Raw genomic sequence first — 54,568 nt, 5'->3', positions numbered from 1 at the left:
GGCATTTGTATCCATGCCGGACCGCATGATCCGGCACGGAGTGCCTAGGGGAGGGTAACGACCGTGGCGGCGTAGACGAGACCCGCCCCGAATCCGATGACGAGCGCGGTGTCGCCGCTCTTCGCCTCCCCGGTCGCCAGAAGCCGCTCCATCGCGAGCGGGATCGAGGCGGCCGAGGTGTTGCCGGTGGTGCGGATGTCACGGGCGACCGTGACGTGCTCCGGCAGCTTCAGCGTCTTCACCATCGAGTCGATGATCCGCACATTGGCCTGGTGCGGGATGAAGACGTCCAGGTCGTCCGCGGTGATTCCGGCCGCGTCCAGCGCCTGCTGGGCGACCTTCGCCATCTCGAACACGGCCCAGCGGAACACCGCCTGGCCCTCCTGCGTGATCGCAGGGAACTTGATGTTGCCCTCGCTGTCGACGGGCAGCTGCGACAGGTCGCCGATCCGGAAGCGGTCCCAGGAGACGGTCTGCTTGATCGTCTCGGCCTTGTCGCCCTCGGAGCCCCACACGGTCGGGCCGATGGCCGGCTCCTTGGAGGGGCCGACGACGACCGCGCCGGCGCCGTCGCCGAACAGGAAGGCGGTGGCCCGGTCCTCCAGGTCGGTGAGGTCGCTCAGCCGCTCCACGCCGATCACCAGCACGTGCTCGGCGGAACCTTCCACCACCATGCCCTTGGCGAGGGTGAGGCCGTAGCCGAAGCCCGCGCAGCCGGCCGAGATGTCGAAGGCGGCGGCCTTGTCGGTGCCGAGCTTGTCGGCGATCTCGGTGGCGATGGCCGGGGTCTGGCTGAAGTGCGAGACGGTGGAGACGACCACCGCGCCGATCTGCCCGGCGTCGATGCCGGCGTCCGCGATCGCCTTCCCGGAGGCCTCGATGGCCATCGCGGCCACGGTCTCCTCGGGACCGGCCCAGTGCCGGGTCTCGATGCCGGAGCGGGAGCGGATCCACTCGTCGGACGAGTCGATCTTCTCCAGGATCACTTCGTTCGGCACCACCCGGGTCGGCCGGTAGCCGCCGACGCCGAGGATGCGCGCGTACGGGGCGCCCTTGCTGGGTTTGATCTTCGCCATGTACGGCTCCTTAGGCGCCGGCGTGCTCTGCGCACAGAGCCCGGGCCGCTTCGAGGTCGTCGGGGGTCTTCAGCGCCAGCGTCGCGACACCGGGCAGCGCCCGCTTGGCCAGGCCGGTCAGCGTGCCGCCGGGGCACACCTCGACGATCGCCGTGACGCCCAGCTCCTTGAAGGTCTCCATGCACAGGTCCCAGCGGACCGGGTTGGCGACCTGCCCGACCAGCCGCTGGAGCACCTCGGCGCCGGAGGCGACGGGGCGGCCGTCCTTGTTGGAGACGTAGGTCACCTTCGGGTCGGCCGGCGCCAGCTCGGCCGCGGCCTTCTCCAGCGTCGCCACGGCCGGGGCCATGTGGTGGGTGTGGAAGGCGCCGGCCACCTTCAGCGCGACGACCTTGCGGACGCCCTCGGGCTTGTCCTCGGTCAGCGCGGCCAGCTGCTCCAGCGTGCCCGCGGCGACGATCTGGCCCGCGCCGTTGATGTTCGCCGGGGTCAGGCCCAGCTTCTCCAGGTGCGGGACGGTGACGGCGGGGTCACCGCCGAGCAGCGCCGCCATGCCGGTCTCGGTGACCGCGGCGGCGTCGGCCATGGCCAGACCCCGCTTGCGGACGAGACCGAGGGCGTCCGTGTCGTCCAGGACGCCGGCGAAGGCCGCGGCGGTGATCTCGCCGACGCTGTGGCCCGCGACCGCGCCCGGCGCGATCTCGGAGATGTCACCGAGTGCCGCGGCCGACAGCAGACCCGCGGCGACCAGCAGCGGCTGCGCCACCGCGGTGTCGCGGATGGCGTCGGCGTCGGCCTCGGTGCCGTAGTGGGCGAGGTCCAGTCCGATGGCGTCCGACCAGGCGGCCACGCGGTCCGCGGCACCGGGCAGGTCGAGCCAGGGAGTCAGGAAGCCGGGCGTCTGGGCGCCCTGGCCGGGAGCGACGAGTACGAGCACTCTCACACTCTCTCTTGGGGACGGCCGGGGCCGCCCGTGGGGACAGGGACGAAGAACACGAAGGGCTTTTGTAGAGCCCCGACAAAACCTTATGTCTGGGGTTCACCATCGGCCAGACGCCCCAGGATGAGCGCGATCCGTAGTGTGAACGCGGATCTTACATCCGAGGGGGACCAGCCGGTGACGTCAGTCACACGTCGGAGCCGGTAGCGCACGGTGTTCGGGTGAACGAAGAGCATTCTCGCCGCGCCTTCGAGACTGCTGGCCTGCTCCAGGTAGACACTCAGCGTTTCCAGCAGCGCCGAGCCCGCCTCCTCCAGCGGTCTGTAGATCTCCTCCACCAGCTGCTCGCGGGCGCTCGGATCGCCCGCGATGGCGCGCTCCGGGAGGAGGTCGTCGGCGAGCACCGGCCGCGGCGCGTCCTGCCAGGCGAAGCAGGCCTTCAGTCCGGCGGCGGCGGCCTGCGCGGACCGGGTGGCGGCGAGCAGATCGGAGACGACGGGACCGGCCACGACCGGTCCGGCGGCGAACGGCCCGATCAGCGAGCGGGCGACGGCCAGCGGATTGTCGCTGCCGCCCGCGATGACCACGAGCCGGTCGCCGAGCACCCCGGTCAGCACCTGGAGCTTGGCGTGCCGGGCGGCCCGCCGGATGGCCTCCACGGTCAGCTCGCTGTCCCCGTCGGGCGCCGTCCCGAGCACCACGCACACGTGTTCCGGCGAGTTCCAGCCGAGCGCGGCGGCCCGGCTGACGGCGCCCTCGTCGGCCTCCCCGCTGAGCACGGCGTTCACCACCAGCGACTCCAGCCGCGCGTCCCAGGCACCGCGTGCCTCGGCGGCCTGGGCGTACACCTGGGCGGTGGCGAAGGCGATCTCCCGGGCGTACACGAGCAGCGCCTCGCGCAGCACGCTCTCGTCGCCCGGGGCGGCCACCTCGTCGATGGCCGATTCCATGACCTCGATGGTGGTGCGCACCATCTCCACGGTCTGCCGCAGGGTGATGGCCCGGGTCAGCTCGCGGGGCGCGGTCCCGAAGACGTCGGTGGAGATGGCCTGCGGGGCGTCCGGGCGCCGGAACCACTCGGTGAAGGCCGCGATGCCCGCCTGGGCGACCAGCCCGATCCAGGAACGGTTCTCCGGCGGCATGGCCCGGTACCACGGCAGGGTCTCGTCCATCCGCGCGATGGCCTGCGCGGCGAGACTTCCGGAGGACTTCTCCAGCCGCTTCAGGGTCGCGGCGTGCGCGTGGACGTGACGGGCTGCGGGGTCACCGTGGTGGGATTCGGGTTCGGGCACGGGGACAAGACTGCCTTATCGGGACGGGGCCCCGCGCCGCCGGGGGGCGGTCCCCGGCGGCCCGGCCCGCGGCCCGCGCGCCCGGCGGCGCTACCGTGGGGGCCGTGACGACGGACGTACGCCGCGCCGGTGAGCGCTATCGCGGAGGGGACCCGGAGGCCGGGATCGACACCCGGCACGCCTTCTCCTTCGGACCGCACTACGACCCCGACAACCTGCGGTTCGGCGCGCTGATCGCCTGCAACGAGGAGCGGCTCGCCCCGGGCGCCGGCTTCGGCGAGCACCCGCACAGCCACACCGAGATCGTCACCTGGGTCGTCGAGGGCGAGCTGACCCACCGCGACTCGGCGGGCCACGAGACGACGGTGCGCGCCGGGCAGGTGCAGCACCTCGGCGCCGCCGCGGGGGTGCGGCACGTGGAGCGCAACGACGGCCCGGTCCCGCTGACCTTCCTCCAGATGTGGCTGACCCCCCGGGAACCCGGCGGCACCCCGTCCTACACCCTCGTCCCGGCCGGCGCGGGCCCCCTCGTGTACCCGGTCCCGGCCGCGGGCGCGGTGCTGCACGTACGGCGGCTGGAGCCGGGGGAGCGGACGGCGGTGCCGGACGCGCCGCGGGTGTACGTCCACGTGGCGCGCGGCGCGGTCCGGCTGGACGGGGAGGAGCTCGGCCCCGGCGACGCGGCGCGGATCACCGGTGCCGGGGGGCTCCAGGCGCTGGCGTCGGCCCCGTCGGACCTGCTGCTGTGGGAGCTGGCGCCGTAGCCCCGCCGGTCCCCGTCAGCCGCGCAGTTCCGCCAGCACCGCGTCCGTGAGGGCCGGCCACGCCTCGATGGCCCAGGGGCCGAACGCGCGGTCGGTCAGGGCGATCCCGGCCGCCCCGGCGTCGGGGTCGATCCACAGGAACGTGCCGGACTGCCCGAAGTGCCCGAAGGTGCGCGGGGAGGACGCGGCGCCCGTCCAGTGCGGGGACTTGCCGTCGCGGATCTCGAAGCCCAGCCCCCAGTCGTTGGGGTTCTGGTGCCCGTACCCCGGCAGGACGCCCTTGGTCCCCGGGTACTGCACGGTCATCGCCGCCGCCACCGTCCGCGGGTCCAGCAGCCGGGGCGCCTGCACCTCCGCCGCGAACCGCAGCAGGTCCTCGACCGTCGACACCCCGTCCTTCGCCGGCGAGCCCTCCAGCGACGTGGCCGTCATGCCCAGCGGCTCCAGCACGGCCTGGCGCAGATACTCCGCGAACGGCATGCCGGCGGCCTTGGCGATGTGGTCACCGAGCTGCTCGAACCCGGCGTTGGAGTACAGCCGCCGCTCCCCGGGCGGGGCCGTCACCCGGTGCTCGTCGAAGGCCAGACCCGAGGTGTGCGCGAGCAGGTGACGGACCGTCGCCCCGGGCGGACCGGCCGGCTCGTCCAGCTCGATCGCGCCCTCCTCGTAGGCGACGAGCGCCGCGTAGGCCGCGAGCGGCTTGGTGACGGAGGCCAGCGGGAAGCGGTGCCCGACGGGACCGTGCGTCCCGGGGACGCTCCCGTCGGCTCGGACGACTCCCGCCGCGGCGGTGGGGACGGGCCAGTTCTCGATCAGCGCCAGGCTCTGCAACGACATGCGTCCGAGCCTATGCGGCGCGCGGCGGCGACCGCGCCGACGGGTCCGGATCCGGATCCCGTCCGGAGCCCGGCGAGGCGTACCGCGTCTCGGCCTTTGGCGAGCCGGTGAGCGGCCCGTGTCCGGCACCGCGTGCCCGGCCGCCGCCACCGGGCCGGGTCCCCGGTGTTTCTCACCGGACCGGCTTGCTTCGAGTGCACTCCAACGCCATAGCGTGGGGGCATGACGGTGATGCAGACCACGCCAGCGGCCACCGGGCACGCCACCCCCGCCGACATCTGCTCCGCCCCTCCCCGGCGCCACCCCCGCCCCGACGGCCAGGACCGCTACACGATCAGCGAGGTCGTCGCGTTCACCGGGCTGACCGCGCACACCCTGCGCTGGTACGAGCGGATCGGGCTGATGCCGCACGTCGACCGCTCGCACACCGGCCAGCGCCGCTACAGCAACCGCGACCTGGACTGGCTGGACTTCGTGACCAAGCTCCGGCTGACCGGCATGCCGGTGGCGGACATGGTGCGGTACGCGGAACTGGTCCGCCGGGGCGAGGACACGTACGCGGAGCGGCAGGCCCTGCTGGAGTCGACCCGCCGGGACGTCCTGAACAGGATCGCCGAGCTGCGGGACACGCTCGCCGTACTCGACCGCAAGATCAGCTTCTACGCGACGGAGGGAACCCCTCGATGACCGACGCCAGGATTCCGACGGTACGGCTCGGCGCGGACGGACCGGAGGTGGGCGTACAGGGCCTGGGCTGCATGGGCATGAACTTCGGCTACGGCCCGACGGACGCCGGGCAGGCCCGCGCCGCGCTGGACCGGGCGCTGGAGCTGGGCGTCACGCTGTACGACACGGCGGACGCCTACGGCGACGGGGAGAACGAGCGGTTCCTCTCCCCCTTCTTCCAGGCGCACCGGGACGAGGTGGTCATCGCCACCAAGTTCGCCCTGTCGATCCCGCCGGACGACCCCACCAAGCGGATCATCCGCAACGACGCCCCGTACATCCGCCAGGCGGTCGAGGCCAGCCTGAAGCGGCTGGACGTCGACGTGATCGACCTCTACTACATGCACCGCCGCGATGTGAACGTCCCCATCGAGGAGACCGTCGGCACGATGGCGGAGCTGGTCCGCGAGGGCAAGGTCAAGCACCTCGGGCTGAGCGAGGTCACCGCGGACGAGCTGCGCGCCGCCCACGCCGTGCATCCGATCGCGGCCGTGCAGTCGGAGTGGTCCCTGTTCAGCCGGGACATCGAGGTCCGGGTCGTACCGGCCGCGCGGGACCTGGGCGTGGCCCTGGTGCCGTACTCGCCGCTCGGCCGCGGCTTCCTCACCGGCTCCTTCACCAACGCCGAGCAGGACCTCACGTCCGACGACTTCCGCCGCCAGCACCCCCGCTTCACCGGTGCCAACGCGTCCGCCAACGCGGCCCTGCTGGAGCCGATCCGCGCGATCGCCGAGGCCCGCGGCGCCACGCTCGGCCAGATCGCCCTGGCCTGGGCGCAGCAGCGGGCGTCGGTCGCCGGGCTGACCGTGGTGCCGATCCCGGGCACCCGCAAGCCGGGCCGGGTGGAGGAGAACGTGGCGGCGACCCGCATCACCCTGACGGAAGAGGAGCTGACCGCCCTGGAGCCGATCGCCGGCCGGGTGGCCGGCGACCGCTACCCGGACATGCGGTTCGCCTCGGCGGGCCGGGAGTGACCCCACCCGCCCGCACCGGCCGCCCGGCGGCATAACCCCCGCCTGCACGCCCACCCGGGCCGGCCGGTCCACCCGGTCGCCCGCTCGGGTCGGCCGGTTCGTCCGGGTACGGCGGCCGGCCCGCCCGGTCGCCCGCTCGGGTCGGCCCGTTTGCCCGGTCGCCGGGCGACTGGCCGGTTCGCCCGGGCACGTCGGCCGGGCCGGTCGTGCCGGGTGGTTACAGCTCTGCCAGCAGTTCCGCCTTCTTGCTGGAGAATTCCTCGTCGGTGACCAGCCCGGCCTGGTGCAGTTCCCCGAGGTGCCGGATCCGTTCGGCGATGTCGGCGGGATCGCGCCGGGCCGGGGCCGGTATCGAGGGCACCGGCCCCCGGGCGCGCACGGCGGCGAGCACCGCCGCGGCGAACGGCAGCGACTCGTGCACCGGGCCGTAGCCCAGCCCGAAGACGACGGCCGCCGGATCCTGGTCGGGCTGCGCGGGCGCCGCCGTGCCGTCCGACCGCCTGATCAGCCGCAGGTGTCCCTCGAAGACCTCCGGCGACCGCCACTCCACCCCGCTCAGCTCGGTCACCGCGAAGCTCTGGTCGCCGGCCTTCCACTTCGCCGAGGACGCCCCGGTCCAGGACCAGCGGAACTGCACGGACGTCCCGTCGAAGGACGCCTTGCCGTCGTACGCCTTGAACTGGAGCGGTGCCCCGGGCGCCGCGACCAGGTGCCGGTCGGCCGGACCGGGCTCGGTGAGCAGCCCCTTCAGCTCGTCGGCGTAGTACTCCGCGAGGGTCTCCCGCTCGGCCGGCAGCACCAGCCGGTACGGGTCGGCGCCCTCCTTCAACTGCCCGTCGGCCGCCTCCATCAGCGGATCGGCGCCGGGGCGCGGCCGCAGGCGCAGGACGACCGTCCCCCGCCTGCCCGGCCCGAGGGCCACGCCCTCGACCGCGGCCAGCGGGATCCGGCGCTCGCCCAGCGCCTGGAACAGCTTCGGTGTCCGAATCCCCCGTTCGTAACGGATGAGCACGGAGTCGGACTCGAACTCCCAGACGGCATGAAATCCCGCCAGTACGTCACCCATGCGGCTCATCGTATGCGGCACGTGTCCCTCCGTCGCCACCCGCGCAGACCGCACTTCCTGCTGTTTCTACGCGCGTTGGGCCGTCGGCGTGCCGGACAGACCGGACCGGCACGCATCATCCTCCCGTGCGCACGTCACCTCGCTGTACGCGCCCACCCCGACGGCGGCCAGATTGCGCAGGCTGTCCGTGCCCGGCTGGAAGTAACCGCTGTGCCCCTCGGCGTCCCGGGCCGACAGCACCCGCGCCCCGAACCCCGCGGACACCGGGTCGGCACCGTGGCCGAGGCCGCCCAGTTCCAGATAGGGCACGTCGCGCACCCAGTCGCTGGCGTCCCGCATCGCCCACACCCGGGCCGTCGTGCCGAGGCCGGCGGCGCCGGCGGCCCGCATGCCGGGGCTCGCGGCCACCGCTATGTCGGCGACCCGGCGGGGCATGCCGCGCGCGGCGACCCCGCAGAGCACCGAGCCGTAGCTGTGACAGAACATCGACACCGGGGCCCGGCCGGGCAGCGCGCGCAGCAGCGCGTTCAGCCGTACGGCGCCCTCCTCGGCGCGCAGTCCGGTGGCCGCGTCCACCCCGAGTCCGTCGGGCGAGGTGTAGTCGGCCCAGGCGATCACGGCCGTGCGGGTCGCGGGGCGCACCGCCCGTTCGGCCGCGTACAGCGCCTTGGCCATGCCGACCGGGGCGCTGTAGGGGCGGTTGGTCCGCTGGAAGGTGAGCAGGTCGGTGTCGACGCCGGGGACGACGACCGAGATCCGCCGCGCCGAGGCGAGGTCGCCGAACACCTCGGCGACCCGGCCCGAGCCCTCGGGGTCGAAGGCCAGGATCTGCCGGCCCCCGCTCAGCAGGGATTCGTAGCGGTGCATCCGCCGGCCCGCGTCCTGCTGGCCGGCCGTGCTGAGCCGGCTGTCGTGCATGCGCCCGCGCTCGCTCTCGCGCGCCTGCTCCAGCGCGAGGTGGTTGGCGCGGTAGCGCAGCGACGCCGGGGCGCCGTTCATGTTGCCGACCGCGAGCGGATAGCGGCGGACCAGCCGGTCACGGTCGGCCGGGGTGAGCGAGCCGAAGAACCGGGCGAGCCGGGCCGGGGCGGCCTCGGGGTCCGGCAGCTTCCGTCCGTGCAGGTGGCCGTGGTGCCACTGGGCGAGCGAGGTCGCGAGCGCCGACGACTCCCGGTGGGTGCGCAGGGCGGTCCAGCCGGTGGTCGCGAGCATCACGAACACGACGGCCAGCGCCGGCAGGGCGCGCCAGAGGTTGAGGTGCGGGGAGGTGTCGAAGGAAGTCACTGGGAGGACACACTAGGAGAGCGAGCGGGTCTCGGGGTAACCGAGTGACGGGGATCACGTTTCGGCGGTCGGCGGTCACGGAGCGGGCGTTCTGCCAACGATCTCAGGCGGTCCGCCAGTTTCCCGTCAGCGCCGAACCCACCTGATCGAGGTACGACGTGGTGAGCGTCCGGATCACCTCGGGCCCGGAGTCCTCGCCCGTGCACCACTGCCGCTCGGTGACCCGCATCACCCCGCCGAACACGGCCACCGCCAGCCGGGGCCGGGGGTCGGTGTCCACGTCGACGCCCTCCCGCTCGGCCAGCACCCGGGCGAGGGCCTCCTCCGTCGCGGCCAGCCGGCGCAGCCGGGCGGCGAGCAGCGCGGGCTCGGCCTCGATCGTCCGGTACATGCTCAGGTGCAGTTCGACCGGCACGACCGACTCGACGGTCTCGCGCATCTCGTCCCAGCTCTCCAGGAACGCCTGGCGCAGGGCCCGTATCGGCGCCTCGTGCGGCGGGCGGGTCCGTACGGCCGCCACGAACGCCGCCTCCGCCATGTCCTGCACCGCGAAGGCCACGTCCTCCTTGCCCGCGAAGTAGCGGAAGAAGGTGCGCTGCGAGACGTCGACGGCCTCGGCGATCTCGTCGACGGTCGTCCGTTCGTACCCCTGCGTGGTGAACAGTTCGAGAGCGGCCCGCAGCAGCGATTCCCGTGTACGCCGCTTCTTGCGCTCGCGCAGCGTCTCCATTGGCCTCTCTCCCGGTGAACGAGGGCGGAACGTCCGTCCGGCCCGGTCTGACCCCCATTTTTCGTGTCAGTAACCGACTAGTGATTTGGTTTGTCAACTGTCAGTGGCTGTCACTAACCTGAGTGTATGACTAGTCAGACCACCGTCGACGCGACGGGACCGGGGGACCGGACGCCGGCCGCCCCGTCCGGGCCGCAGCCGGCCGCGGGCCTGCGCGGCCACCCGTGGCTCACGCTGATCACCGTCGCCGTAGGGGTCATGATGGTGGCCCTCGACGGCACCATCGTGGCCATCGCGAACCCGGCCATCGGCAAGGACCTGCACGCCAGCTGGGCCCAGCTCCAGTGGATCACCAACGCCTACTTCCTGGCGCTCGCGGTCTCCCTGATCACCGCCGGCAAGCTGGGCGACCGCTTCGGCCACCGGCAGACGTTCCTGATCGGCGTCGCCGGCTTCGCCGCCGCCTCCGGTGCCATCGGGCTGTCGGACAGCATCGCCGCGGTCGTCACCTTCCGTGTCTTCCAGGGTCTGTTCGGCGCGCTGCTGATGCCGGCCGCGCTCGGCCTGCTGCGGGCGACCTTCCCGGCCGAGAAGCTCAACATGGCGATCGGCATCTGGGGCATGGTGATCGGCGCCTCCACCGCGGGCGGCCCGATCCTCGGCGGTGTCCTCGTCGAGCACGTCAACTGGCAGTCGGTGTTCTTCATCAACGTGCCGGTCGGCGCCCTCGCCCTCGTGCTGGGCTCGCTGATCCTGCTCGACCACCGCGCCGAGAACGCCCCGCGCTCCTTCGACATCCTGGGCATCGCCCTGCTGTCGGGCGCGATGTTCTGCCTGGTCTGGGCCCTGATCAAGGCCCCGGCCTGGGGCTGGGGCGACGGCAAGACCTGGCTGTTCCTCATCGCCTCGGTCGTCGGCTTCGCCCTGTTCGCCCTCTGGGAGAAGCGGGTGCGCGAGCCGCTGATCCCGCTGGCGCTGTTCCGCTCGGTCGCGCTGTCCGCCGGTGTGGTGCTGATGGTCCTGATGGCCATCGCGTTCATGGGCGGCCTGTTCTTCGTCACCTTCTACCTGCAGAACGTCCACGGCATGAGCCCGATCGACGCGGGTCTGCACCTGCTGCCGCTGACCGGCATGATGATCGTCGGCTCCCCGCTGGCCGGTGCCCTCATCACCAAGGCCGGTCCGCGGATACCGCTGGCGGGCGGCATGGCCGTCACCGCGATCGCCATGTACGGCATGTCCACGCTGGAGGAGAACACCGGCAGCGGCCTGATGTCCGTCTGGTTCGCCCTGCTCGGCCTCGGCCTCGCCCCGGTCATGGTCGGCGCCACGGAGGTCATCGTCGGCAACGCCCCGATGGAGCTGTCCGGCGTCGCGGGCGGTCTCCAGCAGGCGGCCATGCAGATCGGCGGCAGCCTCGGCACGGCCGTGCTGGGCGCGGTGATGGCCTCCAAGGTCGACCACACCCTCGCCGGCAACTGGGCGGACGCCGGGCTGCCGGAGCTGCCCCCGCAGCAACTGCACCAGGCGGCCGAGGCGGTGCAGCAGGGTGTCGCGCCGGTGGCCAAGGACACCCCGGCCCCCATCGCCGAGAAGATCACCGAGGTGGCCCACCACACCTTCATCGACGGCATGAGCCTCGCCTCCCTCGTGGCGGCGGGCGTGGCCGCGATCGCCGTCCTCGTCGCGCTGCTCACCAAGCGCGGCACGAACGCGGAGGCGGGCGCGGGCGTGGGCCACATCTGACGGCCCTCCCGGCGGAGTTCGCCCATCAGGGTGACTCCCCTCAAGATCGCTGGCTCTCGGCGCGCGCCGCAGGTCACAGTGGGTCAACTCCTCCGCAGCGCATAGGAGGACCACGGGGCCGCGGCGCGCGCTGTCGGAGGGGGACAGCGCGTCCGGTCTGCTCCGGCGGAACCGGGGTACCCGCACCGTGAAGCCGAACTGTCCATATGCCTCAGGGAGTTGATGATGGCAGGTTTCGGGCATGGAACACGCGGGTTCCCCCGGTCGCGAGGCCGGACGTGGCAGCGCACCGGGCCGGACCGCGCGACGCTCGGGATCATCGGCGCGATCTGCGCGGTGGCCGGCTTCTTCGCGCTGGGCATCGTCCTCGGCCCCGTCGCGATCTTCTGCGGCTGGCAGTCGATGGGCCGCAGCTGGTTGGGCGAACGCAATGTGCCGGCGCTGGTGGCCCTGATCCTGGGCGCGATCGACACCCTGCTCGCCGTCATCGCTCTCGCCGGCGCGGCGACCTGGGGCAACGGCCTCCTCTAGGCCGACCGGCCTAAGGGGCCGATGGTCCGTTGCCGGGCGCGGGTTCGCTGTGGCTCGTCGCGCAGCCGCCCGCGCCCCTTCGGGGTGCCGCCGTCTGCGTCAGCCGCGCGACCTCGGCGCGCAGCAGCCGCACCTCCTCGGCGAGGGAGGCGATCGCCTCCGTCTGCCGGCGCTCCTCCACGTCGTCCTTCTCGAAGCGGGAGATGAACCAGGCGGCGATGTTCGCGGTGACGACACCGAGCAGGGCGATCCCGGAGAGCATCAGCCCGACCGCGATCACCCGCCCGAGCCCCGTCGTCGGCGCGTGGTCCCCGTACCCCACGGTCGTCATCGTCGTGAACGACCACCACACCGCGTCACCCAGCGTCCGGATGTTCCCGTGCGGCGCCTCCCGTTCCACGGACAGCACCGCCAGCGAGCCGAACATCAGCAGGCCGATGACGGCCCCGACGACATACGTGGTCAGCCGGATCTGCGGGGCCATCCGGGCCCGCCGGCCCACCAGCAGCAGTGTCGACACCAGCCGCAGCAGCCGCAGCGGTTGCAGCAGCGGCAGCACGACCGCGCACAGGTCGAGCCAGTGGCGCCGGACGAACACCCCCCGGTGCGGGGCGAGCGCCAGCCGGACCAGGTAGTCCAGGGCGAACGCCCCCCACACCACCCACTCGACCCCCGTGCACAAGGCCGTCAGCGAGCGCCCGGCGGAGGCGTCCACGATGGGCACCGCGTAAGCGACGGCGAAGGCCACCGCGAGCGCCAACAGCGGCCGTTCGCCGTACCGCTCCCACCGCGCCTGCGCGGACAGTTGCTCCATGGCGCAATCGTAAAGAAACCGTAAGCCCGGCGCCCCGACCGGGGCGCGGGGACCGCGCGGCCGGCCGGCCACCGGCCGGCGGACGCGCGGCGGCCCTCACGCCCCTTGCCGGCCGGGGCCGGGCGCGGCGGCTACGCGTCGCCCCCGGCCGCCCCCGGGTCCGCCGCCCTGACGTCCAGCAGCTGGTACCGGTCGATGGCCTGCTTCAGCACGGACCGGTCGACCTTCCCCGCCCGCGCCAGCTCCGTCAGCACCGCCACCACGATCGACTGGGCGTCGATGTGGAAGAAGCGGCGCGCGGCGCCCCGGGTGTCGGCGAAGCCGAACCCGTCGGCGCCCAGGGACTGGTACGTGCCGGGGACCCAGCGCGCGATCTGGTCCGGAACCGATCGCATCCAGTCGGACACGGCCACGAACGGACCCTCGGCGCCGCCGAGCTTGCGCGTCACGAAGGGCACCCGCTGCTCCTCCTCGGGGTGGAGCAGGTTGTGCTCCTCGCAGGCCACGGCCTCGCGGCGCAGCTCGTTCCAGGAGGTCGCGGACCACACGTCCGCCCGGACGTTCCACTCCTCGGCCAGGATCCGCTGGGCCTCAAGGGCCCACGGGACCGCCACGCCCGACGCCATGATCTGCACCGGGATCGCGCCGCCGGTGGCCTCGCCGATCTTGTGGATGCCCTTGACGATTCCCTCGACGTCCACGTTCGGCGGCTCGGCCGGGTGCCGGATGGGCTCGTTGTAGACGGTGAGGTAGTAGAAGACGTCCTCGCCGTGCGGGTGCTCGGGCGAGCCGCCGTACATCCGGCGCAGGCCGTCCTGGACGATGTGTGCGATCTCGTAGGCGTACGCCGGGTCGTAGGCCACGCACGCCGGGTTGGTGGAGGCCAGCAGCTGGGAGTGGCCGTCCGCGTGCTGGAGGCCCTCGCCGGTCAGGGTCGTCCGGCCGGCGGTCGCGCCCAGGACGAAACCGCGCGCCAACTGGTCGGCCATCTGCCAGAACTGGTCGCCGGTGCGCTGGAAGCCGAACATCGAGTAGAAGACGTACACCGGGATCAGCGGCTCGCCGTGCGTGGCGTACGCCGAGCCCGCCGCCGTCAGCGAGGCCGTGCAGCCCGCCTCGGAGATGCCGTCGTGCAGCATCTGGCCGGTCGGCGACTCCTTGTAGGCCAGGAGGAGTTCCCGGTCCACGGACTCGTACTGCTGGCCCAGCGGGTTGTAGATCTTCGCACTCGGGAAGAAGGAGTCCATGCCGAACGTGCGGTACTCGTCCGGCGCGATCAGCACGAACCGCTTGCCGATCTCCTTGTCCCGCATGAGGTCCTTCAGGAGCCGGACGAAGGCCATGGTCGTCGCGATGGACTGCTGACCCGTGCCCTTCTTCACGGTCGCGTACGCCTTGTCGTCCGGCAGGGCGAGCGGCTTGGAGCGCACGACGCGCGTCGGGACGTAACCGCCGAGGGACCGGCGGCGGTCGTGCATGTACTGGATCTCCTCCGAGTCCGGGCCCGGGTGGTAGTACGGCGGCGGGCCGGACTCCAGCTCCTGGTCGGAGATCGGCAGGTGCAGCCGGTCCCGGAAGCGCTTGAGGTCGTCGACCGTCAGCTTCTTCATCTGGTGCGTGGCGTTGCGGCCCTCGAAGTTCGGGCCCAGCGTCCAGCCCTTGACCGTCTTGGCCAGAATGACCGTCGGCTGGCCCTTGTGCTCCTTGGCCGCCTTGAACGCCGCGTAGATCTTGCGGTGGTCGTGACCGCCGCGCCCCAGGTGCAGGATCTGGTCGTCGGTCATGTTCTCGACCATCGCGCGCAGCCGGTGGTCGTCGCCGAAGAAGTGCTCGCGGATGTAGGACCCGGACTCGGTGGCGTAGGTCTGGAACTGCCCGTCCGGCGTCGTGTTCATCTTGTTGACGAGGATGCCGTCCCGGTCCTGCGCGAGCAGCGGGTCCCAGGAGCGGTCCCAGATCAGCTTGATCACGTTCCAGCCGGCGCCCCGGAAGACCGACTCCAGCTCCTGGATGATCTTGCCGTTGCCGCGCACCGGCCCGTCCAGCCGCTGGAGGTTGCAGTTGACCACGAAGGTCAGGTTGTCCAGGCCCTCGCGGGCGGCCAGGGAGAGCTGGCCGAGCGACTCCGGCTCGTCCATCTCGCCGTCGCCGAGGAAGGCCCACACGTGCGACCGCGAGGTGTCGGCGATGCCGCGCGCCTGCATGTAGCGGTTCATCCGCGCCTGGTAGATCGCCCCCAGCGGGCCGAGGCCCATGGAGACCGTCGGGAACTCCCAGAAGTCCGGCATCGAGCGCGGGTGCGGGTAGCTGGACAGGCCGTCCGGGTACTTCGACTTCTCCTGGCGGAAGCCGTCGAGCTGCTGGTCGGTGAGGCGGTCGAGCAGGTAGGCGCGGGCGTAGATGCCGGGGGAGGCGTGCCCCTGGAAGAAGACCTGGTCGCCGCCGTCGCCCTCGTCCTTGCCGCGGAAGAAGTGGTTGAAGCCGACGTCGTAGAGCGAGGCGGAGGAGGCGAAGGTCGCGATGTGGCCGCCGACGCCGATGCCCGGGCGCTGGGCGCGCGAGACCATCACGGCCGCGTTCCAGCGGGTGGCGTTGAGGATCCGGCGCTCGATCTCCTCGTTGCCGGGGAAGAACGGCTCGCTCTTGGTGGGGATCGTGTTGACGTAGTCCGTGCTGCGCATCTCGGGCACGGCCACGCGCCTCTCGCGGGCCCGCTCGATCAGGCGCAGCATGAGATAGCGGGCCCGCTCCCGGCCGCGCTCGTCGACGGCGGCGTCCAGGGAGTCGAGCCATTCCTGGGTCTCTTCGGGATCGAAGTCAGGGACCTGACTCGGAAGGCCGCCAATGATGATCGGGTTGCGATCGGATCCGGAAGCCACGCTGTTCCTTACCTGTCGGAGGGCCGGTTCTCGTTGCAGCTGCCTACACCGCGTTCCCCATCGTGTACCTGGGGAAGCCGTACGTCATCTCCACGCTCGTCTCGGCCGGCGCACCACCGGTCAAAACGCAACGATACGCCCGGGGTGTGACGTGCTTGGCAAAATTGTTCGAGCGACGTATCCCAGGATGATTCCGAACGGGGCAAACCGGGCACACCGGCGTGATGTGGGTCGGGGAAAAGCGCGATACGGTGCCAGGAGTTGCGACGACCCGGCCGGGATCGTCACCGTTTCGACGGTCCCGACGGCCGGGTACTTGCGCGATCCGTTCCGCCCGTGTGGACTACGGCCAATGCTTCGCGCACGCGCGTGGCTGAGATACTCGACAAGACATGATCAGGAGGCAACCCGTGAGCGCGACCGCGGACCACGCGGAGGAGCGGACGAACCCTGCCGCCAGGCTGGGGTTCCAGCCCGGGCAGGTGGTCCAGGAGATCGGCTACGACGACGACGTCGATCAGGAGCTCCGCGAGGCCATCGAGGAAGTCACCGGGACTGACCTCGTGGACGAGGACTACGACGACGTGGCCGACGCCGTTGTGCTGTGGTTCCGTGACGACGACGGCGACCTGACGGATGCGCTGGTGGATGCCACCACGTACATCGAAGAGGGCGGCGCGATCCTGCTCCTCACGCCGAAGACCGGCCGTGCGGGGTATGTGGAACCGAGCGACATCCAGGACGCCGCCTCGACGGCCGGCCTGACGGCGTCGAAGGGCATCAGCGTGGGCAAGGACTGGAGCGGCTCGCGTCTGGCGACGCCCAAGGCCGCCAAGTCCAAGCGGTGACCGTGTACGGCTGACCGCCGGCCGGGCGGGGCCCCACCGGGCCCGGCCCGGCCGCCGCGTACCCTCCGGCGACCGCTGCGTAGGGTGGACCCGAGCGCTTGTGCGTTCACCCGTACTCCACCCGGAACGGCCCACCGAAGGGATGCACGACGATGGCGATCCAGGTCGGCGACAAGGCGCCCGATTTCGAGCTCAAGGACAACCACGGCCGCGCTGTGAAGCTCTCGGACTTCCGCGGCGAGAAGAACGTGGTCCTGCTCTTCTACCCGTTCGCCTTCACCGGCGTGTGCACCGGCGAGCTGTGCGAGCTGCGGGACAACCTGCCCAAGTTCACGGAGCGCGACACCCAGCTGCTCGCCGTCTCCAACGACTCCATCCACACCCTGCGCGTCTTCGCCGAGCAGGAGGGCCTGGAGTACCCGCTGCTGAGCGACTTCTGGCCGCACGGCGAGGTCTCGCGCGCCTACGGCGTCTTCGACGAGGACAAGGGCTGTGCCGTCCGGGGCACCTTCGTCATCGACAAGGAGGGCGTCGTGCGGTGGACCGTGGTCAACGGCCTGCCGGACGCCCGTGACCTCGGCGACTACGTGAAGGCGCTCGACACCCTGTGAGCCAGGCGGGCCGACATCCGGGTTTCCTCGGCCAAGGTCCGCGGGGGGCGGGAACCCGTCACTAGGATCGGCACGTTGATCCCATATCCGAAGCACGACGGGGCTCCCCGCCCCTGAACACCACATGGAGGACCCGTGGGAGTCAGCCTCAGCAAGGGCGGCAACGTATCGCTGACGAAGGAGGCCCCGGGCCTGACCGCGGTCATCGTCGGTCTGGGGTGGGACGTGCGCACCACGACCGGCACCGACTTCGACCTCGACGCGAGCGCGCTGCTGCTCGACAACGCCGGCAAGGTCATCAGCGACCAGCACTTCGTCTTCTTCAACAACCTCAAGAGCCCCGACGGCTCGGTCGAGCACACCGGTGACAACCTCACCGGTGAGGGCGAGGGCGACGACGAGCAGATCAAGGTGAACCTGGCCGGCGTCCCGGCCGACGTCGACAAGATCGTCTTCCCGGTGTCGATCTACGACGCCGAGAACCGCCAGCAGTCCTTCGGCCAGGTCCGCAACGCCTTCATCCGCGTCGTCAACCAGGCCGGCGGCGCCGAGATCGCGCGCTACGACCTGAGCGAGGACGCCTCCACCGAGACCGCCATGGTCTTCGGCGAGCTGTACCGCCACGGCACGGAGTGGAAGTTCCGGGCCATCGGCCAGGGCTACGCCTCCGGCCTGCGCGGCATCGCCCAGGACTTCGGCGTCAACGTCTGATCCCCGCACGTCAGGACACCCCCGGCATCCGGCGCCGCACCGTTCACGGGCGGCGCCGGACGCGCAGGACAACCAGGACAGGCACCAGCAGGGGAGGACCAGCATGGGCGTCACGCTCGCCAAGGGAGGCAACGTCTCCCTCTCCAAGGCCGCACCGAACCTCACCAACGTCCTGATCGGGCTCGGCTGGGACGCGCGCTCCACCACCGGAGCCCCCTTCGACCTGGACGCCAGCGCGCTGCTGTGCGGGGCCGGCAACCGGGTGCTGGGCGACGAGTGGTTCGTCTTCTACAACCAGCTCACGAGCCCCGACGGCTCGGTGGAGCACACCGGCGACAACCTCACCGGTGAGGGCGAGGGCGACGACGAGTCGGTCCTGGTGGACCTCGCCAAGGTCCCGCTCCACTGCGAGAAGATCGTCTTCCCGGTCTCCATCCACCTGGCGGACGAGCGCGGCCAGACCTTCGGCCAGGTCTCCAACGCCTTCATCCGCGTGGTCAACCGGGCCGACGGCCAGGAACTGGCCCGCTACGACCTCAGCGAGGACGCCTCCACCGAAACCGCGATGATCTTCGGTGAGCTGTATCGCCATCAGGGCGAATGGAAGTTCCGTGCGGTCGGTCAGGGGTACGCGTCGGGCTTGCGGGGCATCGCTCTAGACTTCGGAGTCAACGTTTCGTAAAGCCGCGTACCGCGCGGGGGAGAACTCTCCTCGGAATTCGTCCGGGAGGGGCCTCAACGGATGATGGGGTAGCCAGTGCTTCTCAAAACCTTCGGATGGTCCTTCGCGATCACCGTGCTCGGTCTGATCGCGGCGGCGTTCTACGGGGGATGGACCGGCTTCGGGGTCGTGGCGATCCTGGCCGTCCTGGAGATCTCGTTGTCCTTCGACAACGCGGTGGTCAACGCCGGAATCCTGAAGAAGATGAGCCCCTTCTGGCAGAAGATCTTCCTCACGGTCGGCGTGCTCATCGCCGTCTTCGGCATGCGGCTGGTCTTCCCCGTCGTCATCGTCGCCATCAGCGCCAAGATGGGCCCGGTCGAGGCCGTCGACCTCGCGATCAATAACAAGGTCCGCTACGAGCAGCTGGTCACCGACGCCCACCCGGCGATCGCCGCGTTCGGTGGCATGTTCCTGCTGATGATCTTCCTCGACTTCATCTTCGAGGACCGGGACATCCAGTGGCTGCGCTGGCTCGAGCGGCCCCTGGCCAAGCTCGGCAAGGTCGACATGCTGTCGGTCTGCATCGCCCTGGTCGTCCTGCTGATCACGGCCTTCACCGTCGCCACCCACGCCCACCAGCACGGCGGCCTGCACGTCGACAAGGCCCAGACGGTCCTGATCTCCGGCATCGCCGGCCTGATCACCTACATGGTCGTCGGCGGTCTCTCCGGCTACTTCGAGGACAAGCTGGAGGAAGAGGAGGAGCGCGAGCACGAGCAGGAGGAGGAGGCCGCCCGCAGCGGCAGGAAGAAGCCCGCGATCGTGCTGGCCGGCCAGGCCGCGTTCTTCATGTTCCTCTACCTGGAGGTCCTGGACGCGTCCTTCTCCTTCGACGGGGTGATCGGCGCCTTCGCCGTCACCAACGACATCGTCCTGATGGCCCTCGGCCTCGGCATCGGCGCGATGTACGTCCGTTCGCTGACCGTCTACCTGGTCCGCCAGGGCACGCTGGACGACTACGTCTACCTGGAGCACGGCGCCCACTACGCCATCGGCGCCCTCGCCGTGGTCCTCCTGATCACCATCCAGTACGAGATCCACGAGGTCATCACCGGCTCCATCGGTGTCGTCCTGATCGCCGCGTCCTTCTTCTCCTCTGTCCGCCGCAACCGCGCCCTGGCCGCCGCGGGCGAGGGCGGCGGCCAGAAGGCCGAAGTGTCCTCCGGGGTGTGACACCCCGGCGGTTGAGGAACGCTCTGAGCGGGGCGGCCGACGCGGTCGGCCGCCCCGTCGGTGTCACAACGGGTACCTGGGGGCGGGAATGGGTTTCTTCGACGGACTGCTCGGCGGGCGTGCCGCCGACTTCGACTCGGGCAGCGCGGCCACCAACGCCATCGAGCTGACCAGGCGGCACCCGACGGTGTCCCTCACCAAGCAGGGCGCGGCCACCGGCAACCTGCGGGTCAACCTCACCTGGCGGATGCGGACCTCCGACTTCGACGGGTCCGCCCGCACCAGCCTGCTGCGCCACCCCTTCAAGGCGCTGAAGCCACCGGAGATCCTGGGCCACGGCCAGAGCATGGTCAACGTCGACCTCGACCTCGGCTGCCTGTACGAACTCACCGACGGCAGCAAGGGGGTCGTCCAGCCGCTCGGCGGCTACCTCGGCGACGTCAACGCACCGCCGTACATCAAGCTCAGCGGCGACGACCGGTTCGGCTCCGGGTCCGGCGAGACGATGTACGTCAACCTCGACCACCGCGAGGAGATCAAGCGGCTGCTGGTCTTCGTCTACATCTACGACCAGACGCCCGCCTTCGACCGCACCCACGCCGTGGTCACCCTCTACCCGGGCAACGGCCCCCGCATCGAGATCGGCCTGGACGAACGCCACCCCCAGGCCCGCTCCTGCGCCGTCGTCCTCCTGGAGAACGTCAAGGACGAACTGATCGTGCGCCGCGAGGTCAAGTTCGTCTACGGCTTCCAGGGCGAACTGGACCGCCTCTACGGCTGGGGCCTCCAGTGGGGCAGGGGCTACAAGACGAAGGTGGACCGGTGAACGGACCGCCTCCCCCTACCGCCCGATGAACTGGGGCCCTTGCGGCGGCATCCGGAAGTACCCGTCCCCCACGGAAGCCGCCGGCACCGGCTGCGGGTACCCGTACGCCGGGACCGCCGGGACCGCCGGGACCGCCGGGACTGCCGGGGGCAACGGCAGGGCGGAGGTCGGCGGCTCCTCCTCGGCCGCCTCCGACTCGTCCACCGAGATGCCGAAGTCCGTCGCGAGCCCCTTCAGCCCGTTGGAGTAGCCCTCGCCCAGCGCCCGGAACTTCCAGCCCTCCCCGCGCCGGTACAGCTCCCCGCAGATCAGCGCCGTCTCGGACCCGGTCTCCGGCTTGATGTCGAACCGGGCCAGCGGCTCCCCGTCGGCGACCGCGGCGTCGTGGATCGAGATGCCCAGCGCCGGCACCCGGTCGAAGGAGACCCCGTCGGCGGAGGCGACCAGCAGGATCCGGGAGATGCCCGGCTCGACCCCGCCCAGGTCTGTCCGGATCGTGTCGGTCAGTCCCTCGGCGACCCGCTCCTTGCCCAGCCGCCACACCGCCCCGGAGGGGTGCCGGGGCTGGTTGTAGAAGACGAAGTCCTCGTCGGAGCGCACACGGCCGTCGGGGCCCAGCAGCAGCGCCGACACATCCACGTCCGGCACGAGCTGCCCGGGTGTCCAGCGCAGCACGGCGCGTACCGTGGTGGCCTCCAGCGGGACGTTCGACCCCTTCAGCATCGCGTGCGTCATGCGGTCATCCTGCCCTCTCGGTCCTGGTCACGACAATGCGGGGCGGTGGAGCCGGCACGGGGGAGTTACCGGAAATTCATGCCCGCGGGGAACCTCCGACATGGGTCCCTACGTACTATTACCGGCCACCCTTTACCGAACCCAGAGGTTTGGCCGGAGTCCAAAGGGAGTCCTATGCGTCATTTCGGGCACATCGCCCCCGAGGTGCGGAAGCGCCTCTTCCATCAGGAGCCGTGCGCGTTCACCGCCGGCTCCCCGGCCCGGCTGCTCTCCGCGGCCCTGGGCGCCACGCTGTACAGCCCGGCGACCCGGCCCCGGCTCGCGGACGACATCGTCAAGCAGGCCGGGAGCGGCGTGGTGTCGATGGTGCTGTGCCTGGAGGACTCGATCGGCGACGCGGACGTGGCGGCGGGCGAGGAGAACCTCGTCCGGCAGTTCGCCGACCTCGCCGCCCGGCCCGCGGCCGAACCGCCGCTGCTGTTCATCCGGGTGCGCACCCCCGAGCAGATACCCGACCTGGTCCGCCGCCTCGGCCCGGCCGGGCGCCTGCTGTCCGGGTTCGTGCTGCCCAAGTTCACCGAGGAACGCGGCGTGCCCTTCCTGGAGGCCCTGACGGCGGCGGAGGGCGCCTGCGGCCGGCGGCTCTTCGCCATGCCCGTCCTGGAGTCCCCCGAGCTGCTGTACCGCGAGTCGCGCGTGGAGACCCTGGAAGGCATCTTCCGGGCGGTCGACAAGTACCGCGACCGGGTACTGGCCCTGCGCCTCGGCGTCACCGACTTCTGCTCCTCCTACGGCCTGCGCCGGGCCCCCGACATGACCGCCTACGACGTCCAGCTGGTCGCCTCCGTGATCGCCGACGTCGTGAACATGCTCGGCCGGGCCGACGGCACGGGGTTCACCGTCACCGGCCCGGTCTGGGAGTACTTCCGCGCCTCGGAACGCATGTTCAAGCCGCAGCTGCGGCAGAGCCCCTTCCTCCAGGTGCAGGCCGCCGAGCTGCGCGACCGGCTGATCGCCCACGCCATGGACGGGCTGCTGAGGGAGATCTCCCTGGACCAGGCCAACGGCCTGCTGGGCAAGACCTGCATCCACCCCTCCCACGTCCTGCCCGTGCACGCGCTCTCCGTGGTCAGTCACGAGGAGTTCAGCGACGCCCAGGACATCCTGCGGCCGGAGCGCGGCGGCGGGGGTGTACTGCGGTCGGCCTACACGAACAAGATGAACGAGGTGAAGCCGCACCGCGCCTGGGCCGAGCGGACCCTGCTGCGGGCCGAGGTGTTCGGCGTCGCCCACGAGGACGTCGGCTTCGTGGAACTGCTCGCCGCCGGCATACCCGGCTGAACCTTTCTCCACCTGACCAAGGAACGCATGAAGAACGCAGTGAACGACGGGGTCTGGTCCGGCGGCTGGGTCGCCGAGCGACTCGGGGTCCGGCTCGTGGGCGACGACGGGCTGACGGCCCTGCTCGGGCTCGCCCTGCGCCGCAACCCCAAGCGGGCCCACCTGCTCGTCTCCCACGTCCTCGGCAAACACGTCCCGCAGTCGCCGTCCGTGGTCTACGACCACGGCCTGGACCTGGGCCGCCGGGTCGCCGCGCTGCTCGGCGCCGAGGCGGCGGACGCGGTCGTCCTCGGGTACGCCGAGACCGCGACCGGGCTCGGGCACTCCGTGGCGGACGGGCTCGGCGCGGTGCCGTACCTGCACTCCACGCGGCGGCCGGTGCGCGGGGTCGCCCGCGCGGGCGGGTTCGAGGAGTCGCACTCCCACGCCACGTCGCACCTGCTGCTCCCCGAGGACCCGGGGCTGCTGTCCGGCCCGGGGCCGCTGGTGCTGGTGGACGACGAGTTCTCCACCGGCAACACCGTGCTGAACACCATCCGTGACCTGCACGCGCGGTATCCGCGCCGGCGCTACGTGGTGGTGGCCCTGGTGGACATGCGGTCGGCCGGGGACACGGCCCGGCTGGAGCGGTTCGCCGCGGAGATCGGGGCGCGGGTGGACGTGGTCGCCCTCGCTTCCGGGACCGTGGAGCTGCCGGAAGGAGTGCTGGAGAAGGGGCAGCGGCTGGTCGCCGAGTGCGAGTCCGCCGGGCGCGACTCCGCCGTGGCCGGCGCCCCCGGGAGGCAGCCTCGGCCGGACCGGGTCACGAAGGTCGACCTGCGCTGGCCCGCCGGCCTCCCCGACGGCGGCCGGCACGGGTTCACCCCCGCCCACCGCGCCCGCCTGGAGGCCGCGCTCCCCGCCATGGCCGCCCGGATCCGGGACGCCCTGCCCGGCGACGCCCGCCGCGTGCTCGTGCTCGGCTCCGAGGAGCTGATGTACGCGCCGCTGCGGCTCGCGCGGGAGCTGGAGCGCGGTACGGACGCCGAGGTGCGGTTCTCCACCACCACCCGGTCGCCCGTCCTCGCGGTGGACGACCCGGGCTACGCGATCCGCACCCGCCTCGTCTTCCCCGCCCACGACGACCCGGCGGACGGCCCCGGCGAGCGCTACGCCTACAACGTGGCCGGCGCCGGCTTCGACGCCGTCGTGGCCGTGGTCGACTCCGTCGCCGACACCCCCGCCCTGCACGCGCCCGACGGCCTGCCGGCCCGGCTCGCCGAGTGGGTCCCGCACGTTCTGCTCGCGGTCGTACCGTCGTACGTCCCGCACGTCCCCGAAAGGCCGGCCATGCTGCCCGAGCCCCTCCGCGGCCCCGCGTTCTCCTCGTACGCGCCCGAGGAGGTCGGCTGGCTGCTCCAGGACCTGTCCGACGTGCCCCTGGAGGCGCCGACCGAGGAACGCGAGGAGGCCGTCCAGAGCGGCGGCGCGCACTACGCCGAGTCGCTGCCGGTGGAGTACCAGCCCAGCGAGCGGTACCAGGAGCTGTTCCACGCGGCCCTGGAGGCGTCGGCGGCCCGGCTGGCGCGGGCGGTGGGCGTCGTCACCGAGATGGTGATCGGCGAGCGCTCGCCCCGCCCGGTGCTGGTCTCCCTGGCCCGCGCGGGCACCCCGGTGGGCATTCTGATGCGCCGCTGGGCGCGCCTCCGGCACGGCCTGGACCTGCCGCACTACGCCGTGTCGATCGTGCGCGGCCGGGGCATCGACACCAACGCGCTGCGCTGGCTGGCCGCCCACCACGACCCCCGGGACGTCGTCTTCGTCGACGGCTGGACCGGCAAGGGCGCCATCACCCGGGAACTCGCCGAGGCCGTGGCCGAGTTCGAGAAGGAGCAGGGCGTCAGCGGGTTCGACCCGGAGATCGCCGTCCTCGCCGACCCCGGCTCCTGCGTGCGCACCTACGGCACCCGGGAGGACTTCCTGATCCCCTCCGCGTGCCTCAACTCCACGGTGTCCGGGCTGGTCTCGCGCACGGTGCTGCGCGCGGACCTGGTCGGCCCGGACGACTACCACGGCGCGAAGTTCTACCGCGAACTGGCCGGCGCCGACGTCTCCGGGGCCTTCCTCGACGCCGTCTGCGCCCGGTTCGAGGAGGTCGCCGGCACCGTGGCCGGCGCGGTCGGGGAACTGCGCGCCACGGACCGCACCCCGACCTGGGCGGGCTGGCGGGCGGTGGAGCGGATCAGCGAGGAGTACGGCATCCACGACGTGAACCTCGTCAAGCCGGGCGTCGGCGAGACCACCCGGGTGCTGCTGCGCCGGGTGCCGTGGAAGATCCTGGCCCGCGCGGGCGCCGGCGCCGACCTGGACCACGTACGCCTGCTCGCCGGGCAGCGGGGCGTCCCGGTGGAGGAGGTCGGCGAGCTGCCGTACAGCTGCGTCGGGCTGATCCACCCCAAGTACACACGCGGTGCCACGGGCGCCGACGGAAGGGCGGTGCACGTCTGATGCCGGTGCTGGTGGCGAGCGATCTCGACCGGACGCTGATCTACTCCGCGGCGGCCCTCGCGCTGACCATGCCGGACGCCCGGGCGCCCCGGCTGCTGTGCGTGGAGGTGCACGAGGCCAGGCCGCTGTCCTTCATGACGGAGACGGCGGCCGATCTGCTGGCCGGCCTCGGCGACGCGGCCGTGTTCGTGCCGACGACGACCCGGACGCGCAAGCAGTACCAGCGCATCAACCTCCCCGGCCCGCCGCCGCGGTACGCGATCTGCGCCAACGGCGGCCATCTGCTGGTCGACGGGGTCACCGACGCCGACTGGCACGCGCGGGTGCTGGCGCGGCTCGCCGACGAGTGCGCGCCGCTGGCGGAGGTCCGCGAGCACCTGCTGCGCTCCGCCGACCCGGTGTGGGTGCGCAGGCACCGGGCCGCCGAGGACCTGTTCGCCTATCTGGTGGTGGAGCGCGAGCTGCTGCCCGAGGACTGGGTGAAGGAGCTGGCGGTGTGGGCGGAGGACCGGGGCTGGACCGTCTCGCTCCAGGGCCGCAAGATCTACGCCGTGCCCAAGCCGCTCACCAAGGGCGCCGCCGTCCGCGAGGTCGCCCGCCGCACCGGCGCGGACCTCACCCTGGCCGCCGGGGACTCGCTGCTGGACACCGACCTGCTCCTGGCGGCGGACCGGGGCTGGCGCCCCGGTCACGGCGAACTGGCCGACTCCGGCTGGACGGCCCCCGGGATCACCGCCCTGCCGGAACGGGGCGTACTGGCGGGGGAGCGGATCCTGCGGGAGTTCCTGAGAACGGCCCGGGACCCCGGGCGGGGCTAGCCGCAGCACCCGCCGCCGCAGCACCCGCCGCCCCCGCCCGCCCGGGGGGCGGGGGCGCCGGCGACGCCCCCCACGGCCACCGTGGACAAGAGTTTCACCGTGTCGTCGTGCCCGGCGGGGCACGTCGCGGGGTCGGCGGACTCCGCCATCGGACGGTTCAGTTCGAACGTGTCGCCGCAGCTCCGGCAGCGGTACTCGTAGCGAGGCATGGGCCCAGGTTAGCCGTCGGGGGCGTGTCGGGGGCAGCTCGATGTTTCACGAGTGCTGCCATCCGTCCGGCATATGTGCAGGGCATTCGAAAACGTTACTGATAATTTGTGAACGCCGTGGCGAGGATGCTCAGCTCACCCGCGCGAGCGAGACCGAGTGCGGAGGGAGACGCAGGCGTGACCGATGCGTCGCAGGGGGAGGACGGCACCGTGACCGGTGGCCGTGGCGAGGAGCCGGCGGGCGCCGACGAGACCCTGCACCTGAGAGTCGACGCCCTCCGGGCGGACGAGACGATGCAGTTGCGGGTCCCCCCGCCGCCCGGGACGCCCGCGCCGGCCGGCGGCCGGGCCGAGCGCCGGCGCGGCGCGCGCTCCGCCGCCCGGGAGCGCACCGGAGGCCGGAAGCGCGCCGCCGAGCCGGGGGCGGCCGCGGCCGCCTCCTTCCGCCGGCTCGGGCCGCTCGCCCCGTACGCGCGCCGAATAGCCCCCTACGCGCGCCGCCTGAAGCCCGTCTACCCGCGCCCGGGCCGCACCGGCTGGCGCCGCTGGATGCCCTCCTGGCGCCAGTGGATCGGCGCCGTCCTGACCTCGTTCGGCCTGCTCGGCGCGTTCCTGGTCACCGCCTACGCGATGACGGACATCCCGGCCAACATCAACTCGTACGCCACCCAGCAGGACAACGTCTACTTCTGGTCCGACGGCACGCCCATGGCCCGCACGGGCTGGGTGCAGCGGCAGGCGATGCCGCTGAAGGACATCCCGCAGGACGTGCGCTGGGCGGTCCTCGCGGCGGAGAACGAGAGCTTCTACTCGGACCCGGGCATATCCCTCAAAGGCATCAGCCGGGCGCTGTTCCGCACGGTGGGCGAGGGGGACACCGAGGGCGGTTCCACCATTACCCAGCAGTATGTGAAAAACGTTTACCTGACGCAGAACCAGACGGTCAGCCGCAAATTCACCGAGGCGATGATCGCCCTCAAGCTCGACAACAAGATGAGCAAGGACGAGATCCTGGAGGGTTATCTCAACACCAGCTGGTTCGGCCGCGGCACCTACGGCATCCAGCGCGCCGCCCAGGCCTACTACGGCAAGGACGTCGGCAGGCTCAACGTCTCCGAGGCGGCCATGCTCGCCTCGCTGCTCAAGGGCGCCGGGCTGTACGACCCCACGCTCGGCAAGGCCAACCGCGCCCGCGCGGTGGAGCGCTGGTCGTGGACCCTGGACCGGATGGTCAAGATCGGCAAGCTGTCGCCGCGGGAGCGGGCGAAGTACACGAAGTTCCCCGACCCGCTGAAGACCAACCCGCTGTACGACACCGGCGAGCAGAGCGACTACCTGGTGGAACTGGCGTCGCAGTACGCCAAGAAGGCCGCGCACCTGACGGACAAGCAGTTCGACCTGGGCGGCTACCAGATCTACACGACCTTCGACCGCAAGCGGGAGCGGGCGCTCACCGACGCCGTCGCCAAGGCCCGCAAGGAGGCGAGGGCGAACGATCCCGAGGTGGCGGAGAGCGGCCACTACGGCGCCGCCTCGGTGGCCGCGGACGGCCGGGTGCTCGCCGTCTACGGCGGCCCGGACCACCGCAAGCAGGGCTACAACGAGTCCAACGCCACCACGGTCCCGGCCGGCACCGCGTTCCTGCCGTTCGTCTACGCCGCCGGACTCGAACACGGTGTCCACAAGACGCGCAGCGGCCCCGCGACCCCCGTCGGCCCGGACAGCGTCTACGACGGCGACGACGGCGTGCCCGTCACCACGCCCGAGGGGCCGTACTGGGACCGCAGCGGCAAGAAGGTCGCCGCCCGCAACGACGGCGGGAAGTCCTACGGGAAGATCACCCTGCGCGAGGCGCTCGCCAAGTCGGTGAACACCCCGTTCATGCAGCTCGGCATGGACGCCGGCCTGGACAAGGTGCGTGACACCGCCGTGGCCTCGGGGCTGCTGCGCTCCAGCATGGGCCCCCAGGTGCCCGGGCTGTCGCTGGGCACCTCCACGCCCAGCGCGATCCGGATGGCGAGCGGTTACGCCACCTTCGCCGCCGGGGGCAACCACACCGAGCCGTACTCGGTGCGCCGGATCACCCGCAACGGCGCCCCCGTCGCGCTGAACACCCCGCATCCCAGGCGGGCCGTCGGCGCCCGGGTGGCCGAGCGGGTCACCGAGGCGCTCACCGACTCCTTCCGCACCGCCCACCCCGACGCGGCGGCCGGCCGGTCCGGGGTGTCGGGGAAGGCCGGCGGCAACGAGAAGGACACCGCCGCCTGGTACGTGGGCACGGCCGACGCCGTGTCCACCGCGATCGTCGTCTACCGGATCGACCTGGCCAAGTCCCTGGAGCCACTGCCGCTCAGGGGGCTGGCCGGGTCCGCCCACAGCGTCCCGTACGCCCTCTGGTCGGCCGCGACGGGCCTCGGCTGAGCAGGGATCACCCGTCTACCCTCCCCTTCCCCAGAATGAGCCGCGCATGTCCCGCAAGATGTCGTCGTCAGGCCGCCGTCGAGCCCCCCGCCGCCGCGGCGCGCCCCGCGCCACCCGCCCCCAGGTCCTGACACTGGCCGCGCTCCTCGTCGTGGCCTCCCTGGTGGCCGGGTTCCTGGCGCTGTCCGGCTCGGACAGCGACAACACCCCGGCCGCCGCGACCGGCAGGAAGCCGAGAACGGCCGCGCCCAAACCCAGCCCGACCCCGTCGTGGGACGGCAAGGTCAAGGTCCTCGGGGACGGCTCGACCTCCTACACGGGCCCGCAGAAGCGGCAGTTGAAGCCCGAGCCGCTCAAGCCCGGGGAGAAGCCGCCCCAGTTCGTGGTGTTCTCCTGGGACGGCGCGCTGGAGGGCGGGGACCACCTGTTCTCGCACTACCGGGAGCTGGCCAAGCAGTACGACGCCCACATGACCTTCTTCCTCACCGGCATCTACCTGCTGCCCAAGAGCAAGAAGGCGCAGTACCACGGCCCGATGCACTCCCCGGGCGACGCAGCGATCGACTACGCCACCGACGACCACATCCGCACCACCGTGGAGCAGTTGTCCAAGGCGTACGAGGACGGCAACGAGATCGGCACCCACTTCAACGGCCACTTCTGCGACGCCAAGGGCGGCGGCGACTGGAGCGTGGGTCAGTGGAAGAGCGAGATCGACCAGTTCTTCGACTTCGCGGAGCACTGGAAGACCAACACCGGTTTCACCGACCTGCCCCCGCTGCCCTTCGACTTCAAGAAGGAGGTCGTCGGCGGCCGGGCGCCCTGCCTGGAGGGCCAGCCGAACCTGCTGAAGGCCATCAAGGGCTACGGCTGGCGCTACGACGCCAGCTCCCCGGGCGACTTCCAGATATGGCCCGCCAAGAAGAACGGCATATGGGACTTCCCGCTGCAGATGCTGCCGTACGAGAGCGGCAAGTACCAGGGCCTGTCCATGGACTTCAACTTCCTGTACAACCAGTCCGAGGGCGAGACGCAGGGCGATCCCGCCAGGTTCCCCCAGTGGGAGCAGCAGACCGTCGACTCGTACATGGCCGGCTTCAACCGGGTCTACTACGGCAGCCGCGCGCCGCTGTTCATCGGCAACCACTTCGAGGACTGGAACGGCGGCATCTACATGAAGGCCATCGACCAGGTGGTCAAGAACGTGTGCACCAAGAAGGGCGTCAAGTGCGTGTCCTTCAAGGAGCTGGCCGACTGGCTCGACGCGCAGAAGCCGTCGACCCTGGCCGCGCTGCGCAGCCTCGACCCGGCCCAGTCGCCGGACTGGTCGGCGGTCGTCAAATAACAAGTCAGCACGGCCGATTCCGCTTGTGCGCCCCTCTTCACATCCGGTGTACCGGCCATGCGAAGATGCCCCTCGCCCGGTAGGTGTACCGGCGTAGAGGGGAACATCATTGAAATCCAGAAGACTGAGCCGTAGTCGGCGCCGTACCGCCATAGTGACCGCCGCGGCCGCCTCGGTGGTCGCCGGCGTGGCCCTGGTGCCGAACTGGAGCGCGGGCGCCGCGGTGACCGACGACCCGACGGTGGACGCGGCCACCAAGGCGACCTTCCAGCGACTGGCCGACGCGGTCTTCACCGACCGCACGCAGGCCCTGGTGGAAGGCGCCGGAACCAAGGAGACCCGGCACACGGCCGGCTTCTCCGGGTCCGTGCGGCTGTCCGGCGGACAGACGCGGGAGCAGAAGTCGGCGCTGAAGGAGCTGAGCGACCGCCGCGGCCGGCTCGCCCGGCTGGGCGAGACGTACCGCGCGGGCAGCACCAAGGTCACGCTCGACGCGACCCGGGTGAAGGGCCGGCACGCGAAGGTCGCCGTCACCGAGACCACGACGCTGACGTACGGCAAGGCCGCCGAGAAGAGCCCGAAGTCGACCGGCTTCCAGGCGCACCACGAACTGAGCTTCACGGCCGACCGGCACGGCGACTGGCGGCTCACCGGCATCCGCGACACCGACGACGGCTACCTCGCCGTGAACCAGGTCGCCAAGCCGGAGGTCGCCAAGCCGCGGACCGCGGCCGAGGACGACGGCCCGCCGAGCGCGGCCCGCGCCGCCACCACCAGGCCGGCGCCCGCCAACCCGAAGAACTTCACCGCGAGCGGCTACGACTACAAGGCCATGGTCGCCTACGCGCAGAAGTACTGGAACAACTACAACCCGGACTACCCCAACTTCAACGGCCAGGGCGCCGGGGGCGACTGCACCAACTTCGTCAGCCAGGCCCTGAAGGCCGGCGGCTGGAAGCACGTGCCCGGGTACACGTACGACTTCCACAAGTGGTTCGGCAACTCCGAGATCCAGTCGGACTCCTTCGTCGGCGTGAACGAGTTCTCCTGGTTCGCCCTGTCCTCCAAGCGGGTCACCAGCCTCGCCAACGTCTACCAGATGGACCTCGGCGACGTGCTCCAGGTGGACTTCAACCGGGACGGGTCCAAGGACCACTCGATGATCGTCACCTCCCGGGACTACCGGGGCGTGCCGTACGTGAGCTACCACTCGACCAACACCTACAACCGGTCGGTGGCCAGCCTCGTCGCCTCGTACCCGAACGCGGCGTTCTACGCCTACCGGACCTGATCCGGACCCCGCCGCGGGCCCTGCCGCCGGCCGTCCTCCTCCCGTTCGTGCAGCGTCCGCCGCTCCGGCGGGGAGGCCTCGGGGTGGCGGGCCCGCCAGTAGGGGTTGTCGTGCGGCAGCGCGTGCCCGACCCGGCCGTACATGCCGAAGGTCATCAGCAGCAGGCCGACGACGAAGCTGAAGTACACGTTCTGGATCTTGAAGGCCAGGAAATTGCTCCCGGTGTCCAGCAGGCCGAGGAACAGGAAGCCGTTCAGCAGGAACAGCACGCCGAGGACCATGTTCAGGGTGGACGCGAAGTTCCCGCCGACGGCCGCGCCCGCCAGCAGCAGCAGGCCGATGCAGATCGACAGCACGCTGAGCGCGCCGTTGGTGTTCAGTCCGGCGACCTGGTTGCCGCCCGTGCTGAAGAAGCCGATCTGGTCCAGCAGGCCGAGAATGCCGAAGGCGACCAGGAACGCGCCGATCACACCCGCGCCGACGCGGTAGACCCGGTTGAGCCGGTGATCCACGGGCAGGTGGTCGTCCAGCCGGGTCCGCTTGCGCTCCCGGGCGTTCCTCGTCCGCACTGCGTGTGTGGCCATGTCCGCCTCCTCGGGCGCTAGCGGAGGCCGTCCGTCTCGTTCCTTCACTATCCGTCCGGCTCCGCCGGGCGGCAACACGCGGCGGTCCGCGCGGTTCAGTGCCCGGCGCCCCGCTCCTCGCGGATCAGCGCCACCACCCGCGCCACGCTCTGCCGCACCGCTTCCGTCTCGCCCAGGAAGTGCCAGTAGTCCGGGTGCCGTTCCGTCAGCGTGCCGACCGCCCGCTCCAGCCGGGCCACCGCGTCGTCCAGCGGCCGGGCGTGCCGGGGGTCGGGCGTCGTACGGCCCGCCATCGCCAGCCGCTGGGCGTCCCGGATCGCGAACCGGGTCCGCTCGATCTCCTCCCGCGGGTCCTTCTGCACGGCGTTCAGCCGGGCCAGGCGGTCGCCGGCGGCCGACACCGCCTCGTCGGTGGCGTTCAGCAGCGCCCGGGCGGTCGCCAGCAGCGCGGTGGCGTCCGCCCACCGCTGGTCGTCCCGCGCGGTCCGGGCCTCCGCCAGCCTCAGCTCGGCCTGCCGCACGTTCTCCGCCGTGAGCGCGGGCACCCGCTGGAGGTCCTGCCAGCAGGCGGCGGTGAACCGGCGGCGCAGCTCGCTGAGGACCGGCTCGACCTGTCCGGCCCGGGTGGTCAGCGCCTGGGCCCGGGTGCGCAGGGACACCAGCCGGTGGTCGATCTCGGCGGCCCGCTCCGGCAGCCGCTCGGCCTCGGCCCGGATCGCCCCGGCCTCCCGCTGCACCCGCTCGGCCCGCTCCAGCGTGGCGTCCACGCCGTGCTGCCCGGCGCCCTGGTTCAGCCGGGTCAGCTCCGGGGACAGGGCCGCGAGCCGTGCGGCCAGGTCGTCGGCGCGCAGGCCCCGCGCGCGCACGGCGTCCAGGGCGTCGCTCGCGGCCAGCAGCGACTGCCGGGCCCGCTCCACGGCGGGCGCCAGCCGGGCCAGCCGGGTCTCCGCCTTGTCCAGCAGCGGCCCGAGCGAGCGCCCGAACTCCTCCAGCTCCCGCCGCGCCCGCAGCAGTTCGTCCCGGGCCGCGCCCAGTTCGGCGCGCGCCCGGGCGGCCGGGCCCGCCTCCAGGCCGTCCCGGTCCAGGTCGTGGGCGTCCACGGCCTCGATGTACCGCCGGCTGGCCTCGTCGATGCGCTGCCCGAGCGCCGCGAAGTCCGTGACGGCGCGGCGGGCGGCGGGGGAGTCGTCCACCGCGGCGATGGTCTCCACCGGGATCCGCAGGTCCCGCTGGGCGGTGTCGAGTTCGTAGAAGGCCGCCGCGGCGGCGTCCTTGGCGGCCTGGGCCTCGGCGCGCTGGTTCTCCGCACGGCCGCCGAACCAGCGCCGGGTGCCCCCGCCGGCGAACGCGGCGGCCAGCGGCGGCGCGGCCAGCACCGGCAGGACCAGGAGGGCGAGGGCGTCCCGCAGGGCGCGGCGGCCGTGCCGGGGCCGGGCGGCGGACGGCGGCGGGTACGGCGGTGTCGCTGGCGTGCCCGGTGTCGCCGTCACATTCCTCTCCCGTGTGGTGGTTCGCCCTGGGTGGTGTCATTCTCCCACCCGGGGGAGACGAACACACGGGCCGGCCGGTTCGCTCCCCGCGCGTGACGTCGCCGTCTGTTTGCGGTGCGGGCCGCCGGGCCATGTAGGCTGTCGACCTGTCCCGGGTGCGTAGCTCAGGGGTAGAGCGCCTGCCTTACAAGCAGGATGTCGGCGGTTCGAAACCGTCCGCGCCCACAGATCCGGCCCCTCGGAGAAGTCTCCGAGGGGCCGTTTGCGTATCTTCCGTATCTTCCGTTTCCCCGTGTCCGAGATCCCCGCGTGCCGGCTATTCCCCGGCCGGCTCCTCGCGGACGTGCTTCAGCCGGGTGCGGGCGTCCATCCGGTCCGCCGCCGGGACCTCCGTCCAGAACCGGTGGGTGCTGACGAACACCGCCAGCTCGTGCTCGCGCCGCCGCAGCTTCTCCACCTGGGCCTGCTCGTCCTCCGTCCAGCCGGGGGACGCGGGCCGCTCCACCTTGCGCCAGCCGTTGTCGTCGCTGAAGCCGTCCAGCGGCTCGACCGACCAGGGCAGCCGCTTGAGCAGGGCCGACAACTCGGCCCGGACCTGATGCAGCTCCTCCTGGCCGGCGAGGAGGTCACTGGGGAATTCATAGGTCGTAGCCACACGGCAATGGTACGCCTGTTCGAATTACCGGGGCGAGCCGGAACCAGGGGTACGGGTGGGGTTTCGGCCGTACGAGTGACCGGTGGTCAGTATCCCGCCGCCCGCAGCTCTCCCACCAGCCGCCGCGCCACCGGCACCGGCACGCCGTGCCGTTCGGCCGCCCTGAGCAGGGCGCCGCCGATGGCGTCCAGCTCCAGCGGACGGCCCGCCTCGGCGTCGCGCTGCATGGACGACCTGGCGGCGGGCGGGAAGGTGTCGTACCGGGCCAGGGCCCGGCCGGGATCGGCGGGGGCGCCGCACGCGCGGCCCACGGCGGCCGTCTCGGCGACCAGTGCCTCCAGCTCGGCGCGGTACCGGGTGCGGGCGGTACCGAGGGGGACGCCGTAGCGGGTGGTGAGCAGGGCGAACGGGGCGAGGAACGCCATCTTGGCCCAGAGCGCCGCCGTCTCGTCCCCGGCCACCCGCGCGGCCGTGCCGGCCTCCCGGAGCAGGGCGGCCAGCACATCGAGCCGGTCGCGCGGTACGCCGTTTCCGGCCAGATCGATCTCGGTGAACGGGCTGCCGTGTTCGATCACGCCCGGCGCGACGCGCGTGGACTCCACGCGGATCACGCCCGGTGCGACCCGGTCGGGCCGGTATCGGGCGCGCAGGGCCGCCGGGTGCTCGACGCCGTTCAGCAGCGGGACGATCAGGGCGTCGCCGAGCACGGCGGGCGGGACGCGGGTCAGAGCGGCGTCGAGCGCGGTGTGCTTGACGGTGACCAGGCAGGCGTCCACCGGCACGCGCAGCGCGGTGTCCGCGTCGACGGCGGCGGTGAAGTCGCCGAACTGCGGGCTGTGGACCGTGATGCCGGTGCGGCGCAGCGCGTCGGCCGTCGCCCGGCCGGCCAGGCAGATCACCCGGTGGCCGGAACGGGACAGCAGGGCGGCGAGCAGGCCGCCGGTGCCGCCGGGGCCGAGGACGGCCACGGTGAGCGGATGCGTCATGGAGTTGTTCCCTTCGACGGTCGGCCCCGGGAGTCGGTGGCCGCCTTCGCGGTGATCATCGCAGGGCACGGCGGCCGGCGCGAGACTGGGCGCATGTGCCGAAGCATCAAGACGCTGCGCCCGCCCGTGCTGCCCGGTGAGGCCACGGACGAGGACATCCGCGCGGCCGCGCTGCAGTACGTCCGCAAGGTCTCGGGCTTCAGGGCGCCCGCCGCCCACAACCGCGAGGCCTTCGACGCGGCGGTGGACGCCGTGGCCCGCGCCACGGCGGAACTGCTGGGGGCGCTGGAGGTGCGGGAGCGAACCGGAGGTGGCCGAAAATAGGCTAGATGTTGAACTTGCAAGTACTGATTAGGTACCCCTAACCTTGGCTCGATTCGGTACCCCGTTCCCCATGGCCGGCCGTCCCCAGTCCCCGCCGGCCAGACACCGAAGAGGAGTCGTCCCCACATGTCCGCTCGTCTCAATTCCGCTCAGCCCTATGCCCTGGGGCTCTTCCGCGTCGTCATCGGCCTGCTCTTCGCCGTGCACGGCACCGCCTCCCTGTTCGGCGTCCTCGGCGGCGCCGCCGGCACCAACGGCGGCACGCTCGCGGCCGGCACCTGGCCCGGCTGGTACGCGGCTGTGATCCAGCTCGTGGCCGGCACCCTGGTGCTGCTCGGTCTCGGCACCCGGGGGGCCGCACTGGTCGCCTCCGGCTCGATGGCCTACGCCTACTTCGACGTCCACCAGCAGGCCGCGCTGTGGCCGATACAGAACGGCGGCGAGCTGTCGGTGCTGTTCTGCTGGTCGTTCCTGCTGCTGGTCTTCACCGGCTCCGGCGCCTTCGGCCTGGACCGCCTCCTCGCCCGGCGCCCCGCGCCGGAGGGCGGCGCGACGGCCGAGCAGACCCCCGTGGCCGCCTGAGTCCACACGGCACGGGCGGCCGGCGTCGAGAACCGGCCGCCCGTGCACAGTTCGGTTCCGCCCGTGCGCAGCGGCCCGCCGGTGAGAGGCGGGCCGCCGCGCACGTCCCGTGATCGCTTCCCGAACCCCCAGCGAATCTCCTGTCACACCCCCCGCGTACGCTGTACAGCCGTCAACGGGGGAATGTCGGGAGTCGTCGTGTGGGAAAGCGTGGGGTCGCTCGCGGCCGGGCCGTGGATCTATGCCGTGGTGGCCGTCTCGGTGCTGCTCGACGTGTTCCTGCCGGTCCTGCCCAGCGGAGTGCTGGTCATCACGGCCGGCACGGCGGCGGCCGCCGGCACCGGCGCGGCCGGCCAGGTCGCGCACGAGGTGCCGGACATCCTGGCCCTGATCCTGTCCGCCGCCACGGCCTCGGTCCTCGGTGACCTGGTGGCCTACCGCCTCGCCTGGCGGGGCGGCGAACGGCTGGACCGGGCCATAGCCCGCTCCCGCAGGCTCACCTCCGCGCAGGAACGTCTCGGTGAGGCCCTCGCCCGGGGCGGCGGCGCCCTGGTCGTCCTCGCCCGCTTCGCCCCCGCCGGCCGCTCGGTCGTCTCCTTCTGCGCCGGCGCCGCCCACCGCCGCGCCCGCGACTTCCTGCCCTGGTCCGCCCTGGCGGGCCTGTCCTGGGCGGCCTACAGCGTGGCCCTCGGCTACTACGGCGCCCAGTGGCTCGGCGCCACCTGGCTGGCCACGGGGGTGTCGGTGGCGGCGCTGTTCGGGGCGGGGGCGGCGGCGGGTTTCCTCATGCGGCGCAAGCCCGCCTCCTGACGCGGGCGCGCCCTCAGCAGCCCGCCAGCCGATCCGTGAGCGCGCTCTTCTCAGCCGGATCGACCGACAGGCCGTAGTAGTACTTCACCTGCACCCACGCCCGTACGTACGTGCACACGTACGCCGACCGCGACGGCAGCCACGTGGCCGGGTCCTGGTCCCCCTTCGCCTGGTTGACGTTGTCGGTCACGGCGATCAGCTGCGGCCGGGTCAGGTCGTTGGCGAAGGCCTGCCGCTGCGCGGTGGTCCACTTGCCCGCGCCCGAGTCCCACGCCTCGGCCAGCGGGACGAGGTGGTCGATGTCGAGGTCGGACGCCGCGGTCCAGGTCGCGCCGTCGTACGGGGAGTACCAGCTGCCGCTGGTCGAGGCGCAGGAGGAGTCGGTGACGACGTTCGTGCCGTCCCGCTTCAGGACCGTCTCGCGGGTGTTGCAGGTGCCGCTGATGGTGATCCAGTGCGGGAACAGGTCGCGGCTGTAGCCGGTGCGGTCCTCCGTGGCCACGGTGAGCTGGGCGAGGTAGCCGCGCGCGGTCGCGCCGCTGACCGGCGTGGGCAGGGCGGCGGAGGCGTTCGGCGAGTTGAACAGGGCGACGGAGGCGATCAGGCCGGTGAGGGCGGCCAGGATGCTCGTCCGTCGACGCGCGTAGAACGTGGGCATGCGTGAACTCCCTTTGGAGCTGGGGGTGTTGGAGTGCGAGCGAGGGAATGCTCGCGATGGGGGGTTGCCGGCGGATGAGCGCTTGGTAAGAAAGTAGTGACGTGATCATGTCAAGACAAGGTTGACGGCAGAACTTTCACATCCCGTACCATGGGAGGCGCAGAAGGGGAGTAGCTCTTCGCCGGACCGTCGACATACTGCTCAGCGAGCCTGAGCCGGCGCCCGGAGGCGGCCTCCGACAGGAACCGCCAGCGAGACCTTCGGCAAAGCAGTGCACGTCCGTGCCCCACCGGGCCCGGGCGACGAAAGCGCTGCCGTGCCGAGGTGTCATCGCGTGACGTACCGCACTCTCGGCCGGGCAGCCCGACCGATTGAGGAACCTTGATCAGCATCACCGTGACGGCGCTCGTCTTCGGCGTCGTCTTCCTCGCCGAGCTGCCGGACAAGACCGCGCTCGCCGGCCTCGTCCTCGGCACCCGCTACCGCGCCTCGTACGTCTTCGCGGGCGTCGCCGCCGCCTTCCTGCTGCACGTCGTCCTCGCCGTCGCGGCCGGCAGCGTGCTCACCCTGCTGCCGCAGCAGCTCGTGCACGCGATCACCGGCGTGCTCTTCCTCGGCGGGGCCGCGATGCTCCTGCTGAAGAAGGACGACGGCGAGGAAGAGGTCAAGAAGCCCGCCGACCAGTCCTTCTGGAAGGTCGCGGGCACCGGCTTCATGCTCATCCTGGTGGCCGAGTTCGGTGATCTCACCCAGATCATGACCGCCAACCTCGCCGCCCGCTACGACGACCCGATCTCCGTCGGCCTCGGCGCGGTGCTCGGTCTGTGGGCCGTCGCCGGACTGGGCATCGTCGGCGGAAAGGCCCTGATGAAGCGGGTGCCGCTGCGGCTGATCACCCAGATCGCGGCGCTGCTGATGCTGGCGCTCGGCGCGTGGAGCCTGTGGGAGGCGGTGGCCGGCTGAGCGGGCGGGCGGGCGAACGCGGGGTGAATCCCCGCCGGGGCGGTGGCGGAAACACGGCCCCGTTTTGTACCGTGGAGAAACAAAGTGGCTCCCGCCCGTTCTCCCTGACCGGCGGGCGGGGCCGCCTTGTCCCTCCCGCCGTCCCACCCGACACGGGCCTTCCTCCCTCCTGGAGCTCGCCGATGCCGGCCACCGCCACGCCCACCGTCCTCACCTGCCGTGCCCTCCTGCTCGACATGGACGGCACCCTCGTCAACTCGGACGCCGTGGTCGAGCGGGTCTGGCGGCGCTGGGCCGGGCGGCACGGACTGGACGGCGACGAGGTGATGCGGGTCATCCACGGCCGCCAGGGGCACGCGTCCATGGCCCTGCTGCTGCCCGGCCGGCCGATGGAGGAGAACTTCGCGGAGAACGAGCGGATGCTCGCGGAGGAGACCGCCGACATGGAGGGCGTGGTCGAGATCCCCGGCGCCGGGGCGTTCCTCGCGTCGCTGGCGGGGCTTCCGCACGCGCTGGTGACCTCGGCCGACCTCGGGCTCGCGACCGCGCGGATGACCGCCGCCGGGCTGGAGCCGCCGGCGGTCCGGATCACCGCGGAGTCGGTCGGCGCGAGCAAGCCCGACCCCGAGGGCTTCCTGAAGGGCGCGGCCGAGCTGGGGGTCGATCCGGCCGACTGCGTCGTGTTCGAGGACTCCGGCGCGGGGATCGCGGCGGGGCGCTCCGCGGGGATGCGGGTCGTGGGCATCGGGCCGCGGGCGGTCGCCCACGAGCCGGACGTGGCGGTGCCGGACCTCACGCGGGTGGCCGTCGAGGCCGGCGCCGACGGCACGCTCCGCCTGCGGATCGGCTGACCCGCGCGGCGGAGCCGTGCACCGGATGCGGCCCGCGTCTCCCCGGGCCCGCCTCAGGGGTCCTCGGTCTCCCGCTCCAGGCTCCTTCTCGTCGCCGGGCCGTATTCGCCGAGGGGATCGTCCCTGACGCCCCGGGCCAGCTGGTAGTTGCGTACGGCGTCCTCCACGGGCCGGGTGAAGGTGCCGTCGATCCGGTCGCCGTAGAGGTTGAGCTGACGTAGGCGCTGCTGGAGTTCCGTCACCTCCGGGCCGCTGTCGCCGCGCCGCAGCACCGGGGCCGGCGCCGGGGTGGGCGGCGCGGCGGAGGATGCCGAGGGGGACGGGGTGGGGGAGCGGGTCGGGGACGGTGTGGGCGTGGGGGTCGGTGACGTGGGGGCCGGCGAGGGCGTCGGGGTGGCCGGAAGCGGCGGGGACGGCGGGGGAGCGGGCGGGGGAGCCGCGGGCGCCGGTGCCACGGGTGACGCGGGAGTCGTCGCCGGCTCGGCCGGGATGCTCTGCCTGATTTCCCGGGCCGCCCGGTCGTGGGTCGGGGTCCGGTAGGAGACCAGGGCGAAGGCGGTCGCCGCCAGCAGGGCCGCACCGAGGCCCGCGCCCACGAGCAGCACGGTACGGCGGGAGCGGGGTCCGGGCCCGGCGTCCCGGTCCGGGGCCGGCGGCCGGGGGACGGGCACGGGCGGCAGCGGGGGTCCGGGGGCGCCGGTGCGCACGGGCGGGAGGGCCGTCGTGGCGGATGCCGCCGTGACGTACGGACGTATCCGCAGCGGGTCGAAGTCCTCCGCCGCCGCGGCCTGCGCCGTGCGCGTCTCGCGCAGCGCCTCGGCCGCCCGCTCGGTGCAGTCGCACGCCGGCGTGTTGTCCGGCCCCCTCGGCGTCCCGCACTCCGGGCACGTGGTGCCCCGCTCTCCCGTCACGTCCGTCCCCCTCCCCTCGGGAACTTCAGAGGTTATGCGTACGAGCGCCGTTCCCGCAGGACTCGACAGGCCATAACCGGTCACACAGATGACGATGGAAGGTGCACCCGAGCCCCGGGAGGTCTCCATGGCCCTGGACACGCACGGTACGGCCGAGCACACCCGGAGCGGCGAACACGTTCCGGGCAGCGTGCTGGTACCGATCGGCGCGCTGTTGCTCGGCCTGCTGCTGGCCGCCCTCGACCAGACCATCGTCGCGACCGCGCTGCCGACGATCGTGAGCGACCTCGGTGGGCTGGAGCACCTCTCCTGGGTCGTCACCGCCTATCTGCTGGCGTCCACCGCCGCGACCCCCCTGTGGGGCAAGCTCGGCGACCAGTACGGCCGCAAGCGGCTGTTCCAGGCCGCCGTCGTGATCTTCCTGATCGGCTCCGCGCTGTGCGGCACGGCCCGGGACATGCCCCAGCTCATCGCCTTCCGGGCGCTCCAGGGGCTCGGCGGCGGCGGGCTGATGGTGCTGTCGATGGCGATCGTCGGAGACCTCGTGCCCCCGCGCGAACGCGGGCGCTACCAGGGCCTGTTCGGTGCCGTGTTCGGCGCCACCAGCGTGCTCGGTCCGCTGCTCGGCGGCCTGTTCACCGAGCATCTCGGCTGGCGCTGGGTGTTCTACGTCAACCTGCCCGTCGGCGTCGTCGCGCTCGCCGTGATCGCCGTCGCGCTGCGCCTGCCGCGGCACGCCGCCCACCATGTCATCGACTACCTCGGCACCCTCCTGATCGCCGCCGTCGCCACCTGCCTGGTGCTGGTCGCCTCGCTCGGCGGTACGACCTGGGCCTGGGGCTCGGCACGGATCATCGGGCTCGCCGTGCTGGGCGCCGTCCTCGCCGCGGTGTTCGTCGCCGTGGAGCGGCGGGCCGCCGAACCCGTGCTGCCGCTGACGCTGTTCCGCGTGCGCACCTTCACCCTGGCGTCCGTCATCAGCTTCGTCGTCGGCTTCGCCATGTTCGGCGCGATGACCTACCTGCCGACGTTCCTCCAGGTGGTGCGCGGCGTCTCCCCGACGCTGTCCGGCGTGCACATGCTGCCCATGGTGTTCGGTCTGCTGCTGTCGTCCACCGTGTCCGGGCAGATCGTCAGCCGCACCGGCCGCTGGAAGGTGTTCCCGGTCGCCGGCACCGCCGTCACCACGCTCGGCCTGCTGCTCCTGGCCCGGCTCGACGAGCACGACGGGACGGCGGTGACGAGCGTCTACTTCCTCGTCTTCGGCCTCGGCCTCGGCCTGGTCATGCAGGTGCTGGTGCTCATCGTGCAGAACGCCGTCTCCTACGAGGACCTCGGCGTCGCCACCTCCGGCGTCACCTTCTTCCGCTCCATCGGCGCCTCCTTCGGCGTGGCCGTCTTCGGCACGGTCTTCGCGAGCCGCCTCGGCGACAAGCTCACCGACGCCTTCCGGGGCGTGCGGCTGCCGCCCGGCGCCGGCGCCGACGCGCTGAGGTCGGACCCGCGGGGCATCGCCGCGCTGCCGCCGGTGCCGCGCCAGGCCGCCCTGCACGCCTACGCGTCCGCCATCACCGACGTCTTCCTCTACGCGGCCCCCGTCGCCCTGCTCGGCTTCGTGCTGGCCTGGTTCCTCAAGGAGGACCGGCTGCGCGGCTCGGTCACCGCGCCGGACGTCTCCGAGACGATCCCGCCCAACCCGGTCCAGCGCTCCTCCTACGACGAGTGCTGCCGGGCCCTGTCCGTGCTGGGCACCCGCGAGGGTCGCCGCGAGGTCTACCGGAAGATCACCGAACGGGCCGGCTACGACCTGCTGCCCGCCGCCGGCTGGCTGCTGCTGCGCATCCGCCGCTACGGCTCGGTGGAGCCGGGGATGCTGGCCGAGCGCAGCGCGGTCCCGCTCCAGGCGGTCATGGCCGCCGCCCGCCAGGTGGAGGAGCGGCGGCTCGCCGAGCGCCGGGGACTGTACCTGGTGCTGACCGACTCCGGCCGCGAGGTCGCCGAACGGCTCGCCGCCGCCCGCGAGGAGTCGCTGGCCTCGATGCTCGGCGACTGGTGGCGGCCCGGCCGCTGTGACGACCTGGCCCGGCTGGTCCACGACCTCACCGGCGAACTGTGCGGCGCCGAGCGGGAACGGCCGCACAACGGGACCACGCTGACCGAGGTCAGCTGAGGCAGTCCGCCGACTGCGGCCACGAGGCCGGGTCCGAGCCCAGTTCCTTGCGGAACCAGTGGTCGGCGTAGGGGTCGGTGTTGTGCGGGGCGGTCTCGGTGTAGCCGAGGCGGGCGTACAGGGCGCGGGCCTCGACCAGGTCGCCGCGGGTGTCCAGGACGATCCGCCGGGCGCCCAGCAGCCGGGCGCGCACCTCGGCGGCGGCCACGAGCAGCGCGGCCCCGCCCCGGCCGCGCCGCCCGGGCAGCACGAACACCCGGGTCAGCTCGGCGGTGTCCGCCTCCAGCAGCCGTACGCCCGCCGTACCGGCCGGTGTGCCGTCGTACCGCCCGACGAGCAGGCACCCGGTGGGCGGGGCGAGTTCCGCGCCGGTCGTGGCCGCGATCCCCCGCTCCAGCTCGTCGGGGCGGGTGCGGCGCCCCTCGTGCAGGAGGTACCAGCGGTCGCTGACCTCCGTGTAGTACGCCCGCCAGAGTGCGGCGGCGGCCGGGGAGTCGTACGGCTCGGCGGTGATCGTCCACGTCATGGCGGCCATTGTGCGGCGCGGGCCGTCGTTTGTGGACCGGGTTCCGGGTCACCCGGGGGATGAACCGGCCGGCGGAGCCGGTCCGAGCGGAAGGGGCCGGAAGGCAACCATGTCCACTTGGCTGATCATTCTGCTGATCGTGATCGCGGCGGTCGTGGTCCTCGGCGCGGCCGGGCTCGTGGCCCGGCGGGGGCGCGACCGGCGCGGCGGGCACAGCCTGAAGCGCCGCTTCGGGCCCGAGTACGAACGGGTCGTCGCCCTGCACGACGGCGACACCAAGGCCGCCGAGCGGGAGCTGGCCGAGCGAGTCGAGCGCCATGGCGAGCTGCGGGAACGGCCGCTGGACGGGGCCGAGCGGCAGCGGTACGCGGATCTCTGGACGGCCGTGCAGGAGCGGTTCGTGGACTCGCCGAAGGAGGCGGTGGCCGAGGCCGACCGGCTGCTCGCGCGGCTCGCGGCGGAGCGCGGCTACCCCGACGGCGGGCGCTACGAGGAGCAGGTCGACGCCCTGTCCGTGCACCACGCCGAGCACGTCGACGGCTACCGGCGGCTGCACCGGGTGGCGGGTGCGGGCGGCGGGACGGAGGAGCTGCGGGCCGCGCTGCTCGGCGGGCGCGCCCTGTTCGACGACCTGACCGGCACGGAGACGGGCCGGCACCGGGCGCCGACGGGGACGGACCGCGCCACGCCGTCCGACGGCGGCGGCTCCCGCGCCCGCTCGCACACGCCGTGGGCCCTGCACCGGAGCCGACCGAAGGAGAGCTGAGACCATGCGGGACATGACGAGCGGCCCCGGCGACGACCGCCACCGCACCGAACGCCTCTCCCGGGCACCGGGCGAGGAATGGACCCCCGAACAGGACACGCCGGACACGGACGAGCCGGCCCCGGGCCGGCGGGCCGCCGGAGATCCCCGCCCGGAGGAACGCCTCCCGGGCGAGCCCGGCCGGGCCCCGGGCGCGGGCGGGCCGGGGGCTTCGGGCGCCCGGATACCGGGCGAGGGCACGCGGGGCGTGGGGACGGCGGGTGCCGGCACCCCGGAGGCGAGCGGTACGGGACCGTCGGGCGGCCGGCTCCCCGGCTCCGCCGGCCCCGGCCGCGAGGGCCTGACCGGCGACGACCGCACCCCCGAGGGCAGCACCCCGCCGCCGCCTCCGGGCCCGGCGGGCATGGCGGGGCCGCGGCCGGGCACCGGGGGCACGGGCGCGGAGAACGCCCGCGGGTCCGGCGCCGAAGGGCCGGCCGGGCACGGACACGGCCCACAGGGCACGGGGCCGGCCGGGGCCGGGCAGTGGCACGGGACGGAAGGGCTGCGGCCCGGTACGGAAGGGCTCGGGGCCGGAGCCGACGAGGGGTTCGGGGCCAGTCACCGCGCGGAGCGGGAAGCGATCTCGGAGGAGGACCGGATGCCCGACAACGGTCTGGGCGCACCGGGGCCCGGCGAGGCGTCCCGGCGGGAGGCGACGACGACCGACGCCCCGGGCCGCGACACCTGGCCGACGGCACCGGGCACACCGTCCGGCGACACGCCTCGGACGGACGACGGACCGGGCGCCTCAGCCCAGGGCTCCCCCCTGCTCGCGGGGGAGGAGGTCCAGGAGTGGCAGCGGCGGCTGCACGAAGTCGTCGCCGGGTTCGTGGACCATCCGAAGGGCGCCGTGGAGCGCGCCGACCGCACCCTGGAGGAGATCGCCGCCCGGTTCACCGAGGCGGTGACGCGGCGGCGCCGCACGCTGCGGACGTCCTGGGAGGGCGCCGAGGAACACGGGCCCGGTGCCGGGACGGACACCGAGCAGCTGCGGCTCGCCCTGCGCGACTACCGGGAACTCGCGGAACGGCTGCTGCGCGGCTGAACGGCTAGCGCGCGGCCGGGTCCGCGCCACCGGCGGCAGCCCTGCGCTGCCGCCATTCCCGTACGACCTCCTCGACGTCGTACGGCTTCTTCCCCAGCGGCGGCCCGGGCGGCGGCTTGAACATCATGTCGCGGATCCTGACGTTGACGTCCTCGATGATCTTGCGCGCGATCCGCTCCGAGGGCGCCGCGTACGCCGCCGCGAGCGCGTCCTCCGCCTCCTTGCGCAGCGCCAGCGCGGGCGGCAGGAAGGCCAGCCCCTCCCGCGCCATCTTCCGCTTGACCCACCACAGTTCGTCGTACGTGGAGTCGACCTCCGCGGGCAGCGGCGCCCCCGCCCCCGGCAGCGCCTCGAACTCCCCGCGCCGCTGCGCGTCGCGTATCTGCTTGTCCACCCACGAGTCGAACGGAACGCCCGGTGGCTTTCGCTCGGTCATGACCCCATTGTGCCGGACGCCACCGCGCCGGGCGTCTTATCATGCGGCGACGGTACGGCGGCCCGCCCGCCGCGACCCACCGCCGCACCAGGACGTTTCAGGGGGGAACGCTCGTGCTCGAACTCACCATGGTCGCCGTGACAGGGGCGGACGCGGGGGCCACCGCCGGCATGACGCTGGCCGAGGTGCCCAGCGCGCCCGGCACCGCGCTGCGGGTCGGCCGGGACGGGGCGGTGTGCCGGCTGGTCACCCCGGAGGACTGGCTGTTCGTCTCCCGCGTCCACCTGGAGTTCCGCTGCGCCCCCGACGGCACCTGGGAGCTGACCTGGCTGCGCGGCTCCCAGCCCGACCCGGCCTCCGAGGTCCGGCTCAGCCACGGCCCGCACGCCCGCTCCGTCGGCTACGGCGCGACCGTGCCGCTGCCGCGCGGCGGATCCGGCGAGATCGTCGTCCAGGACCGCTCCGGCCCGCGCAGCGTCAACGTCGGGTTCTTCCACGAGGTGTGAACCGGGCCGGGCCGCGCGCTCAGTCCTGCACCCGCGCCAGCGCGAAGCCGTCGTAGCCCTTGAGGCCGACCGTCTGGATGGCCGTACCGCTCAGCCGTGGGTGCGAGGCGATCAGTTCCAGCGCGGCGCGGGTGCCGAGCACGTCCGGCTCGGTGCTGCGGGCGTCGGCCACCCGCCCCCCGCGCACCACGTTGTCCAGGATGATCAGGCTGCCCGCCCGGGTGAGCTTGAGCGCCCACTCCACGTAGTGCCGGTTGTTCACCTTGTCCGCGTCGATGAAGACCAGGTCGAAGGGCGCCGGGTTCTCGTCGGCGAGCTTGGGCAGCGACTCCAGGGCCGGGCCCACCCGCACCTCCACGATCCGCTCCAGCCCGGCCCGGGAGATGTTGCGGACGGCCACGTCGGCGTGCTTGGCGTTGTACTCCAGCGACACCAGCCTGCCGTCCTGGGGCAGGGCGCGGCCCAGCCAGATCGTGCTGTACCCGCCGAGGGTGCCGATCTCCAGGACGTGCCGGGCGCCCTGCGTCTGGGCGAGGAGGTGGAGGAGTTTGCCCTGCGCGGCCGTGACCGCGATCGGGGGCAGCCCGGCGGTCTCGCTGTCCCGCAGGGCCGCCCGCAGCGCCTCGTCGTCCGGTGAGAGATGGCTGGTGAAGTAGTCGTCGACGTCGACCCAGAGCTGCGACCCGCTCATAGCGCCTGCTGCCTTTCCCGAGTGTCTTCCGGAGGCTGTTCCGCCCTGCACGTCCGATGATCCCAGCAGACGGGCCCGAACGGGGGAGTTACCCGGCGGCCGGCGCCCCGCGGACGCGGCAGGGGCCCGCGGCCGGAAGGAATCCGGCCGCGGGCCCCTGAACGACGCGCGAGGGAGGTCAGCTGCCCTCGACCGACGGCGCCGAGCCCGGCAGCGGGCGGCCCGCCGACTCCGACATCCGCCAGACGGCGAACCCGCCCACGACGGCGGCGGCCATCATGTAGTACGCGGGCATCATCATGTTCCCGGTCGCCCCGATCAGCGCGGTCACGACGAGCGGGGTCGTACCGCCGAACAGGGACACGGACACGTTGAAGCCGATGGACAGGGAGCCGTAGCGCACCCGGGTCGGGAAGAGCGCGGGCAGCGCGGCCGGCATGGCGGCGGTGAAGCACACCAGCAGCAGGCCCAGCGCGGCCATGCCGAGGCCCACCGCGAGCAGGCTGCCCTGGCGGATCAGCAGCAGCGCCGGGACGGACAGCAGCAGGAAGCCCGCGCAGCCCGCCGCGATCACCGGGCGGCGGCCGACCCGGTCGGTGAGCGCGCCGGCGAACGGCTGGACGATCATCATCAGGGCCATCACGGCGAGCACGACCAGCAGGCCGTGGGTCTCGTCGTACTTCAGCTCACTGGTGAGGTAGCTCGGCATGTACGACAGCAGCATGTAGTCGGTGACGTTGAAGACCAGCACCAGGCCCATGCAGATCAGCAGCGCCTTCCACTGGCCCGCGACCATGTCGCGCAGCGGCACCTTGGGCCGGGCCTCGGCCTTCTCCAGCTGCGCGGCGAACGCCGGGGTCTCCTCCAGCCGCATCCGCAGGTACAGGCCGATGATGCCCATCGGGCCCGCGATCAGGAACGGGATGCGCCAGCCCCAGGAGAGCAGGTCCTCGGAGGACAGCAGGGCGGTCATCAGGGTGACCAGGCCGGCGCCGCCGATGTAGCCGGCGAGCGTGCCGAACTCCAGCCAGCTCCCGAAGAAGCCGCGCTTCTTGTCCGGCGCGTACTCGGCGATGAAGGTGGACGCGCCCGCGTACTCGCCGCCGGTGGAGAAGCCCTGCACCAGCCGGGCGGCCAGCAGCAGGAGCGGCGCGCCGACGCCGATCACCGAGTAGGACGGGATCAGGCCGATGGCGAACGTGCCCGCCGCCATCATGATCATCGTCAGGGCGAGGACCTTCTGACGGCCGATGCGGTCGCCCAGCGGGCCGAAGACCATGCCGCCCAGCGGACGGACCAGGAAGGCCGCCGCGAAGGCACCGAACGTGGACAGCAACTGCGCGGTGGGGTTGCCGGAGGGGAAGAAGACCTTGCCCAGGGTGACCGCGATGTAGCTGTAGACACCGAAGTCGAACCACTCCATGGCGTTGCCGAGCGCTGCCGCCTTGACGGCGCGCCTGACCAGGGCGGGGTCGGTGACGGTGACATTGCGGGCCTTGGCGGCCCGGCGGGTCGTCGGACGCGGGGTGACGGCAGTGGCGGTCGCCAAAACGGGGCTCGCCTACCTTTCGACGGGGACAGGTTCGGGCCCGCCGACGGCAACGATGACGTGCGTGGGCCGAAAATCGACCATAGGCGGCTTCTGTGTCTTACGTGCTGTATGCGTTTAGGTGCACAATGCAGCGAAACCGCGGGTACGCAGGTACGTCTGCCCCCTCACTCAAGGTCATTCCTGCTGGTCAGTGTGATCCTTATCGCGCCCCCGGCCTGCAACCGGAGCCCTGTGGGGCCGAACCGATCCGGACATAAGCGGCCACGTCGGGTTAACGGGGAGTTGCCTGCGTTCCTCCTCCAGGTGTCTGCGAGCCTCATAGGGCACGCGGACAGGAATCCGGCGTATCGGGCGTCCGGGACGAAGGGGCGGGAGGCCGACGAGTCGTGATGAGTGTGAGGCACGGCGGACGAGCCACGGGGGGCTTCGACGCGCCGGAGGCCGGCGCGCGGCTGAGAGCCACCCGGCTCGCCCTGTGGGCCGTGGCCCTGATCCTCGCCGCCCGCCAGATGGCCGTCGTCCTCACCACCCCGGGCAACGAGCGCCTCACCGACCTGGAGACCTGGATCGGTCCCGAGGGCGTCCTGCACGTCAAGGGCTCGATCTACGACTCCACCCGGTTCACCGGCACCCCCTTCGGCGGCCTGGTGCGGCGCCCGCTGACCCGCTGGGCCGAGGCCGCCCTCGGCTGGAGCTGGACGTTCGGCTCCCTGCTGCTGGTCGTCGCCCTCGGCGTGGTCGCCGCCCGCGCGCTGCCCCGGCCGGTCGGCCGCCGCACCGCGCTGCTGGCCGCGCCGGTCGCCGTCAGCCTGCTGATGGTCTCCCTGCCGGTCCGCGTCGACCTGTGGCTCGGCCAGACCAGCATCACCCCGGTCGTGCTCGTCCTGCTCGGCTGCTTCACCGTGCGCGGGCAGCGCGCGAGCGGACTGTGTATCGGCGGGGCCGCCGCGCTCCAGCCCACGGTGCTGCTCTTCGTCCCCCTGCTGTGGCTCACCGACCGCCGCCGGGCCGCCCGCGCCGCCGTCGGCACCTTCGCCGTGTGCACCGTGCTCGCCTGGGCCGCGCTGCCCCACGACTCGTACACCTACTGGGTGCACCACCTGGCCGGGGCCGGGCTCGGCGGGCAGGCCGACGCCCTCGCCAACCAGTCCCTGCACGGCGCCCTGCTCCGCCTCGGCCTCACCGGCCACCTGGAGACGGCGATCTACCTCGTGCTCGGCGCCGCCGTCGCCGTCCTCGCGCTGCGCCGTGCGGTCCGCTACGCCCGGGACGGCCAGCTGCCGCTCGCGGTCGCCGTCACCGGTTGCGCCGCCATCGCCGTGTCGCCCACGACCTGGCAGCACCAGCTGCTGTGGCTGCTGCTCGCGATCGTCGGCCGGGCCGGGCGGCGGGCCTCGGACCGCTACGTCTGGCCGGTGGCCGTCGTCCTCCTCACCACCCTCCCGGCGACGATGATGCTGCCGCAGATGTCCGTGCTGTACCCGCTGCGGGACAACCTGGTGCTGCTCGCGGCGCTGGCCGCCGCCACGGCCGTCCCCTTCCTGCCCCGCACCTCGCCGTACTACCGCGAGCCGATACCCGCCGAGTACGCCCCGCAGGCCCCCGCCCGCTTCCGCAACATCCCCCTCCTGCCCTACCTGCGCCGCGTCCTGTCCCGCCCCAACCTCCTGCTGGAACTGCTGCTGCTCCGCGTCACCTACGCGGCCTACCAGCAGGTACGCCTCGCGGCGACCGGCGGCACCATCTCCGGCGGCCGGGCCCGCGCCGAGCACCACGGCCGGATGGTCCTCGACCTCGAACGCTTCCTGCACATCGACATCGAGCACGCGGTCAACCACGCCGTCGCGAAGATCGACTGGCTGCGGGAGTTCTTCGTCTTCTACTACGAGTCGTTCCACTTCGTCGTCCCGCTGACCATCCTGGGCGTCCTGTACTGGCGCCGCCCGGCCGACTACCGCTGGGCCCGCGCCTCCCTCGGCTTCGCCACCCTGCTCGCCCTGGCCGGCTTCCGGCTCTTCCCGCTGGCCCCGCCGCGCCTGATGCCGGCCCTCGGGATCATCGACACGGTGCACGGCGTCCAGGACTTCGCGAAGCCGGACTACGGCACCCTGACCGCGCTGACCAACCAGTACGCGGCGATGCCGTCGCTGCACTTCGGCTGGTCGCTGTGGTGCGGTGTGGTGATCGCCGTCGTCGCCCCCCGCTGGTGGATGAAGGCCCTCGGCCTCCTCCACCCCTTCCTCACGGTCTCCACGATCATCGCCACCGGCAACCACTGGGTCCTGGACGCGGTGGGCGGCGCGGCGGTGGTGGGCGCGGGCTTCGGGCTGTCGTACGTGTTCCAGGGCCCGCGAGCCGGTTCGGCCGCGGACGCCCCCGCGGCACCGGATTCCACCGGCTCCAAGCGATCCAATTACCTGAACTATCACTTGTTCAGGTGAGAGTTCGGGCGTGTCTCCTTTAACTCCCTCGATCGGTGGGATTTCCCCTTTCGAGGGCTGGAACGGGAAAGGGGACACCCACTCATGAACCGCTTAGCGCGTCTGGCCAGACTCGGCCTGACGGTCGGCACCGCCGTCGTCCTGGCCATCGGCCTGACCTCCAGCGCGGAGGCCGCCACCGGGAGGATCCGGTACTTCACCGCCGGCGGACAGGAATTCCAGATCGACAACCCGCCGGACAACGTCTGCATCAACCTTCGGGCCCGTGCGCAGATCCTGGTCAACGAGACGAACAAGACGGTGAGTTACTACTTCGCCGCGAACTGCGTCAACTTCACCAGCAATCTTGCCCCCGGCCGGGCGGTGTCCTACCAGAACCCCCTGTCCGTGCGCGTCATCGGCTGAGAAGGGCGACACCTCCCATGCCCCGCATCGCACGTACGGTCAGACTCGCCCTGACGGCCGGCACCGCGGCCGTCCTGGCGATCGGCCTGACCTCCAACGCGCAGGCCGCCACCGGAAACATCCGGTACATCTCCTCCTCCGGGCAGGCGTTCCAGATCGACAACCCGCCGGACGGCGCCTGCCTCAACCTCCGAGCCCGCGCGCGGATCCTCAGCAACAACACGGACCACTCGCTGGCCTACTACTACAACGCGAACTGCGCCAACTTCACCGGCGTCCTCCCCCCTGGCGGCGCGGTGTCCTACCAGAACCCCCTGTCCGTGCGCGTCATCTGAGGTCGTCGCCGGACGACGCGGGGCCACCATGGCACTCGAACCACACCGTCTTTCCGTCGGTGCCGGGTGCCACCCCCCACTTGTCCACCACGGCGTCCAGCAGGGCCAGGCCCCGGCCGCCCTCGGACTCCTCGTCCACCTCGGTCTCCAGCCGGGGCAGCGCGGCGCAGCCGTCGCTCACCTCGGCCCGGACCCCCGCCGCCTGCCGGGCCACGACCACCTGGCAGCGGCGGTCGGGCACATGCCGTACGACGTTGGTGACCAGCTCGCTCACGCCCAGCTCCACGGCGAACGTCAGCGGCTCCAGCTCCCACTCGCACAGCAGCGAGCGGACGATCCGGAGGCGGCGGGCCTCACGCAGCGCGAGCTAGGGCAGATCACCAACTACACCGGGTCGCTTATCGGCCAGATCGAGACCGCGAGGAAAGTCCCCACGCTGGAGTTCAGTCAGCGGATGGATGCGGCCCTGGGGACTGGAGGGGCGCTGACCCGGCTCGTGGAACTGGTGCTGCGTAGTCAACTCCCGGCGGGGTTCCAGCAAGTTGCGGAGCTTCAGGCTCGGGCCACGGAGATCTACTCCTTCGAGATGGGCATGGTGCCCGGACTGCTTCAGACCGAGGCGTACGCACGGGCTGTATTCGGAGCTATCGACCAGACCAACCTGGACGACCGTACGGCCGTACGACTCGCTCGACAGGGGATCTTTGAGAAGGAACGGCCCCCAGCCTTCTGGGTAGTCCTGAGCGAGGCGGCTCTGCATCAACAGATCGGTGGCCGAGAGGTCATGGCTGAGCAACTCGCGTATCTGTTGGCCCTCCAAGGCAATCCCCAGATCAACGTCCAGGTGCTGCCGTTTTCGAGCGGAGCCCACGCGGGCATGACCGGCTCGTTCGACGTCTACCGGTTTGCGAGTGACCCGACCATTGTCTACACGGAGGGCTACGGAAGCGCGCATCCGACGGCAAACCCGGAAGCCGTTCGGGACTGCTCGCTCCGTTACGATCACCTCCAAGCCCCGCGCTCTCGATTTAGAAGTCGGCGGAGTTGATCCGGGGCGTCATGGAGGACCGCTATGGAGAGCAAGTGGCGTAGGTCGTCGTACAGCAGTGACCAGGGCGGCCAGTGCCTGGAGGTCGCCGAACCCCCCTGCACCACCACCGTCGCCATCCGTGACTCGAAGAACCCGGCGGGGCCCGTGCTGAACGTCGGCCCCGCCGCCTTCGGCGACTTCGTCTCCTGGGCCGCTACAGCCGCTGAATGATCGTCCCGGTCGCCAGTCCGCCGCCCGCGCACATGGTGATGAGGGCGAACTCCTTGTCCGCGCGCTCCAGTTCGTGCAGGGCCGTTGTGATGAGGCGGGCGCCGGTCGCGCCGACCGGGTGGCCGAGGGCGATCGCACCGCCGTTGACGTTGACCTTGTCGAGGTTCTGGTCGAAGACCCGGGCCCAGCTGAGGACGACGGAGGCGAACGCCTCGTTGATCTCCACGAGGTCGATGTCCTTGAGGGTCATGCCCGCCTTGCCGAGGACCGCGCGGGTGGCGTCGATGGGGCCGTCCAGGTGGAAGTGGGGGTCCGCGCCTACGAGGGCCTGGGCGACGATCCGGGCCCTCGGCTTGAGCTTCAGCGCGCGAGCCATGCGCTTGGAGGCCCACATGATGGCCGCCGCGCCGTCGGAGATCTGGGAGGAGTTCCCGGCGGTGTGGACGGCGGTCGGCATGACGGGCTTCAGGCCGGCCAGCTCCTGCGGGGTGGTGTCCCGCAGGCCCTCGTCCCTGTCGACCAGGCGCCACATGCCCTGACCGGTGTCCTGCTCCTCCTCCGTGGTGGGCACCTGGACGGCGAAGGTCTCCCGCTTGAAGCGTTCCTCCGCCCAGGCGCGGGCGGCGCGCTCCTGGGACAGCAGGCCGAGCGCGTCCACGTCCTCCCGGGTCAGCCCCCGGTGGCGGGCGATGCGCTCGGCGGCCTCGAACTGGTTGGGGAGGTCGACGTTCCACTCGTCCGGGAAGGGTCTGCCGGGGCCGTGCTTGGAACCGGAGCCCGGCGGGACCCGGGACATGGACTCGACACCGCAGCTGATGCCGACGTCGAGCACGCCCGCCGCGACCATGTTGGCCACCATGTGGGACGCCTGCTGCGAGGAGCCGCACTGGCAGTCGACCGTGCTCGCGGCCGTCTCGTAGGGCAGGCCCATGGCCAGCCAGGCCGTGCGCGCGGGGTTCATGGACTGCTCGCCGGCCTGGGTCGCCGTGCCGCCGACGATCTGCTCGACCGCGTCGGCGGGGATGCCGGCGCGGTCGAGGAGTTCACGGTAGGTCTCGCCCAGCAGGCGGGCCGGGTGCAGATCGGCGAGCGCGCCGCCGCGCCGGCCGATGGGGGTGCGGACGGCTCCGACGATCACGGGTTCGGCGGCCATGGGCGCGGGTCCTCTCCGGGCGGGCTCTCCTCCGGAACTGGTACGTGTTCCAGTTCCTGCCCGGCAGTCTGCTGACGTGCTCTCCGCCACCGCAAGGGTCGTGCGGGTGCGGCCGGTCCGACGGGGTCCACCGGAACATACGCGCGTGCGCCGGAGAGCGCAGCGCGGCTTCACGCCATGCTTGATCCGGACCGCCGGCGTGCGCTGCGCCTACTCCCGCCCCGAGGCGGCCACCGCCAGCACGGCCGAGGCGAGCGCGGCGAGCAGCAGCGGCACGGCCAGGCCGTGCCGCAGCACCAGCCAGGCGCCCAGGCACGCGCCGCCGGTCATCGCGAGGACGGCGGCCGTGCGGCGCGGGGAGCGGTGGCCGGTGCCGTCGCCGAGGCGGGACTCGGAGGCGAGGGCGGTCAGGGTCATGGTCAGCACGGTGGTGGTGAGGTCGGGCACCCCCAGCTTGCGGACGGTGGCGTTGCGCAGGCCCATCGCGTAGGCGGTGAGCGCGATCAGGGCGTACCGGGTGGCGCCGGTGTCCGGCCAGGCGAAGGCGACGGCCGCCGACGCGCCGACCAGCGCCGCTTCCGCCGCCAGGGTCAGCCGGGTCCGGCGGCGGCGGGAGCCCCGGCCGTGCCGGACGGCGAGCCGGCCACCGGTCACCGCGCCCAGCAGGAAGCAGCACAGGGACGTGGCCGTGTGGAGAACGGAGAAGCCGGGGGCGCCGGCGGCGGCGAAGCCGAGGATGACGACGTTGCCGGTCATGTTGGCGGTGAAGACCCGGCCGAGGCCCAGATAGCCGACGGCGTCGATCAGTCCGCTGACCACGGTGAGGGCGAGCAGCACGGCCACCAGCCGCAGCCCGCGCGTCTCCGGGTCCGGCAGCATGCGCAGCAGCCTGCGGGCAGGGGGTGCGCGGACGGGGCGGGACACGCGGGGGGCGGGGGGAAGGCGGCCCGTATGGCGGAGGCCCCGTATATACGCGTATACGCGTGCACCCCCGGCCGGGTGGGCGGGGGTGCAGGTGCGTGGGGTGCGGCGGGTGGGCCGCTGTGGGGGGTGGCGGTGGTGTGCCCGGCCCCCGGGGGGTGCTGGGGGCTCAGTACCAGCCGTTGGCCTGCCAGAAGCTCCAGGCCTTGACGGGGCTGCCGTAGCGGGAGTTCATGTAGTCCAGGCCCCACTTGATCTGGGTGGCGGGGTTGGTCTTCCAGTCGCCGCCGGCGGAGGCCATCTTG

General features: G+C 72.4%; 55 protein-coding genes, 1 tRNA gene and 1 pseudogene. 32 read left to right on the top strand and 25 right to left on the bottom strand.

Features of this window, described 5'->3' with window-relative positions; all coding sequences use genetic code 11:
• Positions 1-44: 44 nt before the first annotated feature.
• The 3 genes from ACZ63H_RS01635 to fasR form a co-directional block, all read right to left on the bottom strand.
• Positions 45-1,076, bottom strand: coding sequence for a beta-ketoacyl-ACP synthase 3 (locus ACZ63H_RS01635; RefSeq protein ID WP_467939540.1), 1,032 nt, complete (start codon positions 1,074-1,076; stop codon positions 45-47).
• 10 nt (positions 1,077-1,086) lie between these two features.
• Positions 1,087-2,013, bottom strand: coding sequence for an ACP S-malonyltransferase (locus tag ACZ63H_RS01630; protein WP_469861069.1), 927 nt, complete (start codon positions 2,011-2,013; stop codon positions 1,087-1,089).
• Positions 2,014-2,102: 89 nt separating this feature from the next.
• Positions 2,103-3,308: a fatty acid biosynthesis transcriptional regulator FasR gene (gene fasR / locus ACZ63H_RS01625; RefSeq protein ID WP_469861067.1), complete on the bottom strand. Its 1,206-nt coding sequence runs from the start codon at positions 3,306-3,308 to the stop codon at positions 2,103-2,105.
• Positions 3,309-3,412: 104 nt separating this feature from the next.
• Here fasR and ACZ63H_RS01620 point away from each other — a divergent pair, with 104 nt between their 5' ends.
• Positions 3,413-4,072, top strand: a complete 660-nt coding sequence (locus ACZ63H_RS01620; RefSeq protein WP_469861065.1) for a pirin family protein — start codon at positions 3,413-3,415, stop codon at positions 4,070-4,072.
• Positions 4,073-4,087: 15 nt separating this feature from the next.
• On the opposite strand, the gene ACZ63H_RS01615 is transcribed toward ACZ63H_RS01620, so the two are convergent.
• Positions 4,088-4,909 carry a serine hydrolase domain-containing protein gene (locus tag ACZ63H_RS01615; protein ID WP_469861063.1) on the bottom strand — a complete coding sequence of 274 codons (822 nt, stop codon included), beginning with the start codon at positions 4,907-4,909 and terminating at the stop codon, positions 4,088-4,090.
• 222 nt (positions 4,910-5,131) lie between these two features.
• On the opposite strand from ACZ63H_RS01615, the gene ACZ63H_RS01610 reads away from it, so the two are divergent.
• Entirely contained in the window at positions 5,132-5,596 is a 465-nt protein-coding gene (locus ACZ63H_RS01610) for a MerR family transcriptional regulator (RefSeq protein WP_469861061.1), read from the top strand.
• Complete coding sequence (locus ACZ63H_RS01605) at positions 5,593-6,609, top strand: aldo/keto reductase (RefSeq protein WP_469861059.1); 1,017 nt, start codon at positions 5,593-5,595, stop codon at positions 6,607-6,609. Before ACZ63H_RS01610 ends, ACZ63H_RS01605 begins: the two co-directional genes overlap by 4 nt.
• 217 nt (positions 6,610-6,826) lie before the next feature.
• On the opposite strand, the gene ACZ63H_RS01600 is transcribed toward ACZ63H_RS01605, so the two are convergent.
• From ACZ63H_RS01600 to ACZ63H_RS01590, 3 genes are all read right to left on the bottom strand, one after another.
• On the bottom strand, positions 6,827-7,675 hold the full coding sequence (locus ACZ63H_RS01600) for a DUF4429 domain-containing protein (protein WP_469861057.1): 849 nt from the start codon (positions 7,673-7,675) through the stop codon (positions 6,827-6,829).
• A gap of 66 nt (positions 7,676-7,741) precedes the next feature.
• On the bottom strand, positions 7,742-8,959 hold the full coding sequence (locus tag ACZ63H_RS01595) for an alpha/beta hydrolase (protein ID WP_469861056.1): 1,218 nt from the start codon (positions 8,957-8,959) through the stop codon (positions 7,742-7,744).
• A gap of 103 nt (positions 8,960-9,062) precedes the next feature.
• Complete coding sequence (locus tag ACZ63H_RS01590; RefSeq protein WP_469861054.1) at positions 9,063-9,689, bottom strand: TetR/AcrR family transcriptional regulator; 627 nt, start codon at positions 9,687-9,689, stop codon at positions 9,063-9,065.
• Between the two features lie 126 nt (positions 9,690-9,815).
• Between ACZ63H_RS01590 and ACZ63H_RS01585 the strand changes: the two genes are divergently transcribed.
• Positions 9,816-11,435 carry an MFS transporter gene (locus ACZ63H_RS01585; RefSeq protein ID WP_469861052.1) on the top strand — a complete coding sequence of 540 codons (1,620 nt, stop codon included), beginning with the start codon at positions 9,816-9,818 and terminating at the stop codon, positions 11,433-11,435.
• Positions 11,436-11,660: 225 nt separating this feature from the next.
• Positions 11,661-11,966 (top strand): small hydrophobic protein, encoded by a 306-nt coding sequence (locus ACZ63H_RS01580; protein WP_469861050.1) that lies wholly within the window; start codon positions 11,661-11,663, stop codon positions 11,964-11,966.
• Between the two features lie 10 nt (positions 11,967-11,976).
• On the opposite strand, the gene ACZ63H_RS01575 is transcribed toward ACZ63H_RS01580, so the two are convergent.
• Positions 11,977-12,780: a potassium channel family protein gene (locus ACZ63H_RS01575; RefSeq protein WP_469861048.1), complete on the bottom strand. Its 804-nt coding sequence runs from the start codon at positions 12,778-12,780 to the stop codon at positions 11,977-11,979.
• 131 nt (positions 12,781-12,911) lie between these two features.
• Positions 12,912-15,659, bottom strand: coding sequence for a pyruvate dehydrogenase (acetyl-transferring), homodimeric type (gene aceE / locus ACZ63H_RS01570; protein ID WP_469861046.1), 2,748 nt, complete (start codon positions 15,657-15,659; stop codon positions 12,912-12,914).
• A 410-nt stretch (positions 15,660-16,069) separates the two neighbouring features.
• Here aceE and ACZ63H_RS01565 point away from each other — a divergent pair, with 410 nt between their 5' ends.
• From ACZ63H_RS01565 to ACZ63H_RS01540, 6 genes are all read left to right on the top strand, one after another.
• Positions 16,070-16,507, top strand: coding sequence for a DUF3052 domain-containing protein (locus ACZ63H_RS01565; RefSeq protein WP_467939512.1), 438 nt, complete (start codon positions 16,070-16,072; stop codon positions 16,505-16,507).
• 152 nt (positions 16,508-16,659) lie between these two features.
• Positions 16,660-17,118, top strand: coding sequence for a peroxiredoxin (locus ACZ63H_RS01560; protein ID WP_469861044.1), 459 nt, complete (start codon positions 16,660-16,662; stop codon positions 17,116-17,118).
• Between the two features lie 135 nt (positions 17,119-17,253).
• The gene (locus ACZ63H_RS01555; RefSeq protein WP_467939508.1) at positions 17,254-17,829 is read left to right on the top strand and encodes a TerD family protein; all 576 of its coding nucleotides are present in this window, start codon (positions 17,254-17,256) and stop codon (positions 17,827-17,829) included.
• 103 nt (positions 17,830-17,932) lie between these two features.
• Positions 17,933-18,511 (top strand): TerD family protein, encoded by a 579-nt coding sequence (locus tag ACZ63H_RS01550; protein WP_469861042.1) that lies wholly within the window; start codon positions 17,933-17,935, stop codon positions 18,509-18,511.
• Positions 18,512-18,586: 75 nt separating this feature from the next.
• Complete coding sequence (locus tag ACZ63H_RS01545) at positions 18,587-19,726, top strand: DUF475 domain-containing protein (RefSeq protein ID WP_469861040.1); 1,140 nt, start codon at positions 18,587-18,589, stop codon at positions 19,724-19,726.
• Positions 19,727-19,814: 88 nt separating this feature from the next.
• Positions 19,815-20,552: a TerD family protein gene (locus ACZ63H_RS01540; RefSeq protein WP_469861038.1), complete on the top strand. Its 738-nt coding sequence runs from the start codon at positions 19,815-19,817 to the stop codon at positions 20,550-20,552.
• A gap of 15 nt (positions 20,553-20,567) precedes the next feature.
• Here ACZ63H_RS01540 and ACZ63H_RS01535 read toward each other — a convergent pair whose 3' ends face one another.
• Positions 20,568-21,287, bottom strand: a complete 720-nt coding sequence (locus ACZ63H_RS01535; RefSeq protein WP_469861036.1) for a TerD family protein — start codon at positions 21,285-21,287, stop codon at positions 20,568-20,570.
• 174 nt (positions 21,288-21,461) lie between these two features.
• On the opposite strand from ACZ63H_RS01535, the gene ACZ63H_RS01530 reads away from it, so the two are divergent.
• From ACZ63H_RS01530 to ACZ63H_RS01520, 3 genes are read left to right on the top strand one after another with little or no spacing between them, the layout of a single operon-like run.
• Positions 21,462-22,628 (top strand): HpcH/HpaI aldolase/citrate lyase family protein, encoded by a 1,167-nt coding sequence (locus ACZ63H_RS01530; protein ID WP_469861034.1) that lies wholly within the window; start codon positions 21,462-21,464, stop codon positions 22,626-22,628.
• A 27-nt stretch (positions 22,629-22,655) separates the two neighbouring features.
• Complete coding sequence (locus ACZ63H_RS01525) at positions 22,656-25,115, top strand: phosphoribosyltransferase (RefSeq protein WP_469861032.1); 2,460 nt, start codon at positions 22,656-22,658, stop codon at positions 25,113-25,115.
• A complete protein-coding gene (locus tag ACZ63H_RS01520) occupies positions 25,115-25,933 on the top strand; it encodes an HAD family hydrolase (protein ID WP_469861030.1) in 819 nt (272 codons plus the stop codon). The genes ACZ63H_RS01525 and ACZ63H_RS01520 overlap by 1 nt, the downstream gene beginning before the upstream one ends.
• Here ACZ63H_RS01520 and ACZ63H_RS01515 read toward each other — a convergent pair.
• Positions 25,930-26,142, bottom strand: a complete 213-nt coding sequence (locus ACZ63H_RS01515; RefSeq protein WP_469861028.1) for an FmdB family zinc ribbon protein — start codon at positions 26,140-26,142, stop codon at positions 25,930-25,932. The genes ACZ63H_RS01520 and ACZ63H_RS01515 overlap by 4 nt on opposite strands.
• A gap of 177 nt (positions 26,143-26,319) precedes the next feature.
• Between ACZ63H_RS01515 and ACZ63H_RS01510 the strand changes: the two genes are divergently transcribed.
• The 3 genes from ACZ63H_RS01510 to ACZ63H_RS01500 all read left to right on the top strand — a co-directional run bounded on the left by ACZ63H_RS01510 (position 26,320) and on the right by ACZ63H_RS01500 (position 31,199).
• Entirely contained in the window at positions 26,320-28,563 is a 2,244-nt protein-coding gene (locus ACZ63H_RS01510; protein ID WP_469861026.1) for a transglycosylase domain-containing protein, read from the top strand.
• 46 nt (positions 28,564-28,609) lie between these two features.
• Positions 28,610-29,908, top strand: coding sequence for a polysaccharide deacetylase family protein (locus tag ACZ63H_RS01505; RefSeq protein ID WP_469861024.1), 1,299 nt, complete (start codon positions 28,610-28,612; stop codon positions 29,906-29,908).
• 187 nt (positions 29,909-30,095) lie between these two features.
• A complete protein-coding gene (locus ACZ63H_RS01500; protein WP_469861372.1) occupies positions 30,096-31,199 on the top strand; it encodes an amidase domain-containing protein in 1,104 nt (367 codons plus the stop codon).
• Here ACZ63H_RS01500 and ACZ63H_RS01495 read toward each other — a convergent pair.
• Both ACZ63H_RS01495 and ACZ63H_RS01490 read right to left on the bottom strand, forming a co-directional pair.
• Positions 31,187-31,783, bottom strand: coding sequence for a DUF4383 domain-containing protein (locus tag ACZ63H_RS01495; protein ID WP_469861022.1), 597 nt, complete (start codon positions 31,781-31,783; stop codon positions 31,187-31,189). The two genes, ACZ63H_RS01500 and ACZ63H_RS01495, sit on opposite strands and share 13 nt — an antisense overlap.
• A gap of 95 nt (positions 31,784-31,878) precedes the next feature.
• Positions 31,879-33,273: a hypothetical protein gene (locus tag ACZ63H_RS01490; RefSeq protein ID WP_469861020.1), complete on the bottom strand. Its 1,395-nt coding sequence runs from the start codon at positions 33,271-33,273 to the stop codon at positions 31,879-31,881.
• 153 nt (positions 33,274-33,426) lie between these two features.
• Between ACZ63H_RS01490 and ACZ63H_RS01485 the strand changes: the two genes are divergently transcribed.
• Positions 33,427-33,498, top strand: a tRNA-Val gene (locus ACZ63H_RS01485).
• 91 nt (positions 33,499-33,589) lie between these two features.
• Here ACZ63H_RS01485 and ACZ63H_RS01480 read toward each other — a convergent pair.
• Both ACZ63H_RS01480 and ACZ63H_RS01475 read right to left on the bottom strand, forming a co-directional pair.
• Positions 33,590-33,928, bottom strand: a complete 339-nt coding sequence (locus ACZ63H_RS01480; protein WP_469861018.1) for a hypothetical protein — start codon at positions 33,926-33,928, stop codon at positions 33,590-33,592.
• 86 nt (positions 33,929-34,014) lie between these two features.
• Positions 34,015-34,914 carry a ketopantoate reductase family protein gene (locus tag ACZ63H_RS01475; protein WP_469861016.1) on the bottom strand — a complete coding sequence of 300 codons (900 nt, stop codon included), beginning with the start codon at positions 34,912-34,914 and terminating at the stop codon, positions 34,015-34,017.
• Between the two features lie 93 nt (positions 34,915-35,007).
• Between ACZ63H_RS01475 and ACZ63H_RS01470 the strand changes: the two genes are divergently transcribed.
• The 3 genes from ACZ63H_RS01470 to ACZ63H_RS01460 all read left to right on the top strand — a co-directional run bounded on the left by ACZ63H_RS01470 (position 35,008) and on the right by ACZ63H_RS01460 (position 36,630).
• Complete coding sequence (locus ACZ63H_RS01470; RefSeq protein ID WP_469861014.1) at positions 35,008-35,238, top strand: DUF2277 domain-containing protein; 231 nt, start codon at positions 35,008-35,010, stop codon at positions 35,236-35,238.
• A 126-nt stretch (positions 35,239-35,364) separates the two neighbouring features.
• Positions 35,365-35,820: a DoxX family protein gene (locus tag ACZ63H_RS01465; RefSeq protein WP_469861012.1), complete on the top strand. Its 456-nt coding sequence runs from the start codon at positions 35,365-35,367 to the stop codon at positions 35,818-35,820.
• A gap of 198 nt (positions 35,821-36,018) precedes the next feature.
• Positions 36,019-36,630: a DedA family protein gene (locus ACZ63H_RS01460; protein ID WP_467939475.1), complete on the top strand. Its 612-nt coding sequence runs from the start codon at positions 36,019-36,021 to the stop codon at positions 36,628-36,630.
• A gap of 13 nt (positions 36,631-36,643) precedes the next feature.
• Here the strand turns inward: ACZ63H_RS01460 and ACZ63H_RS01455 are convergent, their stop codons facing one another.
• The gene (locus ACZ63H_RS01455) at positions 36,644-37,288 is read right to left on the bottom strand and encodes an HNH endonuclease family protein (protein WP_469861010.1); all 645 of its coding nucleotides are present in this window, start codon (positions 37,286-37,288) and stop codon (positions 36,644-36,646) included.
• A gap of 381 nt (positions 37,289-37,669) precedes the next feature.
• On the opposite strand from ACZ63H_RS01455, the gene ACZ63H_RS01450 reads away from it, so the two are divergent.
• Together ACZ63H_RS01450 and ACZ63H_RS01445 are read left to right on the top strand one after the other, a co-directional pair.
• Positions 37,670-38,251 (top strand): TMEM165/GDT1 family protein, encoded by a 582-nt coding sequence (locus ACZ63H_RS01450; RefSeq protein WP_469861008.1) that lies wholly within the window; start codon positions 37,670-37,672, stop codon positions 38,249-38,251.
• 182 nt (positions 38,252-38,433) lie between these two features.
• Positions 38,434-39,102: an HAD family hydrolase gene (locus ACZ63H_RS01445; RefSeq protein ID WP_469861006.1), complete on the top strand. Its 669-nt coding sequence runs from the start codon at positions 38,434-38,436 to the stop codon at positions 39,100-39,102.
• A gap of 53 nt (positions 39,103-39,155) precedes the next feature.
• Here the strand turns inward: ACZ63H_RS01445 and ACZ63H_RS01440 are convergent, their stop codons facing one another.
• Positions 39,156-40,013: a peptidoglycan-binding domain-containing protein gene (locus tag ACZ63H_RS01440; RefSeq protein WP_469861004.1), complete on the bottom strand. Its 858-nt coding sequence runs from the start codon at positions 40,011-40,013 to the stop codon at positions 39,156-39,158.
• Positions 40,014-40,140: 127 nt separating this feature from the next.
• Between ACZ63H_RS01440 and ACZ63H_RS01435 the strand changes: the two genes are divergently transcribed.
• Positions 40,141-42,183 (top strand): DHA2 family efflux MFS transporter permease subunit, encoded by a 2,043-nt coding sequence (locus ACZ63H_RS01435; protein ID WP_469861370.1) that lies wholly within the window; start codon positions 40,141-40,143, stop codon positions 42,181-42,183.
• Here ACZ63H_RS01435 and ACZ63H_RS01430 read toward each other — a convergent pair.
• Positions 42,176-42,709 carry a GNAT family N-acetyltransferase gene (locus tag ACZ63H_RS01430; RefSeq protein ID WP_469861002.1) on the bottom strand — a complete coding sequence of 178 codons (534 nt, stop codon included), beginning with the start codon at positions 42,707-42,709 and terminating at the stop codon, positions 42,176-42,178. The two genes, ACZ63H_RS01435 and ACZ63H_RS01430, sit on opposite strands and share 8 nt — an antisense overlap.
• Positions 42,710-42,818: 109 nt before the next feature.
• On the opposite strand from ACZ63H_RS01430, the gene ACZ63H_RS01425 reads away from it, so the two are divergent.
• Together ACZ63H_RS01425 and ACZ63H_RS01420 are read left to right on the top strand one after the other, a co-directional pair.
• Positions 42,819-43,475 (top strand): hypothetical protein, encoded by a 657-nt coding sequence (locus ACZ63H_RS01425; RefSeq protein WP_469861000.1) that lies wholly within the window; start codon positions 42,819-42,821, stop codon positions 43,473-43,475.
• Between the two features lie 4 nt (positions 43,476-43,479).
• Entirely contained in the window at positions 43,480-44,562 is a 1,083-nt protein-coding gene (locus tag ACZ63H_RS01420; RefSeq protein ID WP_469860998.1) for a hypothetical protein, read from the top strand.
• Between the two features lie 4 nt (positions 44,563-44,566).
• Here ACZ63H_RS01420 and ACZ63H_RS01415 read toward each other — a convergent pair whose 3' ends face one another.
• Complete coding sequence (locus tag ACZ63H_RS01415; RefSeq protein WP_469860996.1) at positions 44,567-44,998, bottom strand: DnaJ family domain-containing protein; 432 nt, start codon at positions 44,996-44,998, stop codon at positions 44,567-44,569.
• A gap of 113 nt (positions 44,999-45,111) precedes the next feature.
• Between ACZ63H_RS01415 and ACZ63H_RS01410 the strand changes: the two genes are divergently transcribed.
• Complete coding sequence (locus ACZ63H_RS01410; RefSeq protein ID WP_469860994.1) at positions 45,112-45,504, top strand: FHA domain-containing protein; 393 nt, start codon at positions 45,112-45,114, stop codon at positions 45,502-45,504.
• Positions 45,505-45,523: 19 nt separating this feature from the next.
• Here the strand turns inward: ACZ63H_RS01410 and ACZ63H_RS01405 are convergent, their stop codons facing one another.
• Together ACZ63H_RS01405 and proP are read right to left on the bottom strand one after the other, a co-directional pair.
• The gene (locus tag ACZ63H_RS01405; protein ID WP_469860992.1) at positions 45,524-46,195 is read right to left on the bottom strand and encodes an O-methyltransferase; all 672 of its coding nucleotides are present in this window, start codon (positions 46,193-46,195) and stop codon (positions 45,524-45,526) included.
• A 178-nt stretch (positions 46,196-46,373) separates the two neighbouring features.
• On the bottom strand, positions 46,374-47,744 hold the full coding sequence (gene proP, locus ACZ63H_RS01400; protein WP_469860990.1) for a glycine betaine/L-proline transporter ProP: 1,371 nt from the start codon (positions 47,742-47,744) through the stop codon (positions 46,374-46,376).
• A 392-nt stretch (positions 47,745-48,136) separates the two neighbouring features.
• Here proP and ACZ63H_RS01395 point away from each other — a divergent pair, with 392 nt between their 5' ends.
• The 3 genes from ACZ63H_RS01395 (at position 48,137) to ACZ63H_RS01385 (ending at position 50,928) form a co-directional block, all read left to right on the top strand.
• Positions 48,137-50,188, top strand: coding sequence for a bifunctional glycosyltransferase 87/phosphatase PAP2 family protein (locus ACZ63H_RS01395; RefSeq protein WP_469860988.1), 2,052 nt, complete (start codon positions 48,137-48,139; stop codon positions 50,186-50,188).
• Positions 50,189-50,272: 84 nt separating this feature from the next.
• Positions 50,273-50,593 carry a hypothetical protein gene (locus ACZ63H_RS01390; RefSeq protein ID WP_189756619.1) on the top strand — a complete coding sequence of 107 codons (321 nt, stop codon included), beginning with the start codon at positions 50,273-50,275 and terminating at the stop codon, positions 50,591-50,593.
• 17 nt (positions 50,594-50,610) lie between these two features.
• Entirely contained in the window at positions 50,611-50,928 is a 318-nt protein-coding gene (locus ACZ63H_RS01385) for a hypothetical protein (protein WP_189756620.1), read from the top strand.
• On the opposite strand, the gene ACZ63H_RS01380 is transcribed toward ACZ63H_RS01385, so the two are convergent.
• Complete coding sequence (locus tag ACZ63H_RS01380; RefSeq protein WP_469860986.1) at positions 50,921-51,214, bottom strand: ATP-binding protein; 294 nt, start codon at positions 51,212-51,214, stop codon at positions 50,921-50,923. The genes ACZ63H_RS01385 and ACZ63H_RS01380 overlap by 8 nt on opposite strands.
• Positions 51,215-51,268: 54 nt before the next feature.
• On the opposite strand from ACZ63H_RS01380, the pseudogene ACZ63H_RS01375 reads away from it, so the two are divergent.
• Positions 51,269-52,020, top strand: a pseudogene (locus ACZ63H_RS01375) (helix-turn-helix domain-containing protein); the annotation flags it as partial.
• Positions 52,001-52,189 carry a DUF397 domain-containing protein gene (locus tag ACZ63H_RS01370; protein ID WP_469860984.1) on the top strand — a complete coding sequence of 63 codons (189 nt, stop codon included), beginning with the start codon at positions 52,001-52,003 and terminating at the stop codon, positions 52,187-52,189. The pseudogene ACZ63H_RS01375 and the gene ACZ63H_RS01370, both read left to right, overlap by 20 nt.
• On the opposite strand, the gene ACZ63H_RS01365 is transcribed toward ACZ63H_RS01370, so the two are convergent.
• The 3 genes from ACZ63H_RS01365 to ACZ63H_RS01355 all read right to left on the bottom strand — a co-directional run.
• On the bottom strand, positions 52,173-53,342 hold the full coding sequence (locus tag ACZ63H_RS01365; protein ID WP_469860982.1) for a steroid 3-ketoacyl-CoA thiolase: 1,170 nt from the start codon (positions 53,340-53,342) through the stop codon (positions 52,173-52,175). The genes ACZ63H_RS01370 and ACZ63H_RS01365 overlap by 17 nt on opposite strands.
• A 210-nt stretch (positions 53,343-53,552) precedes the next feature.
• Positions 53,553-54,221 carry a YoaK family protein gene (locus ACZ63H_RS01360; protein WP_469860980.1) on the bottom strand — a complete coding sequence of 223 codons (669 nt, stop codon included), beginning with the start codon at positions 54,219-54,221 and terminating at the stop codon, positions 53,553-53,555.
• A gap of 211 nt (positions 54,222-54,432) precedes the next feature.
• The coding region (locus ACZ63H_RS01355; RefSeq protein WP_469861368.1) for an aggregation-promoting factor C-terminal-like domain-containing protein at positions 54,433-54,568 on the bottom strand (136 nt) is incomplete at its 5' end.

The sequence above is a fragment of the Streptomyces sp. NPDC104831 genome, assembly GCF_055583025.1.
The sequence above is the reverse complement of the archived record's forward strand: the minus strand, read 5'-3'. Positions and strand labels throughout refer to the sequence as shown.

Coding starts and splice junctions, on each gene's coding strand:
- ACZ63H_RS01635 (WP_467939540.1), bottom strand. CDS start 1,076: ATGGCGAAGATCAAACCCAGCAAGGGCGCCCCGTACGCGCGCATCCTC.
- ACZ63H_RS01615 (WP_469861063.1), bottom strand. CDS start 4,909: ATGTCGTTGCAGAGCCTGGCGCTGATCGAGAACTGGCCCGTCCCCACC.
- ACZ63H_RS01610 (WP_469861061.1), top strand. CDS start 5,132: ATGACGGTGATGCAGACCACGCCAGCGGCCACCGGGCACGCCACCCCC.
- ACZ63H_RS01605 (WP_469861059.1), top strand. CDS start 5,593: ATGACCGACGCCAGGATTCCGACGGTACGGCTCGGCGCGGACGGACCG.
- ACZ63H_RS01600 (WP_469861057.1), bottom strand. CDS start 7,675: ATGGGTGACGTACTGGCGGGATTTCATGCCGTCTGGGAGTTCGAGTCC.
- ACZ63H_RS01590 (WP_469861054.1), bottom strand. CDS start 9,689: ATGGAGACGCTGCGCGAGCGCAAGAAGCGGCGTACACGGGAATCGCTG.
- ACZ63H_RS01585 (WP_469861052.1), top strand. CDS start 9,816: ATGACTAGTCAGACCACCGTCGACGCGACGGGACCGGGGGACCGGACG.
- ACZ63H_RS01580 (WP_469861050.1), top strand. CDS start 11,661: ATGGCAGGTTTCGGGCATGGAACACGCGGGTTCCCCCGGTCGCGAGGC.
- ACZ63H_RS01575 (WP_469861048.1), bottom strand. CDS start 12,780: ATGGAGCAACTGTCCGCGCAGGCGCGGTGGGAGCGGTACGGCGAACGG.
- ACZ63H_RS01560 (WP_469861044.1), top strand. CDS start 16,660: ATGGCGATCCAGGTCGGCGACAAGGCGCCCGATTTCGAGCTCAAGGAC.
- ACZ63H_RS01550 (WP_469861042.1), top strand. CDS start 17,933: ATGGGCGTCACGCTCGCCAAGGGAGGCAACGTCTCCCTCTCCAAGGCC.
- ACZ63H_RS01540 (WP_469861038.1), top strand. CDS start 19,815: ATGGGTTTCTTCGACGGACTGCTCGGCGGGCGTGCCGCCGACTTCGAC.
- ACZ63H_RS01535 (WP_469861036.1), bottom strand. CDS start 21,287: ATGACGCACGCGATGCTGAAGGGGTCGAACGTCCCGCTGGAGGCCACC.
- ACZ63H_RS01530 (WP_469861034.1), top strand. CDS start 21,462: ATGCGTCATTTCGGGCACATCGCCCCCGAGGTGCGGAAGCGCCTCTTC.
- ACZ63H_RS01525 (WP_469861032.1), top strand. CDS start 22,656: ATGAAGAACGCAGTGAACGACGGGGTCTGGTCCGGCGGCTGGGTCGCC.
- ACZ63H_RS01520 (WP_469861030.1), top strand. CDS start 25,115: ATGCCGGTGCTGGTGGCGAGCGATCTCGACCGGACGCTGATCTACTCC.
- ACZ63H_RS01515 (WP_469861028.1), bottom strand. CDS start 26,142: ATGCCTCGCTACGAGTACCGCTGCCGGAGCTGCGGCGACACGTTCGAA.
- ACZ63H_RS01505 (WP_469861024.1), top strand. CDS start 28,610: ATGTCCCGCAAGATGTCGTCGTCAGGCCGCCGTCGAGCCCCCCGCCGC.
- ACZ63H_RS01495 (WP_469861022.1), bottom strand. CDS start 31,783: ATGGCCACACACGCAGTGCGGACGAGGAACGCCCGGGAGCGCAAGCGG.
- ACZ63H_RS01475 (WP_469861016.1), bottom strand. CDS start 34,914: ATGACGCATCCGCTCACCGTGGCCGTCCTCGGCCCCGGCGGCACCGGC.
- ACZ63H_RS01470 (WP_469861014.1), top strand. CDS start 35,008: ATGTGCCGAAGCATCAAGACGCTGCGCCCGCCCGTGCTGCCCGGTGAG.
- ACZ63H_RS01465 (WP_469861012.1), top strand. CDS start 35,365: ATGTCCGCTCGTCTCAATTCCGCTCAGCCCTATGCCCTGGGGCTCTTC.
- ACZ63H_RS01455 (WP_469861010.1), bottom strand. CDS start 37,288: ATGCCCACGTTCTACGCGCGTCGACGGACGAGCATCCTGGCCGCCCTC.
- ACZ63H_RS01445 (WP_469861006.1), top strand. CDS start 38,434: ATGCCGGCCACCGCCACGCCCACCGTCCTCACCTGCCGTGCCCTCCTG.
- ACZ63H_RS01435 (WP_469861370.1), top strand. CDS start 40,141: ATGGCCCTGGACACGCACGGTACGGCCGAGCACACCCGGAGCGGCGAA.
- ACZ63H_RS01430 (WP_469861002.1), bottom strand. CDS start 42,709: ATGACGTGGACGATCACCGCCGAGCCGTACGACTCCCCGGCCGCCGCC.
- ACZ63H_RS01425 (WP_469861000.1), top strand. CDS start 42,819: ATGTCCACTTGGCTGATCATTCTGCTGATCGTGATCGCGGCGGTCGTG.
- ACZ63H_RS01420 (WP_469860998.1), top strand. CDS start 43,480: ATGCGGGACATGACGAGCGGCCCCGGCGACGACCGCCACCGCACCGAA.
- ACZ63H_RS01415 (WP_469860996.1), bottom strand. CDS start 44,998: ATGACCGAGCGAAAGCCACCGGGCGTTCCGTTCGACTCGTGGGTGGAC.
- ACZ63H_RS01405 (WP_469860992.1), bottom strand. CDS start 46,195: ATGAGCGGGTCGCAGCTCTGGGTCGACGTCGACGACTACTTCACCAGC.
- ACZ63H_RS01395 (WP_469860988.1), top strand. CDS start 48,137: ATGAGTGTGAGGCACGGCGGACGAGCCACGGGGGGCTTCGACGCGCCG.
- ACZ63H_RS01390 (WP_189756619.1), top strand. CDS start 50,273: ATGAACCGCTTAGCGCGTCTGGCCAGACTCGGCCTGACGGTCGGCACC.
- ACZ63H_RS01385 (WP_189756620.1), top strand. CDS start 50,611: ATGCCCCGCATCGCACGTACGGTCAGACTCGCCCTGACGGCCGGCACC.
- ACZ63H_RS01370 (WP_469860984.1), top strand. CDS start 52,001: ATGGAGAGCAAGTGGCGTAGGTCGTCGTACAGCAGTGACCAGGGCGGC.
- ACZ63H_RS01365 (WP_469860982.1), bottom strand. CDS start 53,342: ATGGCCGCCGAACCCGTGATCGTCGGAGCCGTCCGCACCCCCATCGGC.
- ACZ63H_RS01360 (WP_469860980.1), bottom strand. CDS start 54,221: ATGCTGCCGGACCCGGAGACGCGCGGGCTGCGGCTGGTGGCCGTGCTG.